Origin of the sequence: Pseudoalteromonas sp. Of7M-16 (assembly GCF_022347805.1) — a bacterium.
In the GTDB taxonomy this organism is placed as follows: domain Bacteria; phylum Pseudomonadota; class Gammaproteobacteria; order Enterobacterales; family Alteromonadaceae; genus Pseudoalteromonas; species Pseudoalteromonas luteoviolacea_F.
The window spans coordinates 57,672-115,342 of record NZ_JAKRFY010000011.1; the positions used below are offsets into that span (position 1 = coordinate 57,672).

48 protein-coding genes (2 of these 48 cut by a window edge) are annotated in these 57,671 nt (G+C 42.6%); 30 read left to right on the top strand and 18 right to left on the bottom strand.

Features of this window, described 5'->3' with window-relative positions; translation table 11 throughout:
* The 4 genes from hppD to MHN81_RS13040 all read left to right on the top strand — a co-directional run.
* Window positions 1-447, top strand: the final stretch of a protein-coding gene (hppD, locus tag MHN81_RS13025) for a 4-hydroxyphenylpyruvate dioxygenase (protein ID WP_023397640.1). It extends 600 nt beyond the left edge of the window; 447 of the gene's 1,047 nt are visible here — the last part of the coding sequence; the start codon falls outside the window, past its left edge; the stop codon is at window positions 445-447.
* Window positions 448-580: 133 nt separating this feature from the next.
* Window positions 581-1,894 carry a fumarylacetoacetase gene (gene fahA / locus MHN81_RS13030; RefSeq protein WP_023397639.1) on the top strand — a complete coding sequence of 438 codons (1,314 nt, stop codon included), beginning with the start codon at window positions 581-583 and terminating at the stop codon, window positions 1,892-1,894.
* Between the two features lie 122 nt (window positions 1,895-2,016).
* Window positions 2,017-3,132: a peptidoglycan DD-metalloendopeptidase family protein gene (locus MHN81_RS13035; RefSeq protein WP_239425923.1), complete on the top strand. Its 1,116-nt coding sequence runs from the start codon at window positions 2,017-2,019 to the stop codon at window positions 3,130-3,132.
* Window positions 3,122-3,508, top strand: a complete 387-nt coding sequence (locus MHN81_RS13040; RefSeq protein WP_239425925.1) for a polymer-forming cytoskeletal protein — start codon at window positions 3,122-3,124, stop codon at window positions 3,506-3,508. The genes MHN81_RS13035 and MHN81_RS13040 overlap by 11 nt, the downstream gene beginning before the upstream one ends.
* Here the strand turns inward: MHN81_RS13040 and MHN81_RS13045 are convergent.
* Window positions 3,505-3,972 (bottom strand): hotdog fold domain-containing protein, encoded by a 468-nt coding sequence (locus tag MHN81_RS13045; RefSeq protein WP_239425927.1) that lies wholly within the window; start codon window positions 3,970-3,972, stop codon window positions 3,505-3,507. The two genes, MHN81_RS13040 and MHN81_RS13045, sit on opposite strands and share 4 nt — an antisense overlap.
* A 285-nt stretch (window positions 3,973-4,257) precedes the next feature.
* On the opposite strand from MHN81_RS13045, the gene MHN81_RS13050 reads away from it, so the two are divergent.
* The 3 genes from MHN81_RS13050 to MHN81_RS13060 all read left to right on the top strand — a co-directional run bounded on the left by MHN81_RS13050 (window position 4,258) and on the right by MHN81_RS13060 (window position 6,789).
* Window positions 4,258-5,436, top strand: a complete 1,179-nt coding sequence (locus tag MHN81_RS13050) for a multidrug effflux MFS transporter (RefSeq protein ID WP_023397635.1) — start codon at window positions 4,258-4,260, stop codon at window positions 5,434-5,436.
* 250 nt (window positions 5,437-5,686) lie between these two features.
* Window positions 5,687-6,322: a LysE family translocator gene (locus MHN81_RS13055; protein ID WP_023397634.1), complete on the top strand. Its 636-nt coding sequence runs from the start codon at window positions 5,687-5,689 to the stop codon at window positions 6,320-6,322.
* An 8-nt stretch (window positions 6,323-6,330) separates the two neighbouring features.
* On the top strand, window positions 6,331-6,789 hold the full coding sequence (locus MHN81_RS13060; RefSeq protein WP_023397633.1) for a methylglyoxal synthase: 459 nt from the start codon (window positions 6,331-6,333) through the stop codon (window positions 6,787-6,789).
* On the opposite strand, the gene yegD is transcribed toward MHN81_RS13060, so the two are convergent.
* From yegD to sixA, 6 genes are all read right to left on the bottom strand, one after another.
* On the bottom strand, window positions 6,786-8,147 hold the full coding sequence (yegD, locus tag MHN81_RS13065; protein WP_239425929.1) for a molecular chaperone: 1,362 nt from the start codon (window positions 8,145-8,147) through the stop codon (window positions 6,786-6,788). The two genes, MHN81_RS13060 and yegD, sit on opposite strands and share 4 nt — an antisense overlap.
* Window positions 8,148-8,221: 74 nt before the next feature.
* Window positions 8,222-9,064 carry a DNA ligase gene (locus MHN81_RS13070; protein ID WP_239425930.1) on the bottom strand — a complete coding sequence of 281 codons (843 nt, stop codon included), beginning with the start codon at window positions 9,062-9,064 and terminating at the stop codon, window positions 8,222-8,224.
* Between the two features lie 114 nt (window positions 9,065-9,178).
* On the bottom strand, window positions 9,179-9,832 hold the full coding sequence (locus MHN81_RS13075; protein WP_239425931.1) for an HAD family phosphatase: 654 nt from the start codon (window positions 9,830-9,832) through the stop codon (window positions 9,179-9,181).
* Between the two features lie 21 nt (window positions 9,833-9,853).
* Window positions 9,854-10,153, bottom strand: a complete 300-nt coding sequence (locus MHN81_RS13080) for a hypothetical protein (protein ID WP_023397629.1) — start codon at window positions 10,151-10,153, stop codon at window positions 9,854-9,856.
* A gap of 135 nt (window positions 10,154-10,288) precedes the next feature.
* Complete coding sequence (locus MHN81_RS13085) at window positions 10,289-12,577, bottom strand: TonB-dependent receptor (protein ID WP_023397628.1); 2,289 nt, start codon at window positions 12,575-12,577, stop codon at window positions 10,289-10,291.
* A gap of 690 nt (window positions 12,578-13,267) precedes the next feature.
* Window positions 13,268-13,735, bottom strand: a complete 468-nt coding sequence (gene sixA, locus MHN81_RS13090) for a phosphohistidine phosphatase SixA (RefSeq protein WP_239425932.1) — start codon at window positions 13,733-13,735, stop codon at window positions 13,268-13,270.
* 144 nt (window positions 13,736-13,879) lie between these two features.
* Between sixA and MHN81_RS13095 the strand changes: the two genes are divergently transcribed.
* The 5 genes from MHN81_RS13095 (at window position 13,880) to MHN81_RS13115 (ending at window position 23,204) form a co-directional block, all read left to right on the top strand.
* Window positions 13,880-16,570, top strand: a complete 2,691-nt coding sequence (locus MHN81_RS13095) for an insulinase family protein (protein ID WP_239425933.1) — start codon at window positions 13,880-13,882, stop codon at window positions 16,568-16,570.
* 182 nt (window positions 16,571-16,752) lie between these two features.
* Window positions 16,753-18,993 carry an EAL domain-containing protein gene (locus MHN81_RS13100; RefSeq protein WP_239425965.1) on the top strand — a complete coding sequence of 747 codons (2,241 nt, stop codon included), beginning with the start codon at window positions 16,753-16,755 and terminating at the stop codon, window positions 18,991-18,993.
* A gap of 759 nt (window positions 18,994-19,752) precedes the next feature.
* Complete coding sequence (locus tag MHN81_RS13105; RefSeq protein ID WP_023397624.1) at window positions 19,753-20,151, top strand: MmcQ/YjbR family DNA-binding protein; 399 nt, start codon at window positions 19,753-19,755, stop codon at window positions 20,149-20,151.
* Window positions 20,152-20,317: 166 nt separating this feature from the next.
* Complete coding sequence (locus MHN81_RS13110; RefSeq protein ID WP_239425934.1) at window positions 20,318-22,144, top strand: choice-of-anchor I family protein; 1,827 nt, start codon at window positions 20,318-20,320, stop codon at window positions 22,142-22,144.
* Between the two features lie 70 nt (window positions 22,145-22,214).
* Window positions 22,215-23,204 (top strand): ATP-dependent 6-phosphofructokinase, encoded by a 990-nt coding sequence (locus tag MHN81_RS13115; protein ID WP_239425935.1) that lies wholly within the window; start codon window positions 22,215-22,217, stop codon window positions 23,202-23,204.
* Between the two features lie 30 nt (window positions 23,205-23,234).
* Here MHN81_RS13115 and nhaD read toward each other — a convergent pair whose 3' ends face one another.
* Together nhaD and MHN81_RS13125 are read right to left on the bottom strand one after the other, a co-directional pair.
* Window positions 23,235-24,680, bottom strand: coding sequence for a sodium:proton antiporter NhaD (gene nhaD / locus MHN81_RS13120; protein WP_023397621.1), 1,446 nt, complete (start codon window positions 24,678-24,680; stop codon window positions 23,235-23,237).
* 267 nt (window positions 24,681-24,947) lie between these two features.
* Window positions 24,948-25,886, bottom strand: a complete 939-nt coding sequence (locus MHN81_RS13125) for a DUF368 domain-containing protein (protein ID WP_023397620.1) — start codon at window positions 25,884-25,886, stop codon at window positions 24,948-24,950.
* 119 nt (window positions 25,887-26,005) lie between these two features.
* Between MHN81_RS13125 and MHN81_RS13130 the strand changes: the two genes are divergently transcribed.
* Window positions 26,006-26,878, top strand: a complete 873-nt coding sequence (locus MHN81_RS13130) for a DUF3530 family protein (protein WP_023397619.1) — start codon at window positions 26,006-26,008, stop codon at window positions 26,876-26,878.
* 5 nt (window positions 26,879-26,883) lie between these two features.
* Here the strand turns inward: MHN81_RS13130 and djlA are convergent, their stop codons facing one another.
* From djlA to MHN81_RS13145, 3 genes are read right to left on the bottom strand one after another with little or no spacing between them, the layout of a single operon-like run.
* On the bottom strand, window positions 26,884-27,762 hold the full coding sequence (gene djlA, locus MHN81_RS13135) for a co-chaperone DjlA (protein WP_239425936.1): 879 nt from the start codon (window positions 27,760-27,762) through the stop codon (window positions 26,884-26,886).
* Entirely contained in the window at window positions 27,752-28,429 is a 678-nt protein-coding gene (gene murU / locus MHN81_RS13140; protein WP_239425937.1) for an N-acetylmuramate alpha-1-phosphate uridylyltransferase MurU, read from the bottom strand. Before murU ends, djlA begins: the two co-directional genes overlap by 11 nt.
* Window positions 28,426-29,466, bottom strand: coding sequence for a phosphotransferase (locus tag MHN81_RS13145; protein ID WP_023397616.1), 1,041 nt, complete (start codon window positions 29,464-29,466; stop codon window positions 28,426-28,428). Before MHN81_RS13145 ends, murU begins: the two co-directional genes overlap by 4 nt.
* Window positions 29,467-29,562: 96 nt before the next feature.
* On the opposite strand from MHN81_RS13145, the gene lptD reads away from it, so the two are divergent.
* The 7 genes from lptD (at window position 29,563) to MHN81_RS13180 (ending at window position 38,241) form a co-directional block, all read left to right on the top strand.
* Window positions 29,563-31,818, top strand: coding sequence for an LPS assembly protein LptD (gene lptD / locus MHN81_RS13150; protein WP_023397615.1), 2,256 nt, complete (start codon window positions 29,563-29,565; stop codon window positions 31,816-31,818).
* A gap of 14 nt (window positions 31,819-31,832) precedes the next feature.
* Entirely contained in the window at window positions 31,833-33,125 is a 1,293-nt protein-coding gene (gene surA / locus MHN81_RS13155) for a peptidylprolyl isomerase SurA (RefSeq protein ID WP_023397614.1), read from the top strand.
* Between the two features lie 11 nt (window positions 33,126-33,136).
* Complete coding sequence (pdxA, locus tag MHN81_RS13160; RefSeq protein WP_023397613.1) at window positions 33,137-34,129, top strand: 4-hydroxythreonine-4-phosphate dehydrogenase PdxA; 993 nt, start codon at window positions 33,137-33,139, stop codon at window positions 34,127-34,129.
* Complete coding sequence (rsmA, locus tag MHN81_RS13165; protein WP_023397612.1) at window positions 34,126-34,932, top strand: 16S rRNA (adenine(1518)-N(6)/adenine(1519)-N(6))-dimethyltransferase RsmA; 807 nt, start codon at window positions 34,126-34,128, stop codon at window positions 34,930-34,932. Before pdxA ends, rsmA begins: the two co-directional genes overlap by 4 nt.
* Window positions 34,916-35,305 (top strand): Co2+/Mg2+ efflux protein ApaG, encoded by a 390-nt coding sequence (apaG, locus tag MHN81_RS13170; protein ID WP_023397611.1) that lies wholly within the window; start codon window positions 34,916-34,918, stop codon window positions 35,303-35,305. The genes rsmA and apaG overlap by 17 nt, the downstream gene beginning before the upstream one ends.
* A gap of 4 nt (window positions 35,306-35,309) precedes the next feature.
* Window positions 35,310-36,110 carry a symmetrical bis(5'-nucleosyl)-tetraphosphatase gene (locus tag MHN81_RS13175; RefSeq protein ID WP_023397610.1) on the top strand — a complete coding sequence of 267 codons (801 nt, stop codon included), beginning with the start codon at window positions 35,310-35,312 and terminating at the stop codon, window positions 36,108-36,110.
* Window positions 36,111-36,225: 115 nt separating this feature from the next.
* Window positions 36,226-38,241, top strand: coding sequence for a methyl-accepting chemotaxis protein (locus tag MHN81_RS13180; protein WP_023397609.1), 2,016 nt, complete (start codon window positions 36,226-36,228; stop codon window positions 38,239-38,241).
* Between the two features lie 104 nt (window positions 38,242-38,345).
* Here MHN81_RS13180 and tkt read toward each other — a convergent pair whose 3' ends face one another.
* A complete protein-coding gene (gene tkt, locus MHN81_RS13185; RefSeq protein ID WP_023398573.1) occupies window positions 38,346-40,337 on the bottom strand; it encodes a transketolase in 1,992 nt (663 codons plus the stop codon).
* 262 nt (window positions 40,338-40,599) lie between these two features.
* Between tkt and metK the strand changes: the two genes are divergently transcribed.
* A complete protein-coding gene (gene metK, locus MHN81_RS13190; RefSeq protein ID WP_239425938.1) occupies window positions 40,600-41,751 on the top strand; it encodes a methionine adenosyltransferase in 1,152 nt (383 codons plus the stop codon).
* A 53-nt stretch (window positions 41,752-41,804) separates the two neighbouring features.
* On the opposite strand, the gene MHN81_RS13195 is transcribed toward metK, so the two are convergent.
* Window positions 41,805-42,650, bottom strand: a complete 846-nt coding sequence (locus MHN81_RS13195; RefSeq protein WP_023398571.1) for an HDOD domain-containing protein — start codon at window positions 42,648-42,650, stop codon at window positions 41,805-41,807.
* A gap of 318 nt (window positions 42,651-42,968) precedes the next feature.
* A complete protein-coding gene (locus tag MHN81_RS13200; protein WP_036975637.1) occupies window positions 42,969-44,486 on the bottom strand; it encodes a CYTH and CHAD domain-containing protein in 1,518 nt (505 codons plus the stop codon).
* 340 nt (window positions 44,487-44,826) lie between these two features.
* Between MHN81_RS13200 and MHN81_RS13205 the strand changes: the two genes are divergently transcribed.
* Window positions 44,827-45,450 (top strand): TIGR04211 family SH3 domain-containing protein, encoded by a 624-nt coding sequence (locus MHN81_RS13205; protein WP_239425939.1) that lies wholly within the window; start codon window positions 44,827-44,829, stop codon window positions 45,448-45,450.
* A gap of 482 nt (window positions 45,451-45,932) precedes the next feature.
* Here the strand turns inward: MHN81_RS13205 and MHN81_RS13210 are convergent, their stop codons facing one another.
* The 3 genes from MHN81_RS13210 to MHN81_RS13220 are packed head-to-tail and all read right to left on the bottom strand — an operon-like array spanning window position 45,933 to window position 49,338.
* Window positions 45,933-46,412, bottom strand: a complete 480-nt coding sequence (locus MHN81_RS13210) for an FKBP-type peptidyl-prolyl cis-trans isomerase (RefSeq protein ID WP_023398567.1) — start codon at window positions 46,410-46,412, stop codon at window positions 45,933-45,935.
* Between the two features lie 8 nt (window positions 46,413-46,420).
* The gene (locus MHN81_RS13215) at window positions 46,421-48,832 is read right to left on the bottom strand and encodes an ATP-binding protein (RefSeq protein WP_239425940.1); all 2,412 of its coding nucleotides are present in this window, start codon (window positions 48,830-48,832) and stop codon (window positions 46,421-46,423) included.
* 47 nt (window positions 48,833-48,879) lie between these two features.
* Window positions 48,880-49,338 carry a DUF1451 domain-containing protein gene (locus MHN81_RS13220; protein ID WP_023398565.1) on the bottom strand — a complete coding sequence of 153 codons (459 nt, stop codon included), beginning with the start codon at window positions 49,336-49,338 and terminating at the stop codon, window positions 48,880-48,882.
* Between the two features lie 356 nt (window positions 49,339-49,694).
* On the opposite strand from MHN81_RS13220, the gene leuS reads away from it, so the two are divergent.
* The 8 genes from leuS to rodA form a co-directional block, all read left to right on the top strand.
* Window positions 49,695-52,283, top strand: a complete 2,589-nt coding sequence (gene leuS, locus MHN81_RS13225; protein ID WP_239425941.1) for a leucine--tRNA ligase — start codon at window positions 49,695-49,697, stop codon at window positions 52,281-52,283.
* A 56-nt stretch (window positions 52,284-52,339) separates the two neighbouring features.
* Window positions 52,340-52,846 carry an LPS assembly lipoprotein LptE gene (gene lptE / locus MHN81_RS13230; protein ID WP_036975634.1) on the top strand — a complete coding sequence of 169 codons (507 nt, stop codon included), beginning with the start codon at window positions 52,340-52,342 and terminating at the stop codon, window positions 52,844-52,846.
* The gene (gene holA, locus MHN81_RS13235) at window positions 52,846-53,904 is read left to right on the top strand and encodes a DNA polymerase III subunit delta (RefSeq protein ID WP_239425942.1); all 1,059 of its coding nucleotides are present in this window, start codon (window positions 52,846-52,848) and stop codon (window positions 53,902-53,904) included. The genes lptE and holA overlap by 1 nt, the downstream gene beginning before the upstream one ends.
* Window positions 53,904-54,533, top strand: coding sequence for a nicotinate-nucleotide adenylyltransferase (gene nadD / locus MHN81_RS13240; RefSeq protein ID WP_023398561.1), 630 nt, complete (start codon window positions 53,904-53,906; stop codon window positions 54,531-54,533). The genes holA and nadD overlap by 1 nt, the downstream gene beginning before the upstream one ends.
* Before the next feature lie 87 nt (window positions 54,534-54,620).
* Complete coding sequence (gene rsfS, locus MHN81_RS13245) at window positions 54,621-54,938, top strand: ribosome silencing factor (RefSeq protein WP_023398560.1); 318 nt, start codon at window positions 54,621-54,623, stop codon at window positions 54,936-54,938.
* Between the two features lies 1 nt (window position 54,939).
* Entirely contained in the window at window positions 54,940-55,410 is a 471-nt protein-coding gene (rlmH, locus tag MHN81_RS13250) for a 23S rRNA (pseudouridine(1915)-N(3))-methyltransferase RlmH (protein ID WP_036975605.1), read from the top strand.
* 7 nt (window positions 55,411-55,417) lie between these two features.
* Window positions 55,418-57,289 carry a penicillin-binding protein 2 gene (gene mrdA, locus MHN81_RS13255; protein ID WP_023398558.1) on the top strand — a complete coding sequence of 624 codons (1,872 nt, stop codon included), beginning with the start codon at window positions 55,418-55,420 and terminating at the stop codon, window positions 57,287-57,289.
* A protein-coding gene (gene rodA / locus MHN81_RS13260) for a rod shape-determining protein RodA (RefSeq protein WP_023398557.1) crosses the window boundary here: on the top strand, window positions 57,286-57,671 show its beginning. It continues 721 nt past the right edge of the window; 386 of the gene's 1,107 nt are visible here — the first part of the coding sequence; its start codon is at window positions 57,286-57,288; its stop codon lies beyond the right edge, outside the window. The genes mrdA and rodA overlap by 4 nt, the downstream gene beginning before the upstream one ends.

A 57,671-nucleotide genomic window follows, 5' to 3' on the forward strand; every position in this document is an offset into this window, starting at 1 on the left:
GCACTTAAGTCACCTTGTGGTACTTTCTCGATTCCAATCAATGAAGGTAAAGATGACAACAACAACCAGATCGATGAGTACCTAGACGAGTACAATGGTCCGGGCGTACAGCACCTTGCATTTTTGACAAACGACCTTGTCGGCTCTCTAGATAAGCTAGACAAAACAAATATCGCAACTTTAGATATTGTTGATCACTACTACGATACAATTTTCGACCGTGTTCCTTGGGTTGCTGAAGATAAGCAAAAGATCAAAGAACACCAGATCCTAGTAGATAGCCAGAGCGAAAACTGCTACCTACTACAGATTTTCACTAAAAACCTATTCGGTCCTATCTTTATCGAGATGATCCAACGTGTTGATGACGGTGGTTTCGGTGAAGGTAACTTCCAGGCTCTATTCGAGTCAATTGAACGTGACCAAGAGCGTCGTGGTGTGATTTAATCATCCACCAGCAAAGACAAATTAAAAAGCAGCTTTTCTAAGCTGCTTTTGCTATTTAAACTTGGCCATATTCTGGCGAAAGCACAAATTAAAATGCATAGTCATATGCAGCTTGTATAAAAAAGGAAAGACCATGTCTTTTATCAATGAAACACACGATATTAATTTAAAGAGCTGGGTTGCAAGTGCAAACCAAGCAGGTACTGATTTCCCAATTCAAAACCTACCATTTGCCTCATTTCGTCGTAAAGGCAGCAGCGAAGAGTTTCGCGGTGGTGTAGCAATTGGTAACCAGGTATTGGACCTAGCAGCGGTTGCTGCTGCAAACATTTTTGACGGTGTAGCACAAGAAGCTGTTGAAGCGGCAAACGCACAAGCGCTAAATGAATTTATGGGTCTTGGTAAAGCACATTGGTCAGGCTTGCGCCTTGCACTTTCACGTGCTTTACGCGAAGGGTCTGAGCACCAAAGTACACTTGAAGGCGCACTAGTTGCTCAAGATGACGTTGAATATGCTCTTCCGTGTCACATCGGTGACTACACTGATTTCTACACATCAATCTATCACGCAACTGCAGTAGGTAGCTTGTTCCGCCCTGATAACCCACTTCTGCCTAACTACAAATGGGTACCAATCGGTTATCATGGCCGTGCTTCATCAATCGACGTGTCAGGTCAAACTTTCCCACGTCCTAAAGGCCAAACGAAAGCACCTGATGCAGATGCGCCTTCATTCGGTCCATGTAAACGTCTTGACTATGAGCTAGAGCTTGGTATCTACCTAGGCAAAGGCAATGAGCTTGGCGATGCAATTAGCATTGCTGATGCGGAAGACCACGTATTTGGTTTCTGCCTATTCAATGACTGGTCTGCACGTGATTTACAAGCGTGGGAATACCAGCCACTGGGTCCATTCCTTGCGAAAAACTTCGCATCAACTGTTTCACCTTGGGTTGTAACAACTGAAGCATTAGCACCATACCGTACTGCATGGCATCGCGATGAGAACGACCCGCAACCAATGAGCTACCTTGAGTCTGCACAAAACCGTGAAGCGGGTGCGTTTGATATTCAAATGGATGTATTAATCGAAACAGACAAGATGCGCAGTGCGAATGAAGCGCCAAGCAAGGTTTCAGAGTCAAGCTTTAAGCACAGCTATTGGACAGTTGCGCAAATGGTTACACACCACACAGTAAATGGCTGTAATTTCCTACCTGGCGACATGCTAGGTTCTGGTACTCAGTCTGGCCCTGAGCACGAAGAAGCGGGTTCACTACTTGAGCTTTCTCGTGGTGGTAAAGAGTCTATTACTCTGAGCAACGGCGAAGAGCGCAAATTCCTTGAAGATGGTGACAAGGTAATCATGCGTGGTTGGTGTGAAGCTGATGGCTTCAACCGCATTGGCTTTGGCTCAGTAGAAGGCACTGTACTTCCAGCAAAGTAATTGAATAAAATAATTTCATTCAAATCAAAGGCGTGCATAAGCACGCCTTTTTTTTGTATTTTTATACTGGCTTTTTGTATAAAAATTGTTAGAGTTAGGCGTTATCTAAATTTTTGAGTGTTATGTTAAGCGTTATCAAAAGCCTAGTTTTTAAGCTATTTCAACCAAAGCAATTGATGTTGCGTCAAAATGGCGAAGTAAGTCTGTTGACTGTACCTTCTTGGTTACAAATAGCACTTGTAGTAAGTGTAATGACGATTTTAGCTTGGCTTGGGTTTTCAACATCGCAATATTTCTCGCAAAAAACACACTTATCGCAACTGACTAGTGAAGTTTCCCATAAAGAAGAAGCATGGCTTGATAAACACGCAGCGCTACAAGCAAAGCTGGCTCAACAACAAACACGTATTGCACAACTTGACGCACAGCATGCCGTACTCAATGAGTTGATGGCTTCATTACCGCATACCATCACCGAAGGCGAGGCTAACTCAAATGAAGTCGATGCCTCAGAGATAGATTCAAAAACAGACGAACACTTAAAGGATATTGAGCTACATCAGGAACACAGTGACGCTTTCCATCACCATGCCACTGAGCTTAACGATGCACAAACTCAGTTGCTCAAGCAGCTCCACCATTTAATTGCTAACCGGAATGAAGTGCTTTTAGCTAGTATGCAAGAAGCGGGAATTGAAGCTAATACCTCAAGCCAAGCACAAGGTGGTCCATACCATCAGGTGCAAAGTGATAAATTGCCAGCGGCATACTTACAAGCAATTGACAGCTCGGTGAGACTCAACCAGCTCGAAAGCTTAGTACAAAACCTACCTGCGAGCATGCCCGTTAGAGAAGATAAATATTATATTTCCAGTGCATTTGGATACCGCAAGGATCCGATCACAGGTCGACGTGCATACCACAAAGGAGTAGACCTAGCAGGGTGGCACAAAACAGAAATTTTAGCACCTGCAGATGGACAAGTTGTTCGAGCGGGTAAATATGGTGGCTACGGTAAATTTGTCGAAATCCAGCACGCGAATGGTGTTACGACGCGATATGGTCATTTACATACAATTAAAGTGAAAAAAGGGCAGCAAGTTCGTCAATCTGATGTCATTGCTTTGATGGGCAGCACAGGAAGAAGTACCAGTACGCACTTGCACTACGAAGTATTACAGGATAAAAAGCATATTAATCCTGTTAAACTTGCAAGAGTACTCGAACGTGTTCAATAAACTAAAGAATAATAAACCCCATACGCTCTACGTGGCCATGATATCGCCGAATACCAAAGTCATTGGAGATATCCAGTGCGATGGTGAAATTCAAGTCGATGGTGTTGTATCTGGTAACCTTGAGGTCGAACATTTGGTTATCGGAGAACAAGGCACAATAGAGGGCAATATCAAGGCGACTCAAGTTCATGTCAAAGGTACAGTCAATGGCTGTATTTCAGCACAGCAAGTTCGTTTAGAACCTACAGCAAAAGTCCATGGAGATATCATTCATGATACGCTGAGCATCGAAGCTGGAGCACACATTGAAGGCAAGCTCACGCATAAAACAGACCTATCTAATGTCACTCCAATCGAAAAGCAAGATCAGGCTTAACTTTTCGCTGTAATATACATAGTGACATCGGCGTGAAAGACTTTCACGCCTTCGGAATTAAATACTTCAACAGGCACAATAATATCTTCTTTGTCTTGCCACTCATGAGGCAATGGAATAACCGCTTCTGCTTTTAGGTCAGTATCCGCTTTTTTCAAATATTGCACTGTCATTCCTTTTGGGATCCACCTATGAGTGTGCACAGGCACAGTCGCGTCTGTGACCACACCGGCGCACAACTCGGCGAGGTTGCACTGGGCAATGGCATGGACAGTGCCTATGTGATTGTGAACCGCACGTCGATTTGGCATTTGGGCGCATATTCTACCGCTACTTAAATGCGTGATCTTGGGTTTGATTGTTGCAAAGTATGGCGCCCTTCTACAAACAGCCTTACTGAAAAGCCAATTGCCAAACGGCAGCCATTTTATTCGTTTATATATTTTTAGTAGTGAACTGGCCATATTCTATCCCGCAGATTGTTTTGACTCAAACTAACACATCAGACCAGTTAACTCTAGTGTTAAACAGGCTCCATTTTTATCTAATCGAACAACCGCGCCACAGCTTGCTATGGCCTGAGTAATCGTAGTGCGCTATAAAATTATCTAATTAAATTGTCTTGCCGCTTAATTGATATACATATTTCTTATTTATTCCTTTAAATTAATAAAATATTTCACCATGGCGGCGATTTGTCCTGTCTTTTTTCTCACCGCGCAATACAATAGCGACGAAAAGGAGACACCATGCAACACCGAACCAGCAAATCACTTATTTTTATCCTTGCCCTTTTGGTTGTTTTTTGCCCTCTTGGCATCGATTTATATTTACCCGCTTTTGTAGACATGCAAAATGCGCTCGCCGTAAGCGAAGCGAAAATCCAACAAACCGTCAGCATTTATATGCTTGCTGTTGGGCTTGGGCAGTTAATTGCGGGACCACTTGCAGACAAGTATGGGCGAAAACCGATTGCATTGTCCGGTGTAGCATTATTTATGATCGGCGCAGCACTGGCCACTTTGTCTGATACCTGGGGATCGGTGATGTTAGCGAGAGTCCTGCAAGGCCTTGGCGCATGTGCTACCTTTGTTGCCGCATTTGCCATCGTACGGGACAGCTTTGGGCACAAAGGCAGTGGCCAAATGATCACTTACCTAAATGGTATTGTATGCTTTATTCCCGCACTAGCACCTATTCTGGGCGCATGGCTTACCGTTGAATTTGGCTGGCGAAGCAACTTTGCTTTTCTATTTGTGTTTGCCGTTGTAGGCCTTGCTTTACTATGCGTCATTTTTAAAGAAACCAAGCCTGAAGACTCGATATATCAAGGCCATATTTTAGATCTACGCCGTTTTTCGCCTATGTTGAGCAGTACAAAATTTATGTTCAATGCGGCTATCACTATGGTCTGTATGTCAGCCATGTTGGTGTTTGTAGTCGGTGCGCCTGGATGGATAATGTCCCATCTAAGCTTGCCAATGGCAGATTTTACCTTGTGGTTTGCCATCAATGCCGCCATTAGTATCGTATCTAGTTTCATTGCTCCACAATTTATTAAACGTCATAGCCGTCGTGCACTGCAATTTGGCCTGAGCCTATTTTGTGGCGCTGGTTTCATCACCTTATTATTGCCTCAGATCAGCCCTTCCAATTACATGCTTCCAATGTACATGGCATCGATTGGCTTTGCTTTTACACTCGGTGCTGCCGCTGGGAATGCACTGGCTGAATTCCCAAGACAAGCGGGAACGGCTTCAGCATTAATTGGCCTAATGCAAATGAGCGGTGCTGGGCTATTAATGGCCATGACACAGCCTCTGGCACTTATCGCGCCATGGCAATTGGCACTGCATTTGTGCTTGGCAACACCATTTTTAGTTTTATTGTTTACAAAGCATAGAGAAGCTTTACACAGCGCCAGCTAATATGCAGGAATTTGCGTAGAAGTCGTAAAACTGTCATATGAGCAAGGCATAATTATACCTAATAGCTACACAGGCTGTTGTTTAAGAAGACTCACGACTTCTTTTTAGCATTTATATTTAATCAATATCCCCCAACCTTTTTATGCGGGTTTTACAATACCCGCATAGTTTTCAAAAATTGCAATAAACCATTTCCAATCATTTTCCGAATGTTTAAACTAACCGCTAACTTAATTACATCTACTTGATTATGCTTAATCCAGAATTTTTGCTCTCATTTTTGTTTGCAAGCTTTATTATTGCAATCGCCCCAGGCCCCTCAAATGCATTTTTAATGGCACAGACTTTCACCCATGGTAAAACTGCGGGTATGCAAAGCGCATTTGGTTTTGCATTAGGTGGTATCGTCCACACCATCTTTGCCGTTATTGGTTTATCGGCCATTTTAAAAGCCTCAGAAGCGGCCTATACCACAGTTCAGTACCTCGGTGCAGGTTACTTAGCTTATTTGGGCGTAATGACGTTCAAAGCCACTTTAAGTAAAACAGACCAAGGTGCACAGCAAGATACTGGAGACCTGAGCCAACCAAATAAAAATGTTACGATTCAAGCCATGATGACCGAAGTACTTAACCCAAAAGTGGCATTGTTTTTCATCGCTTTTATTCCACAATTTGTTGACACCAGTCTAGATACCTCCACCACAGTTCAATTGGCTTTATTTGGGTTACTCTACCCAATATTAGCGTTTCCGGTCGATTGCGTTTACGTATATGGAGGGGACAAAATAGCGGGCTATTTTCGTGCTCATCCACAAGCCCCTATTTGGATAGATAGGATTTCCGCGGCCATTTTTGTCGCCCTCGCGATTAACCTACTCCTGTAAGGATTGTTATGAAATATACTCGCGCCAATATTCCAGCTAAGAAACACATTGCACTAGTCGCACACGATGGGAAAAAATCTGAATTAGTAACATGGTGTAAGACGCACAAGACCAAGCTATGTAAGCACTCACTTAGTGCGACAGGTACAACGGGAAACCTGATTGAGCGAGATACAGGGTTAGAAGTGCAAAAGCTACTCAGCGGCCCCATGGGTGGAGATCAGCAAATTGGTGCTCAAATTGCTGAACAAAAAATTGATATGCTGGTATTTTTTTGGGATCCCTTGTCTTCACAGCCTCATGATCCCGATGTCAAAGCGCTGTTGCGCCTCGCCGCGGTTTGGAATATACCTGTAGCCTGTAATGAAGCCAGCGCAGATATGCTACTGACTTCTAAGTATATGGATATTGAGCTACCTAGAATGCAGCCCGATTATCCAGATTACCTTGCAACTCGGTTGCCTTAACGATAGATGCGATGAGCCCACTTAGTCAATCCGGCAGTAACACTACCGAAGTTGTCACCATTGAGCATTGGAATATCCCCAAGTGCAGTTTGTAATGCTTTTTTAAGTAATGGGGATTGAGCGCTGCCACCTGTCAGATAAATCGTATCAGGTTTCGCCCCGGCATCTGCAATAGCTTGCTCTGCAAGCGTCACCACTTGTTGCAAACTGTTGTGCACTGATTCCGTTAGCTGAGCGAGGTTGATACTTTGCACAAGCTCTGGCTCAATAAAGGACAGATCCGACTGATGTGCCTCGCACTCGCTCAATGCTATTTTCGCAAGCTCTGCCTGCCTCACAAATTGGTGCGTCATCTTATTTTCTTGCAGTACTTGCAGGCGCTTTAGCTTAGCTGGTTCACAAACATCACGCAGCATGGTACTTAGCTCTCTACCAAATGCACTGCTATAAAAGTCACTTTGTAATTGAATATCATTGATTTTGCAGGCTTGCCAAAATATTTGTTTTGGCAGTGGTAGCCCTGATTTGAACTCTCCACCTAATCCACATACGGGCATCAACTTGTGAAACGCCAGTGCAATATCTAAGTCATTCCCACCAATTCGTTTCCCGGTATGGGATAAAAAGTGAGAACTACGATCAGCACAGTCTCTGTAGCTTGGCCCCATTTGTACAAATGAACAGTCGCTGGTACCACCACCAATATCAACAACCAGTACTTTTTGGTCGTTTTGCAGGCCAGATTCAAAGTCAATCCCCGCCGCTAGGGGCTCAAATAAAAACTCTACGTCTGTAAACCCAGCCCTTTTCGCAGCCGTAGTTAAAATTGACAAAGCTTGACGATTGCTTTCAGTCCCACCTACAGCTTGAAAGTTCACTGGACGACCAATAACTGTGTGGGTCAATGAAGTACCCAGATGTTGCTCTGCTCGCTTTTTCAATTCCATTATCATCGCTGTCGCGATGTCTTCAAAAAAAGCAATTTGCTCAACTTTCAAGCCGATAGCACCGAAGAATGATTTAGGAGATTTTACGAAATAACCTTCCTCGGGCATAGAAATGTACTCTTCTATCGCGGATTGACCAACAAACACACCGCTTTCTTGTGGTAAAAGGTCTAAGTCATTGCGAGCAAACTGCGCACTCTTCAAAATACCATTTCTTTGGGCCTTATAATCAAGTAATCCATCTTGATGAAGTCCCTTCGCTACATAATCTGAGATCAGAGAGTTGTGCAATGCATATAACGTTGAAGGTAAATAATGTTTTCCGTTTTCTAAAGGCACTAAGTTTACCGAGCCATCTTGCATTATACCCATCGCACAATTTGAGCTACCGTAATCAAACCCGACGACCATTTTTACCTCACATCCAATAGAAAAAAGGACGAAATTTACCATAGCTCAAATTGATTTGAAAGTGCGTTTGCTTGCTAGATTTGCGATCTAATTCTCAAAAAGCTTGCAAACCTCGGCTTGCCATATTTAGTAAAACCCTGATATTGAAAAGTAATGGTGCTTCCTATTGGAGGAGGTGACTGTCTTTGTTCATCACTAAACCCAGTGCCAATATTAAATGTAACGCCTTCCATGGTTTTGACGGTGATCGAGCCCATCATACCTTGATATTTTCCCTTGCCTGGAACATGGGCAATCACAATGGCTTCTGCATCAAATATAGGTTTATATTTTAATACTTGAGCAGTGCGGCCAGCACGATGGCTTGCATTTTTTTCATGCAAGATAACCCCTTCTCCACCGCGTGCTAATACTTGATTAAAAAAGGCGTCTAACTCTGCCTTGGTCGAAAACTGATATTGAGGAATTGGCTTAATATGAACACTGTGGAGTCCATTGACTATTCGTTGATATTTCCCAAAACGCTGTTCAAAACTCAGTTGCGGATCAGGTGCATCAAAAATGAGGTAGTGTACTTGTTGCCAATTTTCGTGGTTTGGTACTTTTCTACGTACTAAGCTGCTGACAAAAGAAAAGTTATTGTAGCCCGCCCACAATTCACCATCCAACCAACGATTTGGTAGTACCGCAGTAAACCACTTAGGCGCATGTATAATATTTCCCGATCGCGTTTTAAGCGATTCTCCATCCCAAACGGCACGAACACCATCATACTTTTCACTCACCAGATAATGATCAACAGGCTTTTGCTCTGTGTACACCTTCGCCAGTTGTACCTCAGGACTATACTTTGAAAAAGTAATGGGGCTAAAAATAATAATAGTGGCTGTTAAAAGCCATAAGACAACTTGTTTCATGCTACTTTCCTTTGCAGATTAAAACGCTTAATAAGTATCTTCAGAGCGCAAACTTCATGTTTACAACTTTAATGACACTTATTTAAAGTAGCACTTCTACTAAACTTGTACAGTCTATCTCGGCTTGACGATTTTCTGCCACATGACGTCCAAACTCTCGCACTGCCACGTCGCCTTTGAAAAGTCTTGATCTGCGGAGTGCTGATGCGGGATCACAACTGTATTTATTCCTGCTGCTACGGCCGATGTCAAACCCGTTTGGGAGTCTTCCACAGCAATAACCTGTTGCGCATTTACATCTAATTTTGCCATCGCCATACAGTATGGTTCAGGGTGTGGCTTTGGATTGGCTACATCGTTTTTGCAGACGATACAATCAAAGAATTCGAGCAATTGATAATGTGCTAAAACAGGCAATGCCTCTTCACGTGTACTACCTGTCACCAAAGCCAACTTGTAATGTTTTGCACATAGAGAGAGAACGTCAATTGCGTGCGGCATTAGTTTAGGCTTTTGCCATGAAGCGGTTTCGACAAATTGTGTGTTTTTCTGGAGGGCTAGCTCATCGCCAGTATGAGGTAAGTTATAACGCTGCTGCAAAATATGGCCAGTTTTTACGGTCGGAACTCCCGAAAACTCATCGCAAAACACAGCCTCGCTAATAGATACACCCAAAGGCGCTAATACTTCACACCAGCTCATATAATGGAGAGCCTCGGAGTCTACTAAGGTACCATCAAAATCGAATAATATTGCCTTTAAACTCATAAACGCTCCCCATTTAGATAATTAGCCTTTAAGTGCAGCTGGCGGCTCCGCGTAAGCTTCTTCACCAGTCTCAACTTCAACTAATTCATAGCCACGCTGCTTGCGCACAACTTTTAACACCGGCTTTTCAAAAGCAGACTGTAGCCTTTCAGCATCTGCCTGTAAGTCTTCAACCGTATGACCAAAAGGAGCGGCCCCTGTCTCTGACCAGTTTGTCACCTTACCATTAATGTTGTATTCAACTTCGTGAATTTGGTATAGCGGTGATTCACTATCTTTACCTTCGCAAAAAATCACGCGATAGTTCCAAAATCCAGACATGTTTGACTCCTCTAACTTAAACTACGATGCGACTGTATCAGCTAATTCATACAGTTGCATTAAAGAAATAAAAAACCCGTGTTACTTTTGCAATAACACGGGTTTAAAAAGCGAATGATTCACATCAATTAATGATTAAAAGAAGCGAACCTTGAACTCAGCACCGATGAAACGCTCTTCATTCAACATACCAGTATTGTTGTTGAAGTCTACGCCACCAATCACAACCTGCTCATCGAATAAGTTACGTACAAATACTGACGTTTCATACTCATAGTCACCAGATGCCCAAGCATAACCAGCTCTTACACCTGTTTCGAATAAGGCTTCACCTTCAAATTCAACCGACTCATACAAGAAGAAGTTGATTTTGCTACGGTATGATGTATCTGCGTATACAAAGAAATCACCGCCTTCAAGCTCTTTCGTATAACGAAGCGTTGCATTTGCAATCCATTCAGGAGCGTGCGGTAGGCTGTTGCCATCTAACTGATACAAACCAGCCGCGTTCTTTGTATTTGTGATAGTACACTGTGCACAACCTTGGATAGCAAGACTTGGATCATCGATTTCTGTCTTGTTATAACTCAAGTTAAAGGTTGCATTTAGCTCATCAGTTAGCACCCACTCCGTATCTAGCTCAAAACCATAACCTGTAGTTTTGTCAGCGTTAACTAGACGGTTGAAGTTTGCACCACCACCAACAGCTGTAAGCTGCTGATCATTCATTTGGTAGTAGAACACAGTACCATTTACACGACCTTGACCATCAAGCACATCTGACTTAACACCAAACTCAATTGAATTCGTTGTTTCTGACTCAGCTACTGTTACTTCATCACCAAATAAGATACGCCCTTGAACACTTGGAGCACGGAAACCATTTGCTAGACGGCCAAATAGATTAACATCGTCAGTCAACTTGTAAGTTGCACTTAAATCCCAACTTACGTGGCTATCACTCGGGTTAGCAGTACCTACAATTGAGTCAGCAGCACCCACAGGGCTCTTAGTACGTTCAGCGCGGAATTCTTTCTCATCGTCTGAGTAACGAAGACCTAAAGTAACATCAAGTTTATCTGATACTGTGTAGTCAAAAGAGCCAAACACAGCCCATGCAGATGTCTCTTGGTTTTGAACTGCATAACCATTTTGCAAGCCATAATTACCTGCAGCAGCGTCAAATGCTAACGTGTCGAAGCTGTAGCTTTCAATAGTCATTTCTTCATCAAACAAGAACACACCAACCTGGTAGTTAAAGTCACCAGAATAGTTGCTTGATAAACGCAGTTCTTGCGTGTACTGATCGTGATCAGGTAATGCATCTGCTGTTTCAGAAGGGAAGAAGATCACACCAGGACCTTGTACAGGCAAGAATGCAGCACCATAACCACCATCTACGTCTGCACGCGAGTAGATTTCAGCACTTTCCCATGCAGAAATAGAGGTCACAGTATGCTCAGCGAGATCCCACTCTAATTTTAAGCTAAGGCCTTGCGTTTCAACCTGCTGTGTTGCGCGTGATGACGCATCATGAAAAACAACATCATTATCGTAAATAGGGTTAATGTTGTTCGAGCCTTTCTCAATTAAGTTTGCGCGGAAAGGAATTGGACGACCGTCTAGGTCACGAACGTGATAGTTTAAAAGACCTGTGAAGTCATCACCTTCGTATAAAAACTGGATACGAGCCGCTTTTTCACTGTAACCACCTAATGAGTCATCTTTAGCAAACTGATTGGTAACGCCTTCAGGTGAGCGAACATCAATATAATCTGGCTGCTCTTGCCATAATACTGACACACGAGTAGAAATTTTGTCAGTTAAACCAGTACCTACGGCACCTTCAAAATCCACAGATTCACGGCTGCCGTATGCTACAGAAGCATAACCATCAAACTCTTGGCTTGGTTTTACAGAGTCAAATTTAACTAGACCTGCCGGAGTGTTACGGCCAAATAATGTGCCTTGTGGGCCACGCAGTACTTCGATACGCTCAATATCGAATACCGGAAAGCCTTTCAAAATAGGGTTTTCTTGAACAACTTCATCAACGACCAATGAAACTGGCTGAGATGCGTTCAAATCGAAATCGGTGTTACCAAGACCGCGGACATAAAAGCGCGGGAATGTACGTCCAAACGAAGATTCAACCGACAAGCTCGGGATCTTAGCGTTCATAAAGCGGATATCCATACCAGCAGAACTATAGGCGTCTAAATTGTCACCTTGTAAGGCAGAAACTGAAACTGGCACTTCTTGTGCGTTTTCAACACGTTTACGTGCGGTGATTTGAATCACTTCCAGTTGATTGCTTTTTGCTTGCTCTTCTTCCGCAAGCGTAGTGAATGAAGTACCTGCCACAGCAGAGAACAACGTTGCATTAATTAGAGTTGCTAACGTAGATCTTTTCATTGCTTTCATGTTGGTTTTTGACCTTTTTAATGCACTCTTTAAGTTCAACGGTTTAATTGGGCGCCGTATCACAATGGCTATGGCGTTCAATTTTGCGCGTCAATGACAAACAACGCGGACCTCGAATTCGAGAGTGCATAACGACAAAACGAGGCTGAACGCAACGGGCGTAATTATAGCAGCATATTTTTAAAATGCTTCTAATAAACACATAAATTACACACATTTTTACAACGTTCGACGACGTTAGGTCAAATTTAACAACTTTTAGCTACAAAAAGCGGACATTTGTCCTTATAAACTGATCAATACTATGCTCAAGAAATAATTTTTTACCCATTTGATATACAAAACATCAATCTTTCATTGATAAAGCAAAATCAGAATGATTAATACTTTGGTCAATAAACCGAAACAAAATTAAGTTCCACTGGATACCATCGCCCAAAATGGTAACCGGTGTCATGAAAGCGTGCGTATCCTATCGGAATGTAAAACAAGATAAGAGGACATTAGACCTCATAAGTCACATTGCGAAAGACATTTATAAGAACATATGATCTAACAATAGTTCCGCAGCGCACTAAAAATTATTGTACTTTTTTGAGATCTAAAATTATGAGAGAGGTATGAGCTAAGTCATGTGCCATACAATATGATGGCAATTGAGACAAAACAGCAATGTTTCGTTGGGTTCAATTATATTTTTGGAGCCTGTAACCCCTTGTATTGTGCTTTATGGGTTTTTGGGCAGTATTCTATCACTGCGATGCCAGCTGTTGGGAAAATAGGCATTTCTCCCGGAACTAACTGATCGACCATATAACTGACTATTGGCATATGCGCTACGATAAGCCAAGTACTTATGTCTTCGTTCATACTAATCAAAGTTTCTAAGTAATCCACCGCAAAGGAAGCGCTACCACTGGGGATTATATCTGAGCAGGTTTCTTCAAAAGAAAACTGGTTACTCTGCCTTACGGCATCCGCTGTTTGTTGCGCTCGGGCATACGGGCTCACAAGTAATGCTCTAGGTTGGTAGGATTGAGACACCCACTGCCCCATTTCCAAAGCCTGCAATTGGCCTCTGTTTGTCAATAAACGAGCAGCATCATTTGCCTGCATTGGACCAGCTTCACCATGGCGCATGATCAATATGGTTTTCATAGCACTCCGAAAAGTATTGTATTTTTATCTCGATTCAGTAGTAAACCTAGTTGTATGTCCGCTATATTAAAACAAAATACTTAGAACTGGTAAGTGGTTTACTACTTTTAAGACTGTCTCACTTATTATATCGGCGGCGTAAACTTGAAATTAAGCAACAATGATAATAAACAATATAAGCACATAACACTGGACAATGGTCTAAGAGTTTTACTAATTACCGACTCGAGCAGTGAGAAGTCTGCAGCCTCTTTAGCTATTAACATTGGTCACTTTGACGATCCCGTAGGTCGCCAAGGTATGGCTCACTTTATTGAGCATATGCTGTTTTTGGGTACAGAGCAATACCCAATTAAAGGAGAGTTCTCTCAGGTCGTAAGTCAAAGTGGTGGAAACAGCAACGCTTGGACTGGTACTGAACATACATGCTATTTCTTCGATTGCCTAGCGAATAAATTCGATTCTTTACTGTCTCGTTTCGCGGATTTTTTCATTGCGCCGCTTTTTGAGCAAAGTGCTTTAAATGATGAGCGCAATGCCATCGATGCCGAATTTAACCTAAAAGTGAAAGATGACAATAGACGGATCATTCAAGCGCACAAAGAAACTGCAAACCCAGCTCACCCCTTTACTAAGTTCTCTGTCGGCAATCACGATACTTTGGGTGATAGCCATGGTGATATTCGCCAAGAAATCATCGACTTTTTTAACAACAATTACCAAGCCCAATGGATGACCTTAGTTCTAGCTGGTCCGCAACATCTTGATGAACTAAAGCAAATGGCCACAAGTCACTTTCAAAGGATTAAAGGCGACAAAACGTATCAAAAACCAAAGGTTGACGTTCCTTTTTATCGTGATGAAGATCTCGGCTTAAAACTTCACATAAAACCTCGCAAACATTTACAAAAACTGATTGTCAGCTTTGCCATGCCTAATATAAATGAGCTATATCGATACAAAAGCTTGAGCTTTATTGCCCACCTATTGGGCTACGAAGGTGAAGGTTCACTGTACGCAATATTGAAGAAGAACGGTTGGATAAATGCACTTTCAGCAGGCGGAGGCGTCAATGGCAGTAACTTCAAGGATTTTAATGTAAGCTTCGCACTGACAGATATTGGTATTGAATTTTACGAAGACATCGTGGAGATGTTGTTCGAATACATTAGTTTGATCACAGAACAACACCATATTCTACCCGCGTTATACGCTGACAAAAAACGCTTAATGGAGCTTGCATTTGACAACCAGGAAGTCAACAAGTTGATAGACTGGGTGAGCAATGTCAGCGTCAACATGCATCATTACAGTGAAGAAAACACATTGTATGGCGATTACTGCATGGAACGCTTTAACCAAACACTGCATACCGAACTGTTAAATTACTTATCGCCTCACAATATGCGATTGGTATTGATCCACCCAGAGACCACCGATGAACCCGGAGCAATCAATAAAATTGCCCAGTGGTATAACACGCCCTATCAAATTGCCCAGCTCAATAAAGAATGGCTCAATGCGCTTGCTCGAATCGATCAACCTTTGCCTGAAATGCGACTACCGAACGTCAACCCATACCTCAGCCAAGAAAACATTCTCTATGATATTGAGTCGACAACACATACGCCTGTCCAACTTAAAGACAGACCGGGGTTTGCGTTTTGGTTTAAACAAGATGCCACATTTAGAGTCACTAAAGGGCATTTTTACCTTGAATTAGATTCCGAAGCCTCAATCTCAAATCACAAAGCAATGGCGCTAACACGGCTGTTTGCTGATTTATTTATGGACAGTGTCGCCGAACAGTTTTATTCAGCTGAACTGGCGGGGCTTAGCTACCACCTCACTTCACACCAAGGAGGTTTGACACTGCATACTGCGGGGCTTTCATCTTGTCAGTTGAAATTAGCTTCGCAGCTTGTTGAGGCACTTCAAAAGCAGCCGATTAGCGCAACCCGATTCGCAGAGTACAAAAAGCAACTCATCAGGCATTGGCAAAATCACAATAAAAATAAACCAGTAAGTGAGCTTTTTAGTATCCTAGGTGCCAAGTTAATGCCCTGGAACCCAACACCGAATGAACTAGCTGCTGCACTCAAAAATGTGTGTTTCAATGAGTTCAATGCCTTTCGCGACTCTTTCTTTACGTCTATTCACGCTAAGGCATTCTTGCATGGCAATTGGCAAACTAAACACGCAATTGCAATACAGCAGCAGCTTTTGTGCAATTTTGCCAAGAGTGAAATTTTAGATGACTTAAAAAAGCCACTTAATACAATTGACAAACATCTTAGTGAGACAATTGCCAATGAACACAGTGAACACGCTTTTGTTCACTATATTCAAGCGCCCAGTAATAGCGTACAAGATAAAATAAAAATCATGGCGTTCAACCAGTTAATTAGCCAACATTATTTTGAAAAGCTTCGTACCGAACAACAGCTAGGTTACCTTGTTGGCGCAGGCTACGCACCATTCAATACTAGAGCTGGCATTGCCTTTTACATTCAGTCGCCAAATTACGAAAGCTCAGAACTTCTCAACTATCACCAACTGTTTTTGCAAGAGTTTGTAGACAACATTGACAGTTTAGAGCATTTGAAATGGTCAGACGTCAAGACCAGTTTAAAATCACAAATTGCTGAAAAAGACAAAAATTTGCGCTTGCGCTCGCAGCGCTTTTGGATTGCCATCGGCAACGAGGATCATACATTTTCTATGCAGTCGAAGTTATTAGATGCACTGAATCAATTGTCATTTGCAGAAATAAAGGCTTTTATTTCGACCGTTACCGATACATCCTTCCCCAGCATCACACTCCGTATAAACTAGTGAATGCTCGCTTATCAAGGTAGCTATATACCTTGCCAGCGAGCTTCATATTTGACATTTTGGTTAAAAAGGTACAAAAATCCTAAATTCTAACCGACTCTTTCCACATTTCATCAATTATGCTTTGACTCAGGATAGCTGTTTCGATTAGATTAACGATGAATGTATTAATCTTGTACACTATGGTATATAAAAACAATATAAGAAACTTATTGGCTCTTATTTATCTTTTAGCTCTGAGTACCCCTGTACACGCACATGTCATTTTAGAGCCGCTGTCGAACAACCCTTTGCTTTTTTTGGCTGTTGTCATGTTGTGCTTGACGCCATTTTTTGTGATGCTCATTATTAACCGCAAAGCAGCAAAAAATCTCGACAACTTACGCATGTCGGAAAAATGGTTAAAAAGTACCGTAGAAGGAAGTGGTGATACCCTGTGGGATTGGAATATCCAATCTGGTGATATCATACGTATCAATGATAAATATGCGTTAAACGAAGAAAAAAGTAATCACTTTATACCTAACGCTAAGCGAATACATCCACAAGACATTCCACTTGTTGAAAAACAGCTTAAACTGCACTTTGCCGAAAAGACCGCCTTTTTTGAAGCTTCATACCGGTTGAGAGATAATTTAAATCAGTATCACTGGGTCTTAGACAAGGGCAAGGTTATCAGTAAAGACGATAACCTTAATCCGCTGAGAATGACAGGGACCGTACGTGATATCAACCATTTAAAAAGTACTGAGGAGCGCCTCAACTTATTCGCTAAGTGTGTTGAGTCCCTTACCGACGCCATCGCTATCTATGATCATAATTTTAAGCTAGTAGATTTAAACCCCAGCTACATTCGGGTGTTTGGTGGCAAGCGTGCACAATACATAGAATCAGACTTTCAACTACCAGGGTATGACAGTCGTTTTATCAGGCAAATAAAGTCGGCACTGAAAGAGGCTGAGCACTGGCAGGAAGAACTGAAGATATACGACCAAAAAGGCAATATGTTACCAATCGAGGTGACCATCGACGAAATCAAAAATAGCCATGGTCATGTCACTAACTATGTGGTTGTTTTTTCAGATTTAACAGAAAGAAAGAAAGCAGAATCACAATTGCATAACCTTTCAAACCGAGATCGCATAACAGGCCTGCCAAACAGAAACTTATTCTTTACTAATTTAAAAAAGCTCTCACAACAGGGCACACATCATGCCCTTTTGGTGTTTGACCTTGATAACTTTAAAAAGATCAATGATTCACTTGGCCACCAGCTAGGTGATAGCTTACTTTCGAAATTGGCTATGAGGCTTAACAAACTGTGTCGCCAGCAGGATACCTTCTATCGTTTAGGCGGTGACGAATTTGCACTGGTGATGTCTGGTACCAACGACATACACACCATCACAAAAGTCGCAAAACAATTCTTAGCAGCCATTGCCACCCCATTTAAGATGGCGAATCACGAACTGGTTATTACGTCTTCTGTAGGTATTGTATTGTTTCCAGAAGACGGTAATACTCCTGAGATCCTGTTAAAAAATGCCGATACCGCGATGTATCATGCAAAGCAAAAAGGTAACCATTACCTGTTTTTCAATGACTCAATGAATGAGCAAGCAGTCAAAAGGTTGCAAATAGAAAACTTAATGCGCTTCGGTTTGAAAGAAGACCATTTTGTTGTTTATTACCAACCTAAAATGGATATCCGCACCGGTAAATTGGTTGGAATGGAGGCATTAGTACGATTTATCACACCGAAGAAAGGCATTATTAGCCCAGGCGTATTTATTCCTATCGCCGAAGAAACAGGGCAAATTATTGAAATCGGTGAAGTGGTGCTAGATAAAGCCTGTAAAGATGTTAAACGCTGGGTTGACAAAGGCTTGTTTAATGGCCGAGTTGCAGTCAATTTATCAGCAAAACAATTTAGCCTCCCTGATTTAACAGCCCGTATAGATATTATCTTGCAAAAAAATCAACTTCCTTCGTATTTCTTGGAGCTTGAAATCACCGAAGGTACGGTTATGGACGATCCACAAGAAGCGATTTCAATTATGCGCTCGCTGAGCTCTCGCGGGATACACCTTGCGATGGATGATTTTGGTACAGGTTATTCGTCTTTAGCTTACTTAAAGCAATTTCCACTTAATACGCTGAAAGTAGACAAAGCATTTATCGACGATATGGAAAGTGAGCGAGGTCGAAACATGGTCGACTCTATCGTCACCATTGCCCATAACCTCGACCTGCACGTAGTGGCCGAAGGTGTCGAAGAAGAAGAGCAATTAACGCTTTTGAAACAGCTTGAATGCCAAACAATCCAGGGGTATTACTACTCAAAGCCCCTTTCTAGCGAAGAGTTTGAACGCTTTTTACAAGCGGAGACAGGTGAAAAGCCAAATCTGCAACTTGTAAACTAACTCTTTTTTAGTGTCATGAGTTCATAAATCCCTTTTAGTAGACAAGCCTACAACCACCACTTAAGCCCCCTATACCCACTTTTTACGGATAAAAACCAATCAAAAACACAAAATTGTTGCAAAATATTGCATTATTTAATTTAATACCAGCCTTGAAGATACAAGTGATTGCCAATTCTTTAGTACTAAAAATCGGTAATTCGCTAACGTAAGAGGAAAAATTCCTTAATAAACAAAATATTATTGGGTTTAGCTGATAAATTCTCTCCGTTTGAATGCTGAAAATGTGAATTTTGCCACATTATCGGCTCATTTAAGGTGAGAAAAGTGATGCTAATTTTGGATTCTTGCTTAGCGTAATATCGAGTTTGGTAAAACGTAATAGTGAATTTACGAATACTAGGCTAAAGTTAGTATTAAGTAGTTTAGGCGGTACTTGATAGATCATTTGGTCATGGTGTAGTTTGCAGCTACTCCACAGTAGTGCTTATTAAGCACTACTTGAGATGGTTTTAGAATGAGAAAGACCGAATAGGCATATTTTTTGAACTTATCTAATCTAATTTAATAAATTTCAATGGATTGTAAATTTAATTTATGTAATTAGACGAATACTGTTCAGCTTGAATATGTCAAGTATGTTTGTTATTTCATGACATTTTGCATAACAGGCCTTACTCATTACAGAATTCTCTCAATAGCTGCTAAAATTAGCCCCATGTTGTTTTAATTAATATAGTTTTTTCAAGGACACGGGCTATGGATCAGAAGAGTGTACATAATTATTTACAGGCAAAGCCTGGGACCTTTATTACCAAGCCGTTTGCACAAGAAGTAGATGTGTATAAAGTGCAACATAAAATGTTTGCAACGCTTTATGAAGGTAAAGAAGGCCAAACAAATGAAAATGGTGAACCAGTGTGGTGGCTAAATTTAAAATGCGACCCTGATGAAGCCTTGTTACTTCGTGACAAATATTCATCGATTGTACCTGGATACCATATGAACAAGCGTCTTTGGAATACCATTGTGCTTGATGGCAGCATTCCTGAAGACGAATTGCAAAAGTTAATTGATGACTCTTACAACATTGTTGTGGATAACCTGCCTACAGCACAACGTGAAGAGTTAAACCGTATCACTTCTGGTGGTAATTAATTGGCCTCCCTCGCACTGTGTGCGAGGGCCATTTAACCCTCCCCTGCTTAAACTCCTTACCCTTTAGCACTACTTTTCTCCTTTCTGATGGTTCTGTCACCCTGCTGTAAATTTGTTGTGGTTAATTATGCGCATCAAAATACAGATGTTTTAGGAACAGACGACTATGAAAAAAATCTTACTTCCCTTTGTCCTTTCAGCCCTCTTTACCGGTTGTTCACTTGATGGCGACGATGGTAATAATGGCACAAATGGAATTGATGGCGCTGAGGGGAAAATTGGCGAGACCGGGCCAGCGGGGGAAAAAGGCGATCAAGGCACGCCAGGTGCAGCAGGACAGCCTGGAGTTAATGCTCATGCGCAATTAACGCCAGTACTGGTTGGCCGTGCAGTTCTTAACGCACAAAGCCCTGAAGGGGCTGCTGAAATTGTCGGTTACCATGCCCCTAGCCAACGTATCTTTGCACTTAATAGCTCTGCAACCCCTGCGACAGTTGAAATTATCGAGATTGGGCAAATGGATACAGATTCGCTCACCAAAAACGCACGCGGAGTTATCACAGGCACAAACCTGCAAAGCAAAGAGACAGTAAACTTAAACGAGCATGAAAGCGGAGATGCGAATAGTTTAGCAATTCACGGGAACTTGCTTGCTGTTGCGATAGCCAAAGAAACTGGTCAAGCTGGCAAAATCGCATTTTTTGACATTTCGGCTTCTAAGCCTGTATTTATCAAATCTGTTAGCGTTGGTTATTTACCAGATATGGTAACATTTACACCAGATGGCGCCAAAGTCATTGTCGCCAATGAAGGCGAGCCCAAAGGTGACTACAGTATTGACCCCGAAGGTAGCATAGCCATAATCGCGATCAATAACGGCCAAGTTGAAGATAATGCTACGATCCTAAACTTCAACCAGTTTGATGATCAAATGGCAACACTATCCAAACAAGGGGTTGTATTTGCCAATCCGACTGGTAGAACCATTAAAGGCAAAGAGATAAAGACCACTGTTTCTATGGATCTTGAGCCAGAATACGTCACAATCAGCAAAGATAGCCGCTATGCCTATATTTCATTACAAGAAAATAATGCCATCGCAAAAGTTGACCTCAAAGACAACAGTCTATCTATTCATGGTCTCGGTTTTAAAGACTGGGGGAAGTGGACGTTAGACGCCTCTGATAAAGACAACGCAATTAACTTTTCATCATACCCAGGGCTCTACGGTATGTATCAGCCGGATTCAATATCGGCTTATCAATGGCAAGGCGCAAACTTTATCATTTCTGCCAACGAAGGAGATGGCAGAGAGTACTTCTTTGACTCTCCTGATGAAAACACTTGTTTAGCGGATGGCGGCCTTGAATACGACAAAGACGATGGCTGCTTAGCGTATACCGATGAGATCAGGGCGGAAGATTTAACGCTGGGTAACAACTTTGACTATGTGAATAATGACGACCAAGATATTGGCAGATTAAAGGTCAGTACAGTATTAGGAGATGCTGACAAAGATAACCAATACGAAGCACTCTATACTTACGGCGCGCGATCTTTCTCGATTTGGGACCACAACGGCTATAGAGTCTATGATTCTGGGGATGAGATTGGCAAGATTACAGCCGCAATTCACGGCTCAGCATTCAATAATGATGAAGATGAAAACAAGGGAGATACACGCTCAGATGCCAAAGGAGCTGAACCCGAAGCACTTGCCATCGGACAGATAAATGACCGTACTTACGCCTTTATTGGCCTAGAACGCATGGGTGGAATTCTCATTTATGACGTGACCAACCCTTTCAATGTCACCATGAATACTTACATGATCAACCGAGGCTTGGAAGCCGATGCTGAGATAAGTGGCGATCTTGCTCCCGAAGGAATGGTTTTTATTGACCAAGCGCAAAGCCCGACAGGTGAAGCTTTGTTAGTTGTAGGTAACGAGATCTCTGGCAGCATTTCTATTTGGTCATTGTCGAGTCAGTAACATTTTTGACATTTGAGCATCGCTGTCTAGGATAAAGCTAGCATCGCACCTTAAATACTGAGGGGGTTTTATGAAACGCATAGCACTTATCACCAGCGGCGGCGATGCGCCAGGCATGAATGCTGCCATTCGTTCGATTGTACTCGCCTGTCACGAACAAAACATTCAATGCTTGGGCTTTTTTCATGGATACAATGGCCTAATGCTCGATGAATTCAAAGAACTAACCGTTGATTTGGTGGCGCCTATTATTCAATTGGGTGGCACCATTTTAAAAAGCGCACGCTGTAAAGAAATGCATAACAATGAAGGTGTTGAACAAGTGGCCGGTACACTTACGCGACACAATATTGATGCGCTGATTGTGGTTGGTGGGGACGGTTCATTTCGGGGAATGATGGCATTACAACCATATTGGCATGGACACCTAATTGGCATACCAGCAACAATAGATAACGACTTGGCGTGTACTGACAAAACCATTGGCTTTGCGACTGCTGTGAGCACGGCAACACATGCAATCGACAAAATTCGTGACACTGCAAATGCCTTTGAACGCGTATTTATTGTTGAGGTCATGGGACGCCACAGTGGCCATATTGCGTTCAATGTCGGGCTAGCTACAGGTGCTGAAGCCATATTATCGTTCGAAAATTGCGACAGTAAAAATTTAGAGCAAGTAAAAGCTGACTTAATAAACCAGATCCAATCTCAGCGGCAACACAACCACAGTGGCTTTGTTATTGTTCTGGCAGAGAATTTATGGCCTGGGGGACCCCATGGCCTACAAGCTGCGCTGCGAGAAACCGCAAATATTGAGAGCGCAGTATGCGTTTTAGGCTACATTCAACGAGGCGGCAACCCATGTCCAGAAGATCGCATTCTAGCGACGGAGCTAGGCATTGAAGCGGTAAGGGCTGCTAAAAATAGATCGGGTATTATGGTCGGCAAAGTACATGGACAAATCTCGACAAACTGCATTATCCGAGCAACAGAGCAAAGTAAACCGGTAGACCAAGCATTACGCTTGGCCTACCATCAGATCTGCCAACTAACTTAACGCCCTAACTCGCTCTTTAAAGACGATGATTTAGCCATAAATATCAAAAAGATCAGCATTCAACCAAAGGTGAACCAAAATACTTGCGGCATATCCCAATGCAATCACAGGTGTCCACTTCAAGTGACCAAAAAACGTATAGTTTCCTCTGGCTTGTCCCATCAAGGCAACACCCGCTGCGGAACCGATTGACAGTAAACTGCCCCCGACACCAGCTGTTAACGTGATCAGTAGCCATTGTCCATGGGACATTTCAGGCTGCATTGACAAAACGGCGAACATCACCGGAATATTATCGATCACCGCAGATATCACCCCTAAGAATACGTTTGCCCCAGTTGCAGACCAGCCACCATATAAAATATGAGACATTAAATTGAGATATCCCAAAAAGCCAAGTCCACCAACGCACATAACAATGCCATAAAAGAACAACAACGTATCCCATTCCGCACGGGACACTTTACTAAACACATCAAATGGCACCACACTGCCCAACTTCTTGAGTCGCTCTTTGTCTCCTTCGCGCTCTGCCATCGCCATTTTGCGCGCTAAAGATCCAGGCAGTGTGACTCGTAAGAAATAACCAAAAAACTGTAAATAACCCAACCCCATCATCATGCCAAGCACCGGTGGTAAATGTAGTAAACTGTGGCACATTACGGCTGTAGCAACGGTTAATAAAAACAAAGTCAAAATTCGCAGCGCACCGCGTTTAAGCTCAACGCTTTCACAGCTCGCGGAGGGTTTCTTATTTGGAACAAACAGACTCATTATCGCCGCCGGTACCACATAGTTTGCAATTGACGGCACGAGCAATACAAAAAACTCATTAAACTTAACCATCCCGGCCTGCCACACCATCAGCGTAGTGATATCACCAAATGGGCTAAAGGCTCCACCTGCGTTTGCAGCGACAACGATATTGATACAACTTAGATTGATAAACTTTTTGTCTCCTTCCGCTACTTTCATGATCACGGCGCACATTAACAAAGCTGTAGTTAAATTATCGGCAATAGGTGAAATAAAAAATGACAAAAAGCCCGTTAGCCAAAACAGGGTTTTGTAGTTGAATTCTTTTCTTACCATCCATGCGCGAAGCGAGTCGAATAACCTGCGCTCTTCCAGTGCATTGATATACGTCATTGCCACTAACAAAAACAGCATGAGTTCTGCAAACTCGAGTAGGTTATGGCGAAAAGCATGCTCAGTTGCATCTGGCATGCCTTGCTCAATATAATAAGCGCCAATTAAAATCCAAATTAACCCAGCGGCAACCAAAACCGGTTTTGACTTTCGCATATGTAATTTTTCTTCCAGCATTACAAGGGTATAGGCAACCACAAAAATGGCTATGCATATAAAACCCAAAGTGTTAGCGGTCAAATCGAGTTGAGTAGTAGAAGCAAACGCTGAAAAATTGATCCCCAGCAAACAGAACAATAGCAGGCAACTTATCCCTACAAGTTTCATTTCAAGGTGTTTCCTTGTTTAGTGAGTACATCTTCGCCAGAAAGTAACACACTTTTTACACTTGTGGCATTGTACTCTAGTCTAATTTTTACAGCTGGTTTACGAAAAAACAGGTGAAAGCATGAGCTAACATGGCGAACCTTATGATATCGCGGAATTATGATTATTTCGTTAACTTGATTTTGTTGGCTCAGGTAAAAAGAGCAATGGGAAGCTCAAACGACAAAAAATGAGCCACATAGAAAGTGGCTCGATTTAGCAATTAGGTTAGTCCTGATGGCTAAGCTTATCTAGCGCTAGTATTAACATCAGTCCTACAACAGCCAGTACTGAGCAAAGTAGTAACTGGGCATCTTGACCCGTGACTTGCGTAAACTCCATCGGTGAAATATTTTTTTGCATTAGAGGCTTTTCAACGCCGCTCGAATTGACATAGGTTGTCACGACCTTTTTCCATGGCCACAACATGTTTAATGAGCCGATGAGAAAACCAGACAACAAAGCAAATGTAACTTGTTCAAATCGTGCCAAGAGCCACGATAAAAATCTTGAAAACATCATCAGCCCACACACACATCCAATCAAGAACAAGCCAACCAGAGCAAAGTCACGATCATTCACCGCATTTAAGACATGTCCATACATTCCCAACAAAAGCAAAATAAAGCTCCCGGAAATACCGGGCAAAATCATCGCGCAAATTGCAATGCTTCCAGCAACGAAATAAAACCAAGGTTGTGCCTGAGCTTCCGCTGGACTCAATGATGTAATCACCAGTGCTATCAGCGCTCCAACAACACAACTTGCAATGTGCTTAAGCTGCCAGCGCTCCACCTGTTTTGCAATGTACACAAATGAGGCGATGATCAACCCAAAAAAGAATGACCAAACCAGCTGCTGATGATTGTCTAGCAGATAGGTAATAATTTTTGCCAGTGATAAAGCACTGGTAAATAGCCCTCCAAATACAGCTAGCAAAAAGTTTCCGTCAACATGTGCCCACGCATCTTTTATTTTCCCCTTCAAAACCATCTGTAAAGCGGCTACGTTGACATTTTTAATTGCGGCTAAAAGGCGTGCATAGATACCGGTAATAAAAGCAATTGTCCCCCCGGAAACACCTGGAACAACGTCCGCAGCGCCCATACCTGCACCTTTAAAAAACAGCCAAATATAATCACGTTTGCTATCTGCCACTTTAGACACTTTTGAACCTCCATAATTTGATACCCGCACAGTGTATCAAATTCCCGAATTAAAATACTAAAGCTCGCTGGTTTTTAGTCGATACTTAAGTTAGCCGCAGCGGATTTGACGAATACTCGATGAAACATACGATAATTTCACATTTAATTATTTTTTTATGCACTATCGCCGCATTCAAAAACCAGAGTTTAGCAATAGAGCACATTGCACCTGTAGCCAAAGTCGAAGTAATAGAAGCCGATTTGAGTTACTGGTTGCCCAGCGACTCTTTCATTACTATCAAAGACGATGACAGAGAGATCCCTGTGCTTTTCTCCGAATATATGAGTGGTAGCAAGCGAGGTATTATTGTCATGCTGCCAGGCATAGAGCAGTCGCCTTTACAAGGAAACGGTCTGAGTTACTTGCGTGAGGCACTCAATGATGATGGCTACGACACCTATGTGATCCCCTCGCCCGGTTTCAATGCCAACGCCGACTTAATGCAAGACGCCATTGCAAATACAGCCAAAAGCGAATCAAACGCACCGCGACAAACTGTTATCTCTGCGATAAGCGAATCCGCCCTAAATGATTACAAAACTGAACTTGTGGCACGCTTTGATGCGCTATATAAAACTTTGGCGCTACGTGAACATGAGCACATTGCCATTGTTGCGTTTGGCAACAGTGCGGGGTTATTTGCCGAGTATCTAGCTACGCTGCCCAAAATACGTGTGGATGCTTTGGTCACTGTCAGCGCTCAACTTGCAAACCCAAATAGAAACAAGCACCTCGCAGCAAGTTTATCGCTGGTAAGCCCAGCACTGCTAGACGTTTTTTATTCATACGATAACCCTGCTGTGCTTCACACAATCAAAGATAGACGTCGATGGGCAAAAAGAAATAGTAAATACGATTATCGTCAAAGGGAGCTTTTCGGCCAAAACTCCCAACAAAACCAACATTATAGATTGCGAAAAGAACTTTCTGGTTTTTTAAGACAGCTCTAGACGTGCTATTTTTTAAGCACTTCGTAGGCCGCTTGAATACTTTGCGATTTGGCTTTTGCAACTTCCATCATATGTTCAGGTAACCCTTGAGATACCAATTTGTCTGGATGATGCTGTGCCATCAATTTACGGTATGCACGTTTAATCTCTTTATCACTTGCACCTTGCTCAAGTCCTAACACGGCTAATGCATGCTCCTTGGATACATCAGTGCTAGCGGCTGTGTTTTGGCGGTAGTTACCCGACTGTTCACGCTCTTGCCTAAAACTACTTTGTGAATGACGGCTTTGCTGCTGCGATTGCCATTGAGCCCGCTGCTGTCTGAACTTAAATTCTGCTTGATAGCGTTTTAATACGAAATTAAAGTGCTTGTTACCAATACCTAAAAATTTACTGACCAATTTCAGCAGTTCCAACTCCTTGCTGGAAAGGTGGCCGTCTGAAAACGCCATTTGAATTTGAATCTCTAAAAACAGCTGCAATAAATCATAGCGTCGTGCAAATGCCTCTTTAAAGTCCTCTACAGCTTCTTTAATAGAAAAGTCACTTTGCTTACCAGAGTTGAAGGCACTTTGTGCTTCTTTGCGGTCGTCACCATGTAGAGCCATCTCATCCATAAAAGCTGAAGCGGCACGGATATGCACCTCGCTCACTCTACCGTTAGATTTCGCGATATGGCCCATAACCGCAAAGCAGCTAGAAAAGAACAGTGCTTGACGTTCATTTAGGTCATCGCCACTAAAAAAACCTTGAAACCCACCAGCCTTGTCAAAGTCTTGCTTTAAGCTTTTATCAAACAAATGGCCCAAATAAAATCCAAGGGCAGCTCCAAGCCATTTCCCAAACAAAAAACCAAACCCAGTACCTAGAATTTTACCCCACATTACTAGCCTCCAAGGCTGCGTTGATCTCAGACAGTCGCTCTGGTGTACCTATATCATGCCATACCCCGACGTACAATTCACAAGAAACCACCCCTTCCTCTATTCCAGATCTTAACATTGGTCCAAGTGGAATTTTTTCTACTGAAAGGTTGTCAAAAAATGCCCTATGATACAGCCCGATACCAGAAAATGTATAAGTTTGCTCATTGGCTGGTTGGTGACTTAAACGAAAATCTCCAGCGGGGTTGTGAGGTGGGTTTTCCACCAAAACTAGGTGTGCTTCTGCGGGCATAAGTTGTAACTGACTTAACGCATGTACATCATAATCGGTAAAGATATCACCATTAATCACAATAAAAGTATCATGATCTTTGCACAACATTGGCATTGCTTTAACAATTCCACCGGCAGTTTCCAGCCCCCCATCGGGCTCGTAACTGTAGTCAATTTGCATACCTAAACGCTTGCCATCACCAAAATAGCGTTCTATTTTGTCGCCTTGCCACGCTAAATTGATCACCACTTGCGTAATACCTGCCAACTTTAATCTTTCGAGGTGGTATTGTATTAGTGGCTTATTGCCAACTTCTAATAAAGGTTTTGGCATATCTGCGGTCAAGGGCATCATACGCTGCCCGCGACCAGCGGCTAAGATCATTGCTTTCATAATGATTCTGTTAATTTCTTTTCTATCATAGGTATTATCTCGGATTGTAACCAAGTTGCAAGCCATTGAAACTCAGTAAACATCTCCGCAGTTTCCACGATGTAATTTATAGTTGGTAATATGCTTGGTAAGTAGCCAGGTTTGTCATCTCGCAAATGTAACCGAGCGAAAATACCTGCCGCTTTTAAATGCCTTTGTAGTCCTGTTAAATTAAAATACTCTTCATATTGTGCAAAAGACATATCAGGGAGTAATCCGGCGTCTGAAAGGTGCTGATAACTTTCTCTCTTCAATTGCTCAAACTGTTGTGACGGCAACTTAAGATAGCAATCCTTTAGCAGCGAAACAGCATCATAACAAACAGGGCCCACTACTGCGTCTTGATAGTCAATAAGACGCCCACGGGCTTGGCTATACATAATATTGCGGCTGTGGAAGTCTCGATGCATTACAACTTGAGGCTGCGCTACCATAGACTCGCTAAGGCGGGTAACTAATAGTTGCCAATTGTGCGTTACCTCAGCGGTGCACCTATAATTCAGCCAAGATTCCAGTAACCAAGATTTAAAAATGTTTATCTCCTGCTCGATAAACGCTGCGTCATAAGTGTTCATCCATTTAGATACTTCAAGCGTTGCAATTTGCGGCAACCAAGCAAGTAACTCACTGTAACAACTGTAATCCCCTTGCTGAGCAATAATATCTGCAAGATGGACCGACCCCAAATCTTCCAACAGCACAAACCCAAGCTCGATATCGAAAGCCAATATCTCTGGTACAGCCAATCCACCTTGAGAAAAAACATGATTGAGGTGAACAAATGCTTCAATCGAGCCTTTTTCTGGTGGTACATCCATTAAGATATGCTCAGACTGTGTTGTGCGAACGCGAAAATATAATCTAAAGCTTGCATCTCCTGTAATAGCAGAGATGTTCAATTCATCATCATCTTGTTTAAGTTGTTTAATATGTGTCTCGACAAAGCGTATTCTTTGTTCTTTTCGTTGCAATGCAAGTGTTAGAGTTGGGCTCGCCATATTTTCACCAATTACTGATCTTAATTACTGTATTTAACACTGTTTTCATTTATTATGTCTGGCTGAATCGTGGTGCTAGGTAGACAAGGTCGATAAATGAACAAAAACTGGGGCATTTTAGTCCTACCCCTTATTAGTACACAGGCTATAGCTAATTCGAACACTGTTAGCGGGCTCTGTAAAGACTATCTTCAGCCAAAAAACTGGCAACCTATGACCGGTTTGCTACCCGACACCATCGATATTCAAGCCAATAAAGTCGAACTTCAGGGTAAAGAAAGTGCTGAGTTTTCAGGGGATGTTGCTGTTAGTACCAACACCATGACCGTCACAGCCGAGAGCGCACTGATAGATAAGCAGAAAGGGCTTCTGCATGCTTCGGGCCCCTTGCTCTTTCAAGATGACTACACCATGGTCAATAGTTCAGGTATGTATGCCGATCTCAGTCAAAGTGAATTTAGCTTGCTCGGCGCACAGTATCAATTGACTCAACAACAAGGTAAAGGGAAAGCTGAAAAACTTCGTGCAACATCAACCCAAGTCGACCTGTTCAACTCAAGCTTCACAACCTGCCCAAGCGACAACCCTTTTTGGGAACTCGAAGCAAGTACAATTTCTCTGGACAAAGAAAAAGGCTGGGGAGAAACATATAACTCCGTTTTAAAGATACTCGATACGCCTGTTGTTTATATCCCTTATTTCACATTTCCAATTGACGATAAAAGAAAGTCTGGATTACTCACCCCGACGCTATCTAGTTCAAATAGATATGGTCTAGAAATCGTCACGCCTTATTATTTCAACCTTGCAGAAAATTATGACGCATTACTGACTCCTAGGTATATGTCAAACAAAGGGCTGCAATTGCAGGGCGAATTCCGCTATTTAACAGAACAACATACCGGAACTATCGCAGCTGAGATATTGAGCAACGACAAATCAGAAGCAAATTTAGATGAACGTTATTTAGTTCATTGGCAGCAAAAAAGTTATTTTAACGATTTTTGGCGTGCAAATATTGATGTAACGAATGTGAGTGATGACAATTACTTAACAGACTTAGGATCAAACTACGCAAATCAAACGGATACTCATTTGGCGCGAAAAGGCCAACTAAGCTATCTTGGAGAAGATTGGCTTGTCGATTTGCAGGTACAAAATTTTGAAGTATTGGGTAACCACGTAGAATCCTACTCTGCGTTTCCAGAAATCACAATTAAAAACCGTACTCCAGAAGAGTACCTAGGCGCTGACTGGCGTTTCACTGGACAAATGAGTCACTTTAAGAACAGTGATGCTCAAATCACGGACGCAACCCGTCTTCACCTTGAGCCAAGTGTAACCTACAACCTCAGTGATTACGCTTGGTCATTCGACTCAAAGTTTGCTCTTCTGCATACGCATTATGAACAAAATGGTCATTTTAGTGAGAGTGAATACGCAGAATCAACTTCACGCACGTTACCTAAGGTCCGTTTGCACGGACAATTAAACTTGGAGCGAAGCACACATTTCTTACTCGCCGATGGTACGCAAACATTAGAACCTCAGATCCAATATTTATACACACCTAAAAAGGATCAAAGCAAAATCGGCCAGTACGATACTGTAAAGATGCAGGATGACTTTTTTGGTTTGTTTAGAGAACGTCGCTTTTCCAGCGTCGACTATATCTCTGAAGCAAATCAATTTACTCTAGGTGCAACTACTCGCTTGCTTGACAATAAAAATATTGAGCGATTCAGTTTTAGCATGGGTCAAATCATTTATCTAAGTGACTCGGTCAAACCAACAAAAAATACGCTTGATGGACGTTTTGGTGACAATAACTACAATGCACTTTTTGCAGCGGAGACCAAAATACACTGGCACCCAAGATGGTACTTTTCAGGTGGTATACAATATGATGCCGACGAAAAGGACCTGATCCGTTCGCATATGACAATTGACTATCGAGGCAACAATAAAAAGCTGGTACAGTTGAACCATCACTATGCTAACGATGTCTCAGGTAATGAGATAGATCAAGTCGGTATCTTCACCAGCTTACCAATTGATGACAATTGGCAAGTGGTTGCAAGTTACCACCGCGATTTGACAAGTAAGCGCAGTATTGAAGTATTTGCCGGTGTGCAATACGAATCGTGTTGCTGGGCTGTTCAAATTACAGGCAACCGGACCATAGAAACGGACTTGAATCAGTCTACAAATTTTCAAGACCCGGTTTTCGACTCGAGCATAAATTTCAATTTTGTGTTAAAAGGGTTGGGGAGCAAGTCGAGATACGATGCAAGCCAATTACTGAAACAAGGTATATTTGGTTATAGAAGACCTTATTTTTTAAATAATTAACAACAAAGACTCTTATGAATTTCAAAAAGCTGTTACTCATTCCCGTACTAAGTGCCGCACTATGTCAGCCGGCGCTAGCTGAACGCATACAAATAGACAAAGTAGTTGCCACTGTTAATGATGGTGTTGTACTTCAAAGTGAAGTAGATCAAATCGTAAATCGAGTCAAAGAACAAGCAAGTCAACAAGGTACAGAGTTACCATCGGACAAAGTATTGCGTATTCAAGCAACTGATAAATTGATTGATGAAACCTTAATTTTGCAGCTTGCAAATAGAATGGGTCTAACTATCTCTGACGCCCATTTAGATCAGACTTTAGCAAATATCGCAAAAGAGCAAGGTGGCACCATTGTTGACCTTCGCAACTCAATTGAAGAAGCTGGTGACAGTTTCCAAGCTTATCGAGAGGAAATACGAAAAGAGATCACGGTCGGACAAGTTAAGCGCAGCGCAGTTGATAGAAGAGTTTACATAAGTCCACAAGAAATCGATAACTTGAATAAAATCCTCGCACAACAAACAGGTCAAAGCGAGGAATACAATATCGGCCACATTCTGATAAAAGTAGAAAGCAAAGCAAACCCTGAAGAAATTGCAGAAGCCAGAGAGCGTGCAGAAAACGTCATTAAGTTCTTAAACGACGGAAAAGAGTTTAAGCGCATTGCAATCGCCTCATCAGGTGGCGCCAATGCACTTGACGGTGGTCAGCTAGGCTGGATGGGTATCAATGAGATGCCAACGCTATTTGCCGAAGCCATCAAAGGTAAAAAGAAAGACGAATTAGTTGGTCCATTGCGTTCAGGAGCTGGCTTCCACATAGTTAAAGTTCAGGATGTCAGAGGGCGTGAGGTTGTCGAAACAGTTGAAGTTCGCTCAAGACACATTCTATTAGAACCGTCTATTATTCTAAGCGAAGAAAAAGCCCGTGATATGTTAGCAGGGTTCGTCAAAGATTTAAGAGCTGGCACAGCGGATTTTGCCGAACTTGCAAAAGAGCATTCTCAAGATCCAGGCTCAGCACTCAAAGGCGGTGAATACGATTGGACAGATCCAACTACGTATGTGCCAGCATTTAGAGACACGCTGTTAAGCCTTGAGCAAGATGAGATCAGTGAACCATTTCGCAGTAAATTTGGTTGGCATATTGTACAGCTTCTAGATAAGCGCGTTGCAGATAAAACTGAACAAGCAAAAATGAATAGAGCGCACCAACTATTGTTTAGAAGAAAATTCAAAGAAGAAAGCTTCAAATGGATGAGAGAAATGCGAGAGCAAGCTCACGTTGAAGTACTAGAGAGCAAATAAGAAGAGTGTATATGAGCTTGAGAATAGCTATTACTCCTGGTGAGCCTGCTGGAATTGGCCCTGATTTAGTGATTAAGTTAGCGCAACAAAGCTGGCCTGCCCAGCTTGTTGCAGTTGTAGACCGTACCATACTGGAACAAAGAGCCAGTGAGCTAGGTTTAGAGATTGAATTACTCCCATTTGATCCTCAACAAGATGTAACGCCCGCAGGACCTAAACAACTGTACTACCTTCAAGTAGACAAGGGATGTGACGTTGTTCCAGGACAGCTTGATGAACAAAACGGTCAATATGTGCTAGATACGCTGCGTATAGCTTCCGAGAAAAATATGGATGGCACCTTTGATGCTGTTGTCACAGGGCCTGTCCACAAAGGGATAATTAATAGAGCAGGTATCTCATTTAGTGGTCATACCGAATATTTTGCTCATCAATCCAACACACCAGATGTGGTAATGATGCTCGCTACGACAGGGTTAAGAGTTGCTTTAGCCACTACTCACATACCTCTGGCCTATGTTTCAAAGGCAATAACACAAGAGCGCCTGACTAAGGTTGCAAACATTCTCTACCATGACTTGCAAACTAAATTTGGTGTTGAAGACCCAAGGATCTTAGTGTGCGGCCTAAACCCTCACGCTGGAGAAGGCGGACATTTAGGGAATGAAGAAATTGATACAATTTCGCCAGTACTTGAAAAGCTCAACAATGAAGGCAAGAACTTCATAGGCCCTCTTCCTGCTGATACACTTTTTCAAGCCAAATACCTAGATAATGCGGATGCAGTACTGGCAATGTATCACGATCAAGGATTACCTGTGTTAAAATATAAAGGATTTGGAAACTCAGTTAATATTACTTTGGGATTGCCGTTTATAAGAACCTCGGTAGATCATGGCACTGCACTTGATCTCGCTGCATCTGGTGATGTGGAAGTAGGTAGCTTTGAATTAGCAATTCACGAAGCAATCAAGCTTGCAAGCAAGAAAATACAGAATTCATGACAGATAAAGTACATTTGGGCCACCGCGCCCGCAAAAGATTTGGTCAAAACTTTTTAAATGACGATAGCATCATTGATAAAATTGTCACAGCGATTGACCCTACTCCGAACGACAACTTAGTGGAAATTGGACCTGGCTTAGGGGCAATTACAGAGCCCGTAGTTGAGCTAAGTGGCAAACTCACAGTTGTTGAGCTGGACAGAGATCTTGCAGAGCGCTTAATTGCGCATCCCACGATGGGAAGCAAGTTAACAGTCCATCAGGGCGATGCAATGAAGTTTGATTTTGCTAACCTAGTCAGTGAAACAGCTAAGCTAAAAATATTTGGTAACCTACCATATAATGTCTCTACTCCACTGCTTTTTCATTTATTTGAGTTTGCAGATCAAGTTGAGCACATGCACTTTATGCTGCAAAAAGAGGTAGTTAACCGTATGGTCGCAGGGCCTGGTTCGAAGGCATATGGCAGACTAAGTGTGATGACGCAATACTACTGCCATGCGATGCCGGTTATTGAAGTTCCGCCAACTTGCTTTAAACCTGCTCCTAAAGTGGACTCAGCCGTTGTTCGATTGATCCCAAAGGATGCCAGTCAACGCAGCGCTAAAAGCACGAAAATACTAAATACCGTCTGTTTAGAGGCCTTTAATCAGCGACGTAAAACGCTGCGCAACAGCCTATCAAATTTACTAACGGTAGAAGAAATAACTCAACTTGGGATAGACCCGTCACTTCGTGCGGAAAATATCTCTCTTTCTCAATTTATCGAAATTGCCAACTGGATTTATGACAACAAACAGTGAATTAGGATCACCGATAAAGGTATCTGTTGAGACATTTTATGTTGAAGCTCAATCTCAACCAGAAAAAGACAAATACGTTTTTGCTTATACTATTACGATAAAGAACCATAGCCTGTGTAGTGCAAAATTGGAAAGTCGCTATTGGTTGATCACCGACGCCAATGGCAAAGAGACTGAAGTTGAAGGCGACGGTGTTGTGGGTGAACAGCCAACAATCCGACCTGGTGAGAGCTATCAATACACCAGTGGTGCTGTATTAGATACTCCCGTAGGTACAATGGAAGGCTATTATTTAATGCGTAATGAGTTTGGTTCGGAGTTCAAGGCTCCAATAAAAGTCTTCAGGCTCAACCGACCAGATATTCTGCACTGATAACATGGCAAGTTACGCTATAGGTGATTTACAGGGGTGTTATACCCCTTTTAAAAAACTACTTGAAGCCGTTGATTTTAACCCGAGCCAAGATCATTTGTATTTGGTAGGTGATCTAGTTGCTCGTGGACCAGACTCACTGGCTTGCATGGAACACGTCACCTCTTTGCAAAACTCCGTTACTGTAACGCTTGGTAACCACGATTTGCACCTGCTGTCGACAGTATTAAATAAAAGAGCGCCTAATCCCAAAGATAAACTAGACACTCTTTTAGCAAGTAGCGCATTACCGACCTATTTGTCTTTTTTACAATCTCAGCCCCTATGCACCTATTTGCCAGAATTTGATAGTTTTATCTCTCATGCTGGAATTCACCCATTTTGGCATATAGAACAAGCACTTGAGTTATCAAAATGGGCACAATCTTGTTACCAGAGCCCACATGCTGCAGACTTTTTGTCAGGTATGTATGGCAAAGAGCCTGCGATAGAAATTACTCACGACAATCCGCAAACTAAATTCAACACCATCGTCAATGTGTTTTCTAGAATGCGATTTTTGACTAAAGATTGGCAACTAGATTTCGAGAGTAAAGGCAGCCAAAACGATGTTGATCATTTACAGCCTTGGTTTAGTCACCCAAGATTTAAAACGAGCAGCACGCGTTTCGTATTTGGTCACTGGGCTGCACTCGAAGGAAAAACATCTGTGAGCAATGTCGTTGCTTTGGATACAGGATGTGTATGGGGTGGTCCAATGACAATGATAAATCTGTCCACAAATGAACAAATTTACAGCAAATAGTCAAAAACCATCCGTTTTTACTGAATTTTATATTCACATCTGCTATAAAATACTTAACTAATGCGCAATAAATCCGATAAGTGGTTGTACTGCTTTAACTTGATGGTATGTCTGTATGAATTTAACCGTTAGCCAACGTATTTGGGGTGGCTTTATAATAATTACCCTGCTTTTATTGTTAATTGGAGTGAACTCACTGCTTAGGATTGCAAATATTGATAGTTCCACTCAATTGGTCAACAACTTATCACTGCCAGCGCTAGACCGAAGTGCCGCATTGCAAATCGAGTTTACGCAGATGAGTAAAATAGCTCAGGCGAGTTACTTCACACAATCTAGCAGTGATCTAAACAACTTAAAGGCAACTTTTAATACTCGCCAAAGTACTTTTGAAAAAAGCTACTCTGCGCTCAATCAAGTTGTCAGAGATGAGCCTACTCTCTATGATAGTAGCAAAGATGTATCTGCAAGCTTTGGATCATTTTCCAAATCGGTTAACGCCTTGTTCGCTGATAAATCACTAGAACTTAGCCTCAACAAACAGCTTGTCGCTCAACTTGAAGAAGCTGAAATTGCCGCAGATGATGCTGCGACTGTGGTTGTCGATATTCTTGATTTAGAAGGTTTCGAGTCATTAAATGCCCGCGCATATCAAGCGGCAAATAAACTGGAGAACTCATTTAGCTCTCTGGCTACAAGTAGCGCGGACATACTGACAATTAATGAAGCCAGTACATTAGATATTGTTAAAAAAGAACAAAGCTATGTGTTTGAAGACATTGACCGCAACCTAGAATTAATGCGCAGTACTGTTGCCCAATTAGATGAAGACTTACTCAATGATCTGGACGCTTACTACAGCGCGTTGAAAGATCAGCTTCAGGGTAGTGACAGCATTGCCAACAACCGCCAAAAGTTAATTACAGCACGTATTAGCACTCAAAATGAGCTAAATAACGCCGAGCAAGCAACAAAGAAAGCACTCGACCAACTTGGTGCGCTGGTAGCCCAATCCAAACAATTGGCCTTTGAAATCCAAAATGAAGTGACTGAAGACGTGTCATCTGCCAACATCGCTACATGGACCGGTATGATTGCTGCGACCTTATTGGCCATCGGCATTGCCTATTTTACAGTCAGCCGCATTACCAAACCTCTGGCTGAAGTAAACCGTGTACTTGATATCGTTGCAAAAGGCGACATGACACACTCTTTAGATGCGTCTGCAAAAGATGAATTTGGTGAGTTAGCGCAAAGTTGTAATACACTTATCACTAGCCTGAAAGAGCTTATTACAGGTATTGTGTCTCGTTCGACTCAACTTGCTGCGGCTTCAGAACAAACATCAGCTATCACAGCTGAATCAAGCCAAGCAATTAAAAGCCAGCAGTCTCAAGTTGAACAGGCGGCAACTGCAACTACAGAAATGAGCAGCACGGCACATGGCGTGAGCAATAGTGCTCATCAAGCGCTTGAAGAAATTAAAAATGCGGATCAAGAAGCTGAGCGTGTCAAAGGGATTTCGCATGACAATAAACGCACTATTGAACAGCTAGCTCACGAAGTAGAAGAGGTATCTACCGTGATCAATAAGCTGCACCAAGATAGCTCCGCTATTGGTGGTATTTTGGATGTTATTCGCGGTATTGCTGAACAAACCAACTTGCTTGCACTGAACGCGGCTATAGAAGCTGCCCGAGCAGGTGAACAAGGTCGAGGCTTTGCGGTAGTTGCTGATGAAGTAAGATCTCTTGCAAGTAAAACACAAGAGTCGACGCAAGAAATCCAATCGATGATCGAATCATTGCAAGCTGGTGCAGAAGAAGCCGTAACAGCTATGTCCAAAGGTCAACAGCAAGCTGAGTCTTGTGTGTCACAAAGTGATATAGCCAATGAAGCATTGAATTGCATTACCGATGCGGTATCAAGAGCTCATGATGTAAGTGAAGAAATTGCCACAGCAGCCAATGAGCAACAACAAGTTTCTCAAGAGATCAGCGAGCGACTGGAGTCGATTGTCGCAATTGCAGAACAAACTGCTGAGGGCGCTAATCAAACCTCAACTTCAAGTTCTGAAGTTGCTAAGCTTGCTGAGGAACTACGACTGTCAGTGTCTCAATTTAGAGTTTAATACTGCAAGGTCAACCCAAATCTTGTAATTGCCTGTTGTAACGTTATCTTCAGGCAAAAAAAATCGCCCTTATGGGCGATTTTTTTATAACTGCTATCAGTCAATTAAAATAGCGAATTAGCTTTCGCCACCACATTGTCGACTGTGAAACCAAAATGTTTAAATAGCTCGCCTGCTGGCGCTGACTCACCAAATGTGCTCATACCTACAATCGCACCATTCAAGCCAACATACTTGTACCAGAAGTCTTCAATGCCCGCTTCGATTGCCACACGGCGTGTTACTGAAGCTGGTAGAACAGACGCTTTGTACTCTGCAGATTGTGCATCGAATACATCAGTAGAAGGCATAGATACCACTCTTACTTTCTTACCGTCTTGACGAAGTTGTTCAGCCGCTTCCACCGCAAGTTGCACTTCTGAGCCTGTTGCAATCAAAATCACATCAGGGTTTGAATCACAGCTAAGCACGTAGCCGCCGCGTTTAATTGCTGCTACTTGCTCTTCTGTACGAGCTTGCTGTGCAAGGCCCTGTCGAGTGAAAACTAGCGACGTTGGACCGTCCTTACGCTCGATTGCTTGTTGCCAAGAAACTGCAGACTCAACCTGATCACATGGACGCCAGCTAACAAGGTTTGGTGTCATGCGCATATTTGCAAGCTGTTCTACAGGTTGGTGCGTTGGACCATCTTCACCTAGGCCAATGGAATCGTGAGTGTAAACGAAAATACTAGGCTGCTTCATAAGCGCGGCCATACGTACAGCGTTACGTGCATATTCCATGAACATCAGGAAAGTCGCACCGTATGGGATAAAGCCTTTGTGTAAAGCAATACCATTCATAATCGCTGACATGCCAAATTCACGTACGCCGTAGAAGATATAGTTACCAGATGCATCATCTGCTGTCAGGCCTTTTGAACCTTCCCACAGCGTCAAGTTTGAACCTGCAAGGTCTGCTGATCCGCCCATAAACTCTGGTAAAATTGGGCCAAATGCGTTTAATGCATTTTGTGACGCTTTACGCGTTGCCGGGTTTGCTGGGTTTGCTTGCAATTCAGCAATATAAGCTTCTGTTTGCTCAGTCCAGTTTGTCGGCAATTCACCCTTTGTACGGCGCTCGAACTCAGCAGCCAATTCAGGGTAGTGCATTTGGTATTCCGTAAATTTAACTAGCCATTCGCTTTGGATTTGCTGGCCGTGTGCCGAACCATCCCATTTAGCATAAACGCCTTCAGGGATCTCAAAAGCACCATGCTCCCAGCCTAGGAATTCACGAGCTGCTTTGATCTCGTCATCACCTAAAGGTGCGCCGTGACAATCATGGCTTCCTGATTTATTTGGTGAACCGTAGCCAATCACAGTTTTACAACAAATTAATGTTGGTTTACCCGTCTCTGCGCGTGCAGCTTCAATCGCAGCTTTAATTGCTTCACTGTCATGACCGTCGACCGCCGGAATTACGTGCCAGCCGTATGCTTCAAAGCGCTGTGGCGTATCATCGCTAAACCAGCCTTCCACTTCGCCGTCAATTGAAATACCGTTGTCATCCCAAAACGCGATTAGCTTGCCTAGTCCTAATGTACCAGCTAAAGAACACGCCTCATGAGAAATACCTTCCATAAGACAGCCGTCACCTAAAAACGCATAAGTGTAGTGATCAACAATGTCATATTCATCGCGGTTGAATTGCGCCGCTAATGCCTTCTCAGCAATTGCCATGCCTACTGCATTAGTAATGCCTTGGCCTAATGGACCAGTGGTCGTTTCAATGCCCGGCGCATACCCATACTCTGGGTGGCCAGGTGTCTTAGAGTGCATTTGACGAAAGTTCTTTAAATCGTCAATAGACAAGTCATAGCCACTCAAATGTAATAACGAATAAATTAACATTGAGCCGTGGCCATTTGATAATACAAATCTATCTCTATCTACCCATTCTGGATTGTTTGGGTTGTGCTTTAAATAATCGCGCCAAAGTACCTCTGCGATGTCTGCCATGCCCATTGGTGCCCCTGGGTGGCCTGATTTAGCCTTTTGTACAGCGTCCATGGATAGAACGCGAATTGCGTTTGCAAGTTCTTTGCGAGATGGCATGGATTCTCCTACCTTTAAGTGTTTGCACGAGTGTTTTTAAAGGCCCATTTTTACCTAATAAAATTACCACTGCAATTAAAATCACAAGAAAAGTTATAAATTCACTTTGTTTTTAATGCGTAAATTGCAAGTATCTAAAAATAGACGTCTAGGCGTAAAAAAACTATGCATATAAAATTGTTTTCGTTAGAATATCTCTTCTAAAATTTTCTCGCGCTGTTTTACGCATGTTCGCGAAGCGCTTTTTTTGTGAGTATAAATAATGGCGAAACACTTATTTACTTCAGAGTCAGTTTCTGAAGGCCATCCGGATAAAATTGCGGATCAGATTTCAGATGCAGTATTAGATGCAATTCTTGAGCAAGACCCAAAGGCACGCGTAGCGTGTGAGACCTACGTTAAAACAGGTATGGTCATGGTTGGTGGTGAAGTAACCACAAGCGCTTGGGTAGACATTGAAGAATTAACACGTAAAACAGTTCGTGAAATTGGTTATACCCATTCTGATATGGGCTTTGATGCTGACTCTTGCGCAATTTTAAACACCATTGGTAAACAGTCTCCAGACATCAACCAAGGCGTAGATCGCTCTCGTCCAGAAGAGCAAGGCGCTGGTGACCAGGGTCTGATGTTTGGATATGCGTGTAATGAAACAGACGTTTTAATGCCTGCACCAATCACCTATTCTCACCGTCTTGTACAGCGCCAAGCAGCTGTACGTAAAGATGGCACTCTGCCGTGGTTACGCCCAGATGCAAAATCACAAGTAACTTTTGCATACGAAAATGGTAAACCAGTTGGCATCGACGCAGTTGTACTTTCAACTCAGCACTGTGATTCAGTATCACAAGATGATCTGATTGAAGCTGTAATGGAAACAATCATTAAGCCTACACTGCCTGAAGAGCTAATTACCGAAGCGACAAAATTCTTCATCAACCCAACTGGACGCTTTGTTATCGGTGGTCCAATGGGTGACTGTGGTCTAACTGGTCGTAAAATCATCGTAGATACATACGGTGGTATGGCAAGACACGGTGGTGGTGCTTTCTCAGGTAAAGATCCATCAAAAGTAGACCGCTCAGCTGCATATGCAGGTCGTTATGTTGCTAAAAACATTGTAGCGGCAGGCCTTGCTGATAAGTGTGAAATCCAAGTTTCTTATGCTATCGGTGTAGCTGAACCAACTTCTATCAGCATTGATACTTTTGGTACTGGTAAACTTGAAGAAACACGCCTAATTGAGCTAGTTCGTGAGCATTTTGACCTTCGTCCATACGGCTTAATCACAATGCTTGATCTAGAGCGTCCAATTTATCAGCCTACTGCTGCATATGGTCACTTTGGTCGTGAAGAGTTCCCTTGGGAAAAAACTGACAAAGCAGAAGCACTTAAAGCAGTTGCTGGACTTTAATAGTCTAAACTATGTTAGTAAAAAGGCGCTTGTTAAGGCGCCTTTTATATATCTTAACCAATTAAAAATTCCTCAACATCCTCTTTCATATCCGTGTAATCATCGTCACTCAAATCCAATGCCAACATCACATCATCTCTGAAAGCATGCCAGTCTGCACAACTTCTAAAGTGTTTAATTTCAAAAGAGAAGTTTTCTGCAAGTTTTAATGTAGCGAGGATTTTCTTTTCAAGATCAGAATCACTATCTTGGAAGAAGTGCGCATCATGATGACGCAATATAATTTGACATACCCTTTTGGGCAGGTGCCACGAACTCGCCAAGTAATACCCTACAACAGTGTGATTTGTGGGGTATTGTTCTGATTCGTATTCTATCAATGAGTGTTCAGGCCGCTGTGTTGCGCGCATTAAAACGTCATTGTAATCCTGAAATCGCATAGCCATTGCAGGGATCCCTGCATCGTGAAATAGTCCAAGCAACTGTAAATCTTCGATGGGGACAGGTGTTTTAGTCTGTTTTCCAATGAGCATGGCCACTTGTGATATGTCGGACGCACTATCCCAAAAGCGCTGCAGTGATATACAGCAATCATCTTGCTCAAATGCACTCTTGAGTAGATGCCCTGTCACGACTTGTGTAATGCAATTCATGCCTAAAAACATCACAGCTTGCTTTATATCTGTTATCGTCCTCGACATGCCATAAGCTGGGGAATTAATGACTTTCAATACAGCAGCAGAAGTCGCAACATCTTCTGTAATGATCTCTGCTACACGACTTAACTCAGGTTCATCTTGATTCAGCTCATTTTGTAAACTTTGCAGTATTTCCGGTTTGGCAGGCAAATTGAAACCAGACCGTAAGTCAGCTAAGACTTTGTCATCAATATCTATCATAGGTCACCTATGTGGTGGCATTGATTTTAGTGTAGTAGATGAAATTTGACCTGTCGCGACTATTTAATAAACTCCAACAATCTCCGATTAACGGCCGATAGTCACTTTGCTACAAACCATTTAACCAACTATTGATGCAGTATTTATACACAGGGATAAAATTTAAATTACTATCTATTGGTTTGAAAATTCGCGCTTTTTTTAAAAGGGGGCAAATTCACACGAGAAAAACATCAAAGCGCTTGCGAATTTACTAAGCATGTAAGTTTGAAAGTAGAGTGCTAGAACACACCCTACCTTTATCACGGAATTAACAGTCTACCAATAGGGTTCACAATTGATAGATGCTTGTCTACTTTGCTCCATGGCACTTATTAAAAAATCTGACTTTTGCTGAAGCCAAGTAAGTATATCTGAAAATGACTGAGCATCTTGGCCCTCACACAAACGCTTCAAATAGTGCAGCGTTTCTAATTCATAGATACCAGCAAGAATATCCATCCAAGGCGCTCTAAAGCTATGCCTCTCCCCTTCCTCAAAAAGTGCACCAAAGCAATTGCCACTTAGCAACATTTCCTCAATATGAGGTCTTGTTTGTACATATTGTTCGACTGCCATCGCTTGTTTGTCCGGAAACATGCCCCTGAGTTTTTTCCACTCTTGGTCAAATGTTTTTTTGGTCATACCACGAACACTGCTTTGGGCCGACTTAATTGCATTTTGATCCCAGTTTTGACGCCAGCTTTTCTCTATCAACCATCGTGTGAGTGACAGCAACAATTTGTTGTAACGCGGGCAGTGAAACAGATCTTCTAAATCAGTTTTTGTCGGTTGTACGCTCTTTAAATCATCAATTATTTGCGACAATTCAGGCGCATTATGGATGCGCTTATAATAAGCGTGACGTTTAGAGGTGTATGTTTTCAAATAAATAGCACTCTCAACCCACTCAAGCTCACCCAACAGCCATTTTAATTCCTTGCGAAGACTATCCGTGGTTTCCTTTGCTACAAATTCCTCAAACAGCCAAAAAGCATGTCTGACTAAACGTACCCCATCAATAATGCGCTTCAACGTTTTTAAACTCGGCTCGTTGACGTAGCATTGCTCATGTTTTTGCACAAGTTCAATGGCATAGTTAACTGTTTTTATAAATGCTTGCTCTTGATTCATGTCACCAGACAAAGGCACAAAACCAATTTCACTGTTTGGTTGCAGTGGCATATCATCTGCCAACCTGTAACCTCTTGCCGCTTTCGAATAAAAACCTAATCGCATACCAACTTGTGACACAAGCTGCTCTGCCAATAAAAAGAGGTCCGTACGCTCACCTTCAACCAGTTCAATTTCAAGTTCAGAAATAGGCTCTGACTTACCGCTTGCAGAGACCTCTCCTTTGTCCAATACCACCTCAATCAAACTGCCAGCGTCAGTTTCGATTAGCCACGTTCGACGAATAAAATTGGTCGTAAAAATAGGAAAGAGGTTTTCTGAAATAGGCTCTAAACGCATTCCCATCGGCCAAATAGCCGTGTCGAATGCAAAAATATCTGGTTTTCTACCATTTAACGGAAGGTTGTACTCTGGACGCTGGTGAAGACCACCCAACACTTCTCCCGAAAGTTTGATTGTTTGCTCACATTCGTCATTTACACATCGCGTACGCAAACCAATATCAAGCGCTCTTAGCTCTCTGCTGGGCGTATCGTAGTATGCATTTTCAAGATTTTTCGCCGGCTTATTATTAACCCGCTTCGCAAACTGTGTGATCAATGCTGGAATAAGCGGAACTTCATTATCTGAAACCAAAAACTTCAGTTCTATTTCAGTGTCCATTAGGGGGTAGGTTACCTTTATAAAATGAGAACGTTCAAAATATACAATGACACCTAATTTTGCAATCTTTTTACCTCCAATAAGCGCAAACTTCGATGTTTTGATCACATACTTCAATCTTTTCTATTCAGCGACCTGTTAATTGGATCAATATTTCGCCCCATTCGATTAAGGCAAACCACCGCTGCGATAAACGCAACATTCGGGACTGGGAAATCAGTAGTTACGAATGCTAACAAATAAAAAATCGCGATTGTCCTTTAAGCTCTTGCCAAGCGCTTTTGAAAGCCATACTATTTTGATAAATTCATATAAACCTTAAAAAAATAAGGGCTCGCGAATGATAAGACACCTCGCACTGCCGCTTTTGTTTGTTTTTGCACCATTTACGCTTTGTGCACAAGAAGTCGATGATGCAGCACCCCAGGAGCAAACGGCACAGCAGAACACGCCAAATGGCTTTATTGTTGATAACCTTTACTTATTTTTACACTCAGGCCCTGGCAAAAATTACCGTATTTTAGGCTCCGTAGAAGCCGGTACTGCAGTGCAAATCACCAATGAACAAGAGAACGACTTTGTCCGTATAATAGATAGTAAAAATAGAAATGGCTGGGTCGAGTCAAAATTTGTCACTGCTGAAGCTGGACTCAAACAGCAAGTTGGTGATTTAAGCAGCTCTTTAGCTCAAGCAGAGCAACAGCTTAACGCCCTAAAAGAGTCGGTCCCTCAATTACAAAATGACTACGATTTACTGGAAGCCCAAAATACTGAGTTACAAAAAACAATCGCAGATCTCAATACACAATTGACACAACAAGCTCAAGAAAACCAAAACCAAATTAAAGCAGAGCAGCATACCCTGCTGTCTTATGGCGGTATTATTGCGCTGTCAGGACTGATCTTGGGTGTACTCCTGACATTATTCTTGTCGCGTAGAAAAAGATACGATGGCTGGAGCTAATTTCACCTATAAAAAAACCCACTTTGTTGAACAAAGTGGGTTTAAATTAAATAACGAATATCATTAGAGTTGAAAAAATCACGGTACCCAAAGAGAAGAAAATTACTCCCATATCAGCTAAAAACCGATCACATAGAAGCTCCCTTAATGTTACATCCTCTAACTTCGTCAATTCACCTAACGACGAAAATGCTGCTAAATTGTTCACAAACGCCGCTTGTCTACCGATATCAAACCGATCAAGTGAAAGTTGTTTATAAAATCCAGGGTAAGTAGAAGAAACGTAACTTTCTATTCTCATGAGTTTATTGTTACTCACTCTTCTACAAAATAATGCCCCAGCAAAACTACATACTATTAGAAACAGATATGCCAAGTACCACCTCCTTGCCATGACGATACCTGTTCCCATTTAAATCACAATGTAGATAAAATGCAAGCTAAAAATAATACAAGTTACACAAATCTTAAACCTTTATGTGCTAATTAATTGCAATAAGTTCAACTTCAAAAATCAACAGCGAACCCGCACCAATATTACCTGTCGCTCTATTTCCATAGGCTAGATCAGGATGAATAAAGAGTCGAAACTTATCACCCTCTACCATAAGCTGCAGTGCCTCAGTCCAGCCCGCAATTACTTGTTTAGGGCTAAAGCTGATGGCTTGCCCTCGATCTACAGAGCTGTCAAAAACCATTCCATTGATTAAAGTTCCATGATAGTGAACACGTACACTATCATTGATTGTCGGGAAAGTATTTCCATCTCCCTTCTCTAATATTTCATATTGCAAACCGCTTTCTGTTGTGATCACACCTTCTTTTTTTGCATTCGATACTAAAAATTTCTCAGCATCCAAGCGATTTATTTGCGCAATTTGATTTTGCTTTTGACTATTATTAAAAATAAACCATGCCAGTCCAAAGACTAATATGGCGACCAAAATACTGGTTATAGACATAACTACTCCTACTCAGTGTCTTCAGATGATTCTTTTTCTTCGCCGTTTACTACCTGCGCTATCTGCTCAAGTCTCGCTAATGCTAGTTGATTGATGGTTCCTTTAGGGTATTTCCCCTGATTAACCTTTCCAGCGGGCACATTCATTAAAATCTCTAGCGCTTCGTCAACACTTTTAACCGCAAACAAATTAAACTTGTTGCTTGCAATTGCCTCAACAACTTCATCTTCTAACACTAAGTTTATTAAATTAGAATGGGGAATTATCACCCCTTGATTGCCCGTCAGGCCTCGCATCTTACAGAGTTTAAAAAAGCCTTCTACTTTTTCATTAACACCGCCGACCGCCTGCACTTCACCATGCTGATTAATAGAGCCCGTCAACGCCAGAGACTGCTCAATAGGTAACTGAGTAATGGCAGAAATCAAGCCACATAATTCAGCCAGTGAGGCACTGTCCCCATCTATATAGCCATAGCTTTGTTCAATCGCTATATTTGCACTCAAAGTTAAACTAAACTGCTGCGCATACTTATTACCCAGATAACCTGTCAGCAACATAACGCCCTTTGAATGAATTGATTTGCCAAGTTCAGCTTCTCGTTCAACATCAATCACACCGTCTGAGCCCGCATAAACTGTTGCCGTGATCCGTGCTGGTGTACCAAATGCCGTATCGCCTATGTGCAATACGGTCAGTCCATTTACCTTACCGACCGCTTGACCTTGTGTGGCGATTAATGTGTGTCCTTCCTCTATATCACTTAGCATATTTTCGCTAAGTTGGCCGGTGCGGTATTGTTTGCCCAGTAAGGCCTCTGTAATATGATGGTCGTCGATCATCTCTTCACCATCTTGTTTAGCGTAATAGCTAGCTTCTGCCACCAGCTCAAGTACATCTGCAAAGCGTGCAGATAATTTGCTGCGGTGCTCAGCTTGGCGATAGCTAAACTTCAAGAGTCTAACTAGCGCTTCTGCTGTCAGGCCACAATTTAAAGTTTGCTCGCAATACTCTTGAACTTTAGTTACAAACTGGTACTGCAACCTATCGCTAGAAGGCAAATAATAATCAAAGTCAGCAAGCACTCTAAAAAGTTCTCCAAACTCTTCATCATACTCACTAATGGTGTAGTACAGATCTCGAGAACCCAGTAAGATAATTTTCACATCCATGGGGATCAACTGAGGTTTTAGGGTAAAGCTACTTCCCACAGAGCTATCTTGAAATGGCAAATCATTTTTAATTTGATGTGTTTTTAATGACAGTTTGAGGCCGTCCCACACTTGCGGAGACGCTAATACTTTATCCGCATCCATAATTAAATATCCGCCATTTGCCCGATGCAGAGCGCCGGCTTGAATAGAGCGATAGCTGGTGATCAGCGAACCCTGTGCGCTTTCATATTCGATCTTACCAAATATATTGCCAAATGTTGGGTTGGGTTCATACACCACCGGTGCAGGCGCCCCTTCTTTGTATTCAATTAAAATATTTGGTGCAAAGAAATCCGTCAGCATGCCTTTGGCATCGAAATCTTCTTTTTGCTCGTCAGAGCCTGCCGAGTCATCATCCAGCCAATCCAAAACTGCTTCAACTATTTCAACACGAAGATCTTTTAAGTAACGGATCACTCCAATGTGGCTGGCATATTTATGCTCAAGCGCTTTAAGCAGCGGCTTAGTCGCAAGCTCAATCGTGGTCTTTTTCAATTTTCTGAGCTTTTCTGAGGACTCTCGCTTCCACCGAGGTAGCTCGATAAGCGCTTCGATTAAGCCATCTTCTAACTCGTCAATGGCTTCGTAAAACTGCGTCTGAACTTGTTCATCAAGTCCTGCGAATTCATTTTCATCTAGCTGTTTACCGTTGACCACAGGCACAAAGCTGACGGCCCCGTTTTCCTCTAGCATAATCACGCTTTTATTCATCGCCAGCTGCTCAACCGCTGTCAATGCCGTATTGTACTTATTGTCAAAATCTCTATCGATTGACTTTTTCTTGCGCTGATAGCCAGGGTTGTCAAATGCAGCGGGAAAGGTGTCCACAACTTCGTCCAAAAACGCATCAATATCATCAGCAAGTTTGCGGCTTTCGCCCGGCTGCATGAACATAGTGATAGGCTCTCTGTGGTCGTCATAATTATTGACGTATAGCCACTCTTTAGGTGTCGGACGTGTTTTGCTATGCGCTTCTAATTTGTCCTTGACCATAGTAAAGCGGCCTGTAGCTGCTTCGCCCATGACAAATACGTTGTATCCAGGCAGTTCCATACCAAGGGCAAAATCGAGCGCACTTTGAGCACGTTGTTGTCCTATAAAAGGTAAAGACTCGGGATAAGGGTTTTGCATACATGATCGAATATGTTGCAATGAAACAGTCGGTGTCAGCTGCTCCGAACACAGTGGCTTAATTGTTTTAGTCATTCCTGGTTTCTTTATTGTTCACACTTCGAAATACAATGTTGTGTTGTTTAAGGTGTCAGCGCCTTGCGCAAAAATGTATCGTGTCCGCATTCGCTGCAAGCCTTTATCTCAAGAGTGTGATAAACATCGGTTTTATTCCCGCAATTCTTACACACTAATTGCCCCAATGCTATCCATTCACCTTCTTTATAAACGCCATCGTGTGCAAAATCAGACATCAAAGCTTGCCACTCAAGCTGCGTTCTGTCTTCTAAATAAGCTAACTCGTATAATATTGATTCTTTAAACTCTTCCCAAGCAACACCTTGGTAATGATCGCGATGCTGTGAAATATGCTGTAGATCACGTTTGAAATAATGCTTGTAGTCATTGAGCTTGTTTTTGCCAAATTCACGCCACCTCTGCTCTTCCTTAATAAATTCATCGGCCATCTTTTTCAGCTCGTGCTCTTTCACATCTTTAAACCATTTGGAAAAATCATCAAGCCAATGTTTATAATCTGCCATGTTGCCTCCTGTTCATCTACATCTAGTCACAGCGGGAAGCCCCAACCTCTTACGTCACGTATTTGCGTTATCGTGTCCAGCCAAACACGTAAACGAAACCCATGATTGCCGACGCTGATACAACACCTGTTGAACACTTTCACATTGCATATTCAGAGTATAGAGCACTCCGCCAAAAGGGCCACGAGCCCAACAATAAAAGACATTTTCAACGTCTTTTATTGTTGGGCAATTTAAATTGACATAAATATGATTATTCCGTGCAAATTGCCCATCATATGCTGTGATCAGGCTAAGTTTTCGGGTATGCTATTGACCAATTTTACAATCAGTTTGCAAGAAGTCTGGAAACGTCAATGCAAGAGCAATACAACCCACAAGAAATCGAACCCAAGGTTCAATCCTATTGGGAAGAAAATAAAACATTTAAAGTAGTCGAAGACGAAAGCAAAGAAAAATACTATTGCTTGTCTATGTTCCCTTACCCAAGTGGTAAGCTCCATATGGGACATGTCCGTAATTACACAATCGGTGACGTTGTTTCGCGCTTCCAGCGCTTGCAAGGAAAAAATGTCATGCAGCCAATGGGCTGGGATGCATTTGGTCTACCTGCTGAAAATGCAGCAATCAAAAATAATACTGCACCTGCAAAATGGACCTACGAAAACATCGATTACATGCGTGGTCAGTTGAAGCAACTCGGCTTTGGTTATGACTGGGATCGCGAAATCGCAACATGCCACCCAGAATACTATAAATGGGAACAATGGTTCTTCACTAAGTTATACGAAAAGGGCTTAGTGTATAAAAAGATGTCAACTGTCAACTGGGACCCTGTCGACCAAACTGTACTTGCGAACGAGCAGGTAATCGATGGCCGAGGCTGGCGTTCAGGTGCGCTTGTTGAACAAAAAGAAATTCCACAGTGGTTCATTAAAATCACTGACTATGCTCAAGAGCTACTTGATGACTTAGACAAGTTAGATCACTGGCCTGAGCAAGTTAAGACCATGCAACGCAACTGGATCGGCCGCTCTGAAGGTTTAGAGATCGATTTCAAACGCGCAGACAACAATGAAAACTTTACTGTCTATACAACTCGCCCAGACACATTTATGGGCGTAACGTATGTTGCTGTCGCAGCAGGCCACCCAATTGCCTTAGAAGCGGCGAAAAGTAATGAAGATGTAGCTGCATTTGTCGAAGAATGCAAAAACACCAAAGTAGCTGAAGCTGATTTAGCTACTATGGACAAAAAAGGCATTGCAACAGGCCTGAGCGCCATCCACCCATTAACAGGCAAAGAAGTACCAATTTGGATCGCTAACTTTGTCCTAATGGACTACGGTTCTGGTGCGGTCATGGCAGTACCTGGCCATGATCAACGTGACTATGAATTTGCAACAGCTTATGGCCTAGAGATCAAACAAGTTATCAGCCCTGCGGTTGATGCTGAACAACAAGCTGATCTAACTTCTGAAGCCTTCACTGAAAAGGGCGTACTAATCAACTCAGGTGAGTTCGATGGCCTTGATTTTGAAGCCGCTTTCAACGCGATTGCAAATAAGTTAGAAAGCATCAATGCTGGCAAACGCAAAGTAAACTTCCGCCTTCGTGACTGGGGTGTTAGCCGTCAGCGTTATTGGGGTTCACCAATTCCAATGCTAAGTAAAGAAGATGGTTCAGAACTAGCTGCAACTGAAGAAATGCTACCAGTACGTTTGCCTGAAGACGTTGTAATGGATGGTGTAACTTCTCCAATTAAAGCAGATCCTGAATGGGCTAAAGCCACTGTAAATGGCGAAGCTGCATTCCACGAAACTGATACTTTTGATACTTTCATGGAATCATCTTGGTATTATGCTCGTTACTGTAGCCCGCGCTACGATGAAGGCATGTTAGAACCTGGTGCTGCCAACTATTGGTTGCCTGTAAACCAATATATCGGTGGTATTGAACACGCTATCTTGCACTTACTATACTCTCGTTTCTTCCACAAGCTGTTAAGAGATTTCGGTTTAGTTAACTCAGACGAGCCGTTTGAACGTCTGCTTTGTCAAGGTATGGTCCTTGCCGATACTTATTATCGTAAAGATGAGAAAGGCGGTGATATTTGGATCTCTCCACTGGATGTCGAAACCGAAAAAGACGACAAAGGTCGTATCATCAAAGCTTGGCACAAAGACGATGGTGAACCGGTTATGTCAGCTGGTATGGGAAAAATGTCAAAGTCTAAAAACAATGGTATTGACCCACAAACGGTTATCAAACAATACGGTGCCGACACAGTACGCTTATTCATGATGTTTACAGCCCCACCAGAGCAAACCCTTGAGTGGTCTGATTCAGGTGTTGAGGGAGCACAAAGATTCCTACGTCGTGTTTGGAAGTATGCAGTTGATGTTAAAAATGCAGGTACTGCAGATTTAGATCTAAGCAAACTATCTAGTAGTCAAAAGACACTGCGCCGTGAAATCCACAAAGCCATTGCAAAAGTCACTGATGATGTTGAACGTCGTCAAACATTCAATACAGCGATTGCAGCAGTTATGGAATTGTCCAATAAACTGACAAAGGCGCCACTAGAAAACGACCAAGACATTGCGCTTGCAAATGAAGCGCTAAATGCAATTATCATCATGCTTGCACCAATTACACCACATATGTGTCACGAGTTGTGGGAACAACTTGGTCACCAAGGTGAAGTATTGGATGCCGCTTGGCCAACAGTAGACCAAAGTGCTTTGGTTGAAGATGAGAAACTGATTGTTGTTCAAGTAAACGGTAAACTGCGTGCAAAATTAACTGTTGCTTCCAACGCAACACAAGAGCAAGTTGAAGCAAAAGCCTTTGCAGAAGAAAACGTCACTAAATTCACAGATGGCAAAACCATTCGTAAAGTGATTTATGTGCCGGGTAAGCTGTTAAATGTGGTTGCCAACTAATGATTGGCTTAGTTAAGCGAGTCATTTTAGCAGCAAGCCTTACCGGCTTGGCTGCTATGCGCGCGCTTGCTGGCATAAAAAATGGGCTAGCAATTGTGCTAGTCTGTTTGACTGTCACAGGCTGTGGCTTTCATCTAAAACAAGCATCGTATATCCCTGAAGATCTGAGGGTGTTGCATCTAACAGGAGAGGACCAAAAGTCAGCTTTATACGAGCAACTGAAATACGAGTTGCAGCGCTCACAAGTCAAAATTAACGATGAGATTGCAGGTAAAGATAGTAAAAATGCAGCGGAGCTTCACTTATATAGAGATGCGCTGAGCAGGCAGCCACTGAGCCTATTTCAAAATGGCCAAGTTGCACAGTATGAGCTTGCATATAAAGTTTCCTACCGCCTATCTCGCCCGGATCAAGAGCCTTTTGAACAAAGTTTCGAGCTTTATCGCAACTACCAAGATGATCCAACTAACTCACTTGCCAAATCCAAAGAAATGGAAATCATCCTATCTGAGATGCGCAAGTTAGCCACTAAACGAATTATTCGCGAACTGTCACAACTCTAATGCGCTGTTATGCAAATCAACTAGCAGGCCAGTTAAGTAAAGGCCTGCACCCTTTCTACCTTGTTTTTGGTGAAGAGCCTTTCCAAGAAGGAAATTGTGTTTTAAATATCCGTCAAGTAGCTAAAAAGCAAGGGTTTGATGAAGTCATCAAGTTTGCGCTGCTGCCCGGCTTCGACTGGCAAGAACTCATTGCCCAATACAACAGTATGTCGCTTTTTAGTGCTCGTACAATTATCGAACTTGATCTAAACCAACAAAAGCCTCCTACGCAAGGTGTCAACATCTTAAAAGAGCTGGCAGCAAACATAAACCCAGATGTCATATTGATAATAAAGGGCGCAAAGGCGGGCCAAGATATTCAACGCTCAGCCTGGTTTAAAGCACTCGACAAACAAGGTTTGTTTGTACCTTGTTATGCCCTCACAGGCTACCACTTAGAAAGGTGGTTAGATGACGAATGCAAACGTTTAAAAGTCAATTTAAAAAGCGACGCCAAACGCAGCTTACTTTTGGCAACAGAAGGTAACTTGCTTGCCACATATCAAGAGCTTGAAAAGCTGTCGCTGCTCTATAAAGACGCTTTGATTGATCAACAGCAACTTATGAGTGGCTTACTCAATCAAGCCAAGTTCGATATTTTCGATCTCAATGATGGCTTGTTGAAGGGCAATGCAAAATATATCGTGAAAATACTCAATAAGTTAGCGACTGACAATGTTGAACCAACCAGTGTTGCTTGGACAATACAAAACCAAGCGCAGACTTTACTCGCTATGAAGCGCGCATTGGTACAGGGCCAAGCCATTGCGCCACTGTACAAGCAATATAATATTTGGAAAAACCAGCAGCAGTCGACTCAACAAGCTTTAGATAGACTCACGATCGCCCAGCTAGAACATATTATATCGCTGCTCGCACAGTTTGATTCAGCCTTCAAAAGCAATGGGCTTAGCGCCCCATTCCAAGGTCTTGCACATATCGCATTAAGTTTTTGTCAGCCGATAAACTTCCCTATGCCCTTTACTGACAATTCTAACCAACTAGGAGCTCAGCACTGATGATTGCACTTTTTGGCGGTACCTTTGACCCGATCCACTTAGGGCACATCAACATGGCCAAACAGTGTTTAAAGGAATTATCCCTTACTTCTGTATCCTTTATGCCAAACGCAACACCTGTGCATAAAAAAGGCCCAAGCATAGCCACCGAGCACCGCTTGGCGATGTTAAAATTGGCCACTAAAGAGGAATCAAGGTTTAACATCGATACTAGGGAAATTACACGCACTGAGCCCTCGTATACCGTCTTAACTTTACAAGAGCTAAGGGCTGAGTACCCCAATACCCCCATCGCTTTTTTGATGGGTATGGACTCTTTTAATAGCCTTAGCAGCTGGTATCAATGGCAAACAATCACGCAACTATGTCATATAGTGGTATATGCAAGGCCGGGCGATAAATTAACGCCGTGCTCGCAGCTCGCCCAGTACCTAGAGCAAGCCAAGATAACCTGCCCAGACTCATTGCACCTAGTTCAAGCAGGGAAATGTTACTTTTTGAGCGGCGAGCCTTTTTCCGCCGCATCGAGCGAAATTCGTACGGTAATAAAATCCGGCCAGTCCGTTGAACCTTGGCTGCCAGAGTCGGTCATAACCTATATTAATAAAAATAAACTGTACACACTTTAACTGCCACTGATCGACTTGATAATTCTACTAGAAAACATGTTAGAATTGCGCCCTTATTAGTAGTGTACACAGTAAAGAGATTCTGATTTGGATTCAAAACAACTTTTAGACTTTGCCCTAGATAAAGTCGATGATATGAAAGCCCGTGACATTGTGAAGTTAGATGTCCGCGAAACGTCCTCAATCACTGATTATTTAGTCATTTGTTCAGGCAACTCGAAACGCCACGTTCAATCAATTGCAGACCACGTAGCCAAAGAAGCTCGTCATGCCGGTGAAACACCGCTAGGCCACGAAGGTCAAGATGTAGGTGAGTGGGTACTTGTTGACTTGGGAGACGTTGTTGTGCATGTCATGCAAGACCAAACTCGTGATTTTTATGATCTAGAAAAGCTTTGGGGCTAGTGTGAAGATTCAGTTAATTGCGGTTGGTACAAAAATGCCAGCGTGGGTGGAAACTGGCTTCAAAGAGTATCAACGTCGCTTTCCAAAAGATATGCCTTTAGACTTGATCGAGATCAGCGCAGGTAAGCGCGGTAAAAACGCAGATATCAAGCGCATTTTACAACAAGAAGGCGAAAAAACACTGGCGGCCATCCCGAAAGGAAATCGCATCGTTACATTAGAAGTAACTGGCAAACCTTGGGATACACACCAACTAGCAACTAACATGGAAAAATGGCAGCTCGATGGTCGTGACGTCAGTTTACTGATCGGTGGACCTGAAGGGCTGGCACCAGAATGTATTGCCGCATCGGAGCAAAAATGGTCGCTCTCCAACCTAACATTGCCCCACCCTCTGGTAAGAATTGTCGTTGCTGAAAGTCTATACCGAGGTTGGAGCTTAAATAACAACCACCCGTATCACAGAGAATAAGCCATCCATGATAAAAAACCGGCCAACGATCCGCGACCATAGCGCTGAAGCCAACCTGTTTGCACGACGCGCTTTTGTTGGCTTCGTTTTTGTCGTTATTCTTATTGGTGTGCTGCTTAACAACATCTATACGCTACAAGTTGAAAAGCACGAAACTTATCAAACCCGCTCCAATGATAATCGCATTAAAGTTATTCCTATCGCCCCTAACCGCGGATTAATTTACGATAGAAATGGCGTCCTGTTAGCCGAAAACAGGCCAGTTTATAATCTAGAAGTAATTCCTGAGCAAGTTGACGACCTGACATTATCGCTGGAACAACTCGGTGAAATTATCAATATTACAGAAGCGCAAAAAGCAGCTGTAAAAAAAAGTAATCGACGCTCTCGGCGCTTTAAAAGCCAAATTCTTAAGGCACGTCTCAACGAACAAGAGGTCGCAATTTTCGCGGTCAATCAGCATCGCTTTCCCGGTTTTAGTATTGAAGCGAGGTTAGCCCGACATTATCCCTATGGTGACGCACTGACCCACGCCTTAGGCTATGTATCTCGACTCAACAAAAAAGAACTCAGTGAACTAGAATCTCAAGGGCTTGCCAAAAATTATCGTGCCACTCATGACTTTGGCAAACTCGGGATCGAAAAGTTTTATGAGCAACGCCTCCATGGCCAAGTGGGCTCTCAACGCGTAGAAGTCAATAATCGCGGCCGAATTATTCGTTCGTTGAGCATTGAGCACCCAAAGCCTGGAGAAGACTTGGTATTGACGTTAGACATTGGACTACAAAAAATTGCCCAAGAAGTGCTTGAGGGCGTGCGTGGGGCCATTGTCGTTATGGATCCCAAAGATGGTGGGATCCTAGCGCTCTACTCAAACCCTAGTTACGACCCCAATTTATTTGTTCATGGTATCAGTAGCAAAGATTATCGCGCGCTGCTTAATCCAGATAGGCCACTAATCAATCGCGCAACTCAGGGGCGATATGCACCAGCTTCCACTGTCAAACCTCACCTTGCTATTTTGGCTTTAGAGGAAGGGGTGGTCAAAGAGAACACAAAAATTTGGGATCCTGGATTTTTCCAGATACCCAATGTAGAACACCGCTGGCGTGACTGGTTGCGCTGGGGGCATGGCCATGTGGATGTTTACGAAGCCATTGAGCAGTCATGTGACACGTACTTTTATGAAACTGCTTACAAACTTGGCATCACTAAAATTAGCAATTTTATGAGCCAGTTTGGGTTTGGTGATTTATCGGGGATTGATATACATGAAGAAACCCCAGCGATCATGCCGACCACTGAATGGAAAAGACAACGCTTCAAAGAGTCTTGGTGGCCAGGAGATACCATCTCTGTCGGCATCGGCCAGGGATATTGGACCGCGACACCAATGCAAATAACCAATGCGGTCTCTATTTTGGTCAATAAAGGCATTCATCGTCCGCCTCACTTAGTGCAAGTTGCAAAACAAAATAACAACGTGGAGCAGATGTATACTGAGGAAAAACCACCTGTCGTGTTAAAAGATCCCCATAATTGGCAAATTGCCCTTGATGCCATGCATAACACAGTCAAAAAAGCGACTGGTACAGCACACAAAGCATTTAAAGGAGCAAGCTATGATCCTGCTGGTAAAACAGGTACTGCACAAATAGTGAGTATTGCGCAAGGTGAAAAGTATGATGCTGAAAGCTTAAAAGAAAAACATCGAGATAATGGCATTTATGTAGGATTTGCGCCTTTTAATGACCCCAGAATTGTCGTCACCGTTATTGTTGAAAACCAAGGGGGTGGTTCAACTATTGCGGCCCCAATCGCACGTAAACTTATGGATTATTATTTTGAGTCCTACCCAAGCGACACGGAGGGTAAATGAACCAATTGAGAAAGCGCCGTTCATTTTGGCAACGAATTCACATTGATTTTCCTCTGCTAGCTGCACTGCTTGTCATGATGATTGGTAGTTTAGCCGTCGTTTACAGTGCCAGCGGCCAAAACATGGACATGATGGCTCGTCATGCAACACGGATGCTTGGTGCCATTATCGCCCTTTTTGTAATGGCCCAAATCTCCCCTAACACATTAAAAAGGTTGGTCTTTCCACTGTACACAGTGGGGTTGGTTATGCTCATTGGGGTATTCTTTTTTGGCATTACCATCAATGGTGCAAAGCGTTGGCTAGATATTGGTGTTACGCGTTTTCAGCCATCAGAAATTATGAAGTTAGCCGTTCCTATGATGGTTGCGTGGTATATAGG

Coding starts and splice junctions, on each gene's coding strand:
- fahA (WP_023397639.1), top strand. CDS start 581: ATGTCTTTTATCAATGAAACACACGATATTAATTTAAAGAGCTGGGTT.
- MHN81_RS13035 (WP_239425923.1), top strand. CDS start 2,017: ATGTTAAGCGTTATCAAAAGCCTAGTTTTTAAGCTATTTCAACCAAAG.
- MHN81_RS13045 (WP_239425927.1), bottom strand. CDS start 3,972: ATGGCCAGTTCACTACTAAAAATATATAAACGAATAAAATGGCTGCCG.
- MHN81_RS13050 (WP_023397635.1), top strand. CDS start 4,258: ATGCAACACCGAACCAGCAAATCACTTATTTTTATCCTTGCCCTTTTG.
- MHN81_RS13055 (WP_023397634.1), top strand. CDS start 5,687: ATGCTTAATCCAGAATTTTTGCTCTCATTTTTGTTTGCAAGCTTTATT.
- MHN81_RS13060 (WP_023397633.1), top strand. CDS start 6,331: ATGAAATATACTCGCGCCAATATTCCAGCTAAGAAACACATTGCACTA.
- yegD (WP_239425929.1), bottom strand. CDS start 8,147: ATGGTCGTCGGGTTTGATTACGGTAGCTCAAATTGTGCGATGGGTATA.
- MHN81_RS13070 (WP_239425930.1), bottom strand. CDS start 9,064: ATGAAACAAGTTGTCTTATGGCTTTTAACAGCCACTATTATTATTTTT.
- MHN81_RS13075 (WP_239425931.1), bottom strand. CDS start 9,832: ATGAGTTTAAAGGCAATATTATTCGATTTTGATGGTACCTTAGTAGAC.
- MHN81_RS13080 (WP_023397629.1), bottom strand. CDS start 10,153: ATGTCTGGATTTTGGAACTATCGCGTGATTTTTTGCGAAGGTAAAGAT.
- MHN81_RS13085 (WP_023397628.1), bottom strand. CDS start 12,577: ATGAAAGCAATGAAAAGATCTACGTTAGCAACTCTAATTAATGCAACG.
- sixA (WP_239425932.1), bottom strand. CDS start 13,735: ATGAAAACCATATTGATCATGCGCCATGGTGAAGCTGGTCCAATGCAG.
- MHN81_RS13100 (WP_239425965.1), top strand. CDS start 16,753: ATGGTATATAAAAACAATATAAGAAACTTATTGGCTCTTATTTATCTT.
- MHN81_RS13105 (WP_023397624.1), top strand. CDS start 19,753: ATGGATCAGAAGAGTGTACATAATTATTTACAGGCAAAGCCTGGGACC.
- MHN81_RS13110 (WP_239425934.1), top strand. CDS start 20,318: ATGAAAAAAATCTTACTTCCCTTTGTCCTTTCAGCCCTCTTTACCGGT.
- MHN81_RS13115 (WP_239425935.1), top strand. CDS start 22,215: ATGAAACGCATAGCACTTATCACCAGCGGCGGCGATGCGCCAGGCATG.
- nhaD (WP_023397621.1), bottom strand. CDS start 24,680: ATGAAACTTGTAGGGATAAGTTGCCTGCTATTGTTCTGTTTGCTGGGG.
- MHN81_RS13130 (WP_023397619.1), top strand. CDS start 26,006: ATGAAACATACGATAATTTCACATTTAATTATTTTTTTATGCACTATC.
- djlA (WP_239425936.1), bottom strand. CDS start 27,762: ATGTGGGGTAAAATTCTAGGTACTGGGTTTGGTTTTTTGTTTGGGAAA.
- murU (WP_239425937.1), bottom strand. CDS start 28,429: ATGAAAGCAATGATCTTAGCCGCTGGTCGCGGGCAGCGTATGATGCCC.
- MHN81_RS13145 (WP_023397616.1), bottom strand. CDS start 29,466: ATGGCGAGCCCAACTCTAACACTTGCATTGCAACGAAAAGAACAAAGA.
- lptD (WP_023397615.1), top strand. CDS start 29,563: ATGAACAAAAACTGGGGCATTTTAGTCCTACCCCTTATTAGTACACAG.
- surA (WP_023397614.1), top strand. CDS start 31,833: ATGAATTTCAAAAAGCTGTTACTCATTCCCGTACTAAGTGCCGCACTA.
- pdxA (WP_023397613.1), top strand. CDS start 33,137: ATGAGCTTGAGAATAGCTATTACTCCTGGTGAGCCTGCTGGAATTGGC.
- rsmA (WP_023397612.1), top strand. CDS start 34,126: ATGACAGATAAAGTACATTTGGGCCACCGCGCCCGCAAAAGATTTGGT.
- apaG (WP_023397611.1), top strand. CDS start 34,916: ATGACAACAAACAGTGAATTAGGATCACCGATAAAGGTATCTGTTGAG.
- MHN81_RS13175 (WP_023397610.1), top strand. CDS start 35,310: ATGGCAAGTTACGCTATAGGTGATTTACAGGGGTGTTATACCCCTTTT.
- MHN81_RS13180 (WP_023397609.1), top strand. CDS start 36,226: ATGAATTTAACCGTTAGCCAACGTATTTGGGGTGGCTTTATAATAATT.
- tkt (WP_023398573.1), bottom strand. CDS start 40,337: ATGCCATCTCGCAAAGAACTTGCAAACGCAATTCGCGTTCTATCCATG.
- metK (WP_239425938.1), top strand. CDS start 40,600: ATGGCGAAACACTTATTTACTTCAGAGTCAGTTTCTGAAGGCCATCCG.
- MHN81_RS13195 (WP_023398571.1), bottom strand. CDS start 42,650: ATGATAGATATTGATGACAAAGTCTTAGCTGACTTACGGTCTGGTTTC.
- MHN81_RS13200 (WP_036975637.1), bottom strand. CDS start 44,486: ATGGACACTGAAATAGAACTGAAGTTTTTGGTTTCAGATAATGAAGTT.
- MHN81_RS13205 (WP_239425939.1), top strand. CDS start 44,827: ATGATAAGACACCTCGCACTGCCGCTTTTGTTTGTTTTTGCACCATTT.
- MHN81_RS13210 (WP_023398567.1), bottom strand. CDS start 46,412: ATGTCTATAACCAGTATTTTGGTCGCCATATTAGTCTTTGGACTGGCA.
- MHN81_RS13215 (WP_239425940.1), bottom strand. CDS start 48,832: ATGACTAAAACAATTAAGCCACTGTGTTCGGAGCAGCTGACACCGACT.
- MHN81_RS13220 (WP_023398565.1), bottom strand. CDS start 49,338: ATGGCAGATTATAAACATTGGCTTGATGATTTTTCCAAATGGTTTAAA.
- leuS (WP_239425941.1), top strand. CDS start 49,695: ATGCAAGAGCAATACAACCCACAAGAAATCGAACCCAAGGTTCAATCC.
- lptE (WP_036975634.1), top strand. CDS start 52,340: ATGCGCGCGCTTGCTGGCATAAAAAATGGGCTAGCAATTGTGCTAGTC.
- holA (WP_239425942.1), top strand. CDS start 52,846: ATGCGCTGTTATGCAAATCAACTAGCAGGCCAGTTAAGTAAAGGCCTG.
- nadD (WP_023398561.1), top strand. CDS start 53,904: ATGATTGCACTTTTTGGCGGTACCTTTGACCCGATCCACTTAGGGCAC.
- mrdA (WP_023398558.1), top strand. CDS start 55,418: ATGATAAAAAACCGGCCAACGATCCGCGACCATAGCGCTGAAGCCAAC.